This window comes from Actinomycetospora chlora (assembly GCF_039542135.1).
GTDB lineage: Bacteria > Actinomycetota > Actinomycetes > Mycobacteriales > Pseudonocardiaceae > Actinomycetospora > Actinomycetospora chlora.
Genome location: NZ_BAABHO010000029.1, coordinates 1 through 56510, shown reverse-complemented (window position 1 = coordinate 56510; position 56510 = coordinate 1). Strand labels below are relative to the sequence as shown.

General features: G+C 76.0%; 57 protein-coding genes and 2 pseudogenes (1 of these 59 running past the window's edge). 26 read left to right on the top strand and 33 right to left on the bottom strand.

Annotation, left to right across the window (positions count from 1 at the left end; genetic code table 11):
- Both ABD994_RS18215 and ABD994_RS31700 read left to right on the top strand, forming a co-directional pair.
- A protein-coding gene (locus ABD994_RS18215; protein WP_345417973.1) for a polysaccharide lyase family 20 protein crosses the window boundary here: on the top strand, positions 1-618 show its 3' portion. It extends 348 nt beyond the left edge of the window; the window shows 618 of its 966 coding nt (coding positions 349-966); the start codon falls outside the window, past its left edge; its stop codon occupies positions 616-618.
- 64 nt (positions 619-682) lie between these two features.
- Positions 683-1405 (top strand): annotated as a pseudogene (locus ABD994_RS31700) (LLM class flavin-dependent oxidoreductase); the annotation flags it as partial.
- 215 nt (positions 1406-1620) lie between these two features.
- On the opposite strand, the gene ABD994_RS18210 reads toward ABD994_RS31700, so the two are convergent.
- Entirely contained in the window at positions 1621-2490 is an 870-nt protein-coding gene (locus ABD994_RS18210; RefSeq protein ID WP_345417971.1) for a CBS domain-containing protein, read from the bottom strand.
- A gap of 104 nt (positions 2491-2594) precedes the next feature.
- Between ABD994_RS18210 and ABD994_RS18205 the strand changes: the two genes are divergently transcribed.
- The 4 genes from ABD994_RS18205 to ABD994_RS18190 are packed head-to-tail and all read left to right on the top strand — an operon-like array spanning position 2595 to position 7940.
- Positions 2595-3764: a hypothetical protein gene (locus tag ABD994_RS18205; protein WP_345417967.1), complete on the top strand. Its 1170-nt coding sequence runs from the start codon at positions 2595-2597 to the stop codon at positions 3762-3764.
- Positions 3761-5218 (top strand): glycan biosynthesis hexose transferase WsfD, encoded by a 1458-nt coding sequence (gene wsfD, locus ABD994_RS18200; protein WP_345417964.1) that lies wholly within the window; start codon positions 3761-3763, stop codon positions 5216-5218. Before ABD994_RS18205 ends, wsfD begins: the two co-directional genes overlap by 4 nt.
- A 36-nt stretch (positions 5219-5254) precedes the next feature.
- Complete coding sequence (locus ABD994_RS18195) at positions 5255-6832, top strand: fatty acyl-CoA synthetase (protein WP_345417961.1); 1578 nt, start codon at positions 5255-5257, stop codon at positions 6830-6832.
- A gap of 1 nt (position 6833) precedes the next feature.
- On the top strand, positions 6834-7940 hold the full coding sequence (locus tag ABD994_RS18190) for a hypothetical protein (protein ID WP_345417958.1): 1107 nt from the start codon (positions 6834-6836) through the stop codon (positions 7938-7940).
- Here the strand turns inward: ABD994_RS18190 and ABD994_RS18185 are convergent.
- Together ABD994_RS18185 and ABD994_RS18180 are read right to left on the bottom strand one after the other, a co-directional pair.
- Positions 7927-8676, bottom strand: a complete 750-nt coding sequence (locus tag ABD994_RS18185) for a hypothetical protein (protein WP_345417955.1) — start codon at positions 8674-8676, stop codon at positions 7927-7929. The two genes, ABD994_RS18190 and ABD994_RS18185, sit on opposite strands and share 14 nt — an antisense overlap.
- A gap of 39 nt (positions 8677-8715) precedes the next feature.
- Positions 8716-8865, bottom strand: coding sequence for a CsbD family protein (locus tag ABD994_RS18180; protein WP_345417953.1), 150 nt, complete (start codon positions 8863-8865; stop codon positions 8716-8718).
- Positions 8866-9015: 150 nt separating this feature from the next.
- Here ABD994_RS18180 and ABD994_RS18175 point away from each other — a divergent pair, with 150 nt between their 5' ends.
- Entirely contained in the window at positions 9016-9447 is a 432-nt protein-coding gene (locus tag ABD994_RS18175) for a nitroreductase family deazaflavin-dependent oxidoreductase (RefSeq protein WP_345417950.1), read from the top strand.
- Between the two features lie 4 nt (positions 9448-9451).
- Here the strand turns inward: ABD994_RS18175 and ABD994_RS18170 are convergent, their stop codons facing one another.
- A complete protein-coding gene (locus tag ABD994_RS18170) occupies positions 9452-10483 on the bottom strand; it encodes a ketopantoate reductase family protein (protein WP_345417947.1) in 1032 nt (343 codons plus the stop codon).
- Between the two features lie 201 nt (positions 10484-10684).
- Here ABD994_RS18170 and ABD994_RS18165 point away from each other — a divergent pair, with 201 nt between their 5' ends.
- Positions 10685-12793: an HNH endonuclease signature motif containing protein gene (locus tag ABD994_RS18165; RefSeq protein ID WP_345417944.1), complete on the top strand. Its 2109-nt coding sequence runs from the start codon at positions 10685-10687 to the stop codon at positions 12791-12793.
- Between the two features lie 57 nt (positions 12794-12850).
- Here ABD994_RS18165 and ABD994_RS18160 read toward each other — a convergent pair whose 3' ends face one another.
- A complete protein-coding gene (locus ABD994_RS18160; RefSeq protein ID WP_345417941.1) occupies positions 12851-14374 on the bottom strand; it encodes an MFS transporter in 1524 nt (507 codons plus the stop codon).
- A gap of 130 nt (positions 14375-14504) precedes the next feature.
- On the opposite strand from ABD994_RS18160, the gene ABD994_RS18155 reads away from it, so the two are divergent.
- Together ABD994_RS18155 and ABD994_RS18150 are read left to right on the top strand one after the other, a co-directional pair.
- Complete coding sequence (locus ABD994_RS18155; protein ID WP_345417938.1) at positions 14505-15509, top strand: Lrp/AsnC family transcriptional regulator; 1005 nt, start codon at positions 14505-14507, stop codon at positions 15507-15509.
- A gap of 25 nt (positions 15510-15534) precedes the next feature.
- Complete coding sequence (locus tag ABD994_RS18150) at positions 15535-16113, top strand: carboxymuconolactone decarboxylase family protein (RefSeq protein WP_345417935.1); 579 nt, start codon at positions 15535-15537, stop codon at positions 16111-16113.
- Here ABD994_RS18150 and ABD994_RS18145 read toward each other — a convergent pair.
- Both ABD994_RS18145 and ABD994_RS18140 read right to left on the bottom strand, forming a co-directional pair.
- Complete coding sequence (locus ABD994_RS18145) at positions 16110-16466, bottom strand: Rieske (2Fe-2S) protein (RefSeq protein WP_345417932.1); 357 nt, start codon at positions 16464-16466, stop codon at positions 16110-16112. The genes ABD994_RS18150 and ABD994_RS18145 overlap by 4 nt on opposite strands.
- 23 nt (positions 16467-16489) lie before the next feature.
- Entirely contained in the window at positions 16490-17428 is a 939-nt protein-coding gene (locus ABD994_RS18140; RefSeq protein WP_345417929.1) for a Rieske (2Fe-2S) protein, read from the bottom strand.
- A 131-nt stretch (positions 17429-17559) separates the two neighbouring features.
- On the opposite strand from ABD994_RS18140, the gene ABD994_RS18135 reads away from it, so the two are divergent.
- The 4 genes from ABD994_RS18135 to ABD994_RS18120 all read left to right on the top strand — a co-directional run bounded on the left by ABD994_RS18135 (position 17560) and on the right by ABD994_RS18120 (position 21204).
- Positions 17560-18717 (top strand): FAD-dependent oxidoreductase, encoded by a 1158-nt coding sequence (locus tag ABD994_RS18135; protein ID WP_345417926.1) that lies wholly within the window; start codon positions 17560-17562, stop codon positions 18715-18717.
- Between the two features lie 25 nt (positions 18718-18742).
- The gene (locus ABD994_RS18130; protein WP_345417923.1) at positions 18743-19453 is read left to right on the top strand and encodes a TetR/AcrR family transcriptional regulator; all 711 of its coding nucleotides are present in this window, start codon (positions 18743-18745) and stop codon (positions 19451-19453) included.
- A gap of 47 nt (positions 19454-19500) precedes the next feature.
- Positions 19501-19896, top strand: a complete 396-nt coding sequence (locus ABD994_RS18125; RefSeq protein WP_345417920.1) for a PASTA domain-containing protein — start codon at positions 19501-19503, stop codon at positions 19894-19896.
- Between the two features lie 147 nt (positions 19897-20043).
- A complete protein-coding gene (locus ABD994_RS18120) occupies positions 20044-21204 on the top strand; it encodes a serine hydrolase domain-containing protein (protein WP_345417917.1) in 1161 nt (386 codons plus the stop codon).
- On the opposite strand, the gene ABD994_RS18115 is transcribed toward ABD994_RS18120, so the two are convergent.
- From ABD994_RS18115 to ABD994_RS18100, 4 genes are all read right to left on the bottom strand, one after another.
- On the bottom strand, positions 21201-21959 hold the full coding sequence (locus ABD994_RS18115) for a hypothetical protein (protein WP_345417914.1): 759 nt from the start codon (positions 21957-21959) through the stop codon (positions 21201-21203). The two genes, ABD994_RS18120 and ABD994_RS18115, sit on opposite strands and share 4 nt — an antisense overlap.
- 146 nt (positions 21960-22105) lie before the next feature.
- The gene (locus ABD994_RS18110; RefSeq protein ID WP_345417911.1) at positions 22106-22777 is read right to left on the bottom strand and encodes a GNAT family N-acetyltransferase; all 672 of its coding nucleotides are present in this window, start codon (positions 22775-22777) and stop codon (positions 22106-22108) included.
- A gap of 25 nt (positions 22778-22802) precedes the next feature.
- Positions 22803-23483 (bottom strand): DUF427 domain-containing protein, encoded by a 681-nt coding sequence (locus ABD994_RS18105; protein ID WP_345417909.1) that lies wholly within the window; start codon positions 23481-23483, stop codon positions 22803-22805.
- Positions 23480-24202 (bottom strand): 2-keto-4-pentenoate hydratase, encoded by a 723-nt coding sequence (locus ABD994_RS18100; protein WP_345417906.1) that lies wholly within the window; start codon positions 24200-24202, stop codon positions 23480-23482. The genes ABD994_RS18105 and ABD994_RS18100 overlap by 4 nt, the downstream gene beginning before the upstream one ends.
- A gap of 128 nt (positions 24203-24330) precedes the next feature.
- Here ABD994_RS18100 and ABD994_RS18095 point away from each other — a divergent pair, with 128 nt between their 5' ends.
- From ABD994_RS18095 to ABD994_RS18085, 3 genes are read left to right on the top strand one after another with little or no spacing between them, the layout of a single operon-like run.
- Complete coding sequence (locus tag ABD994_RS18095) at positions 24331-24924, top strand: RNA polymerase sigma factor (RefSeq protein ID WP_345417903.1); 594 nt, start codon at positions 24331-24333, stop codon at positions 24922-24924.
- Positions 24921-25550: an Asp23/Gls24 family envelope stress response protein gene (locus tag ABD994_RS18090; RefSeq protein ID WP_345417900.1), complete on the top strand. Its 630-nt coding sequence runs from the start codon at positions 24921-24923 to the stop codon at positions 25548-25550. The genes ABD994_RS18095 and ABD994_RS18090 overlap by 4 nt, the downstream gene beginning before the upstream one ends.
- Before the next feature lie 9 nt (positions 25551-25559).
- Positions 25560-26009, top strand: a complete 450-nt coding sequence (locus ABD994_RS18085) for a MarR family winged helix-turn-helix transcriptional regulator (RefSeq protein WP_345417897.1) — start codon at positions 25560-25562, stop codon at positions 26007-26009.
- On the opposite strand, the gene ABD994_RS18080 is transcribed toward ABD994_RS18085, so the two are convergent.
- Positions 25901-26500, bottom strand: coding sequence for a hypothetical protein (locus tag ABD994_RS18080; RefSeq protein WP_345417894.1), 600 nt, complete (start codon positions 26498-26500; stop codon positions 25901-25903). The genes ABD994_RS18085 and ABD994_RS18080 overlap by 109 nt on opposite strands.
- 38 nt (positions 26501-26538) lie before the next feature.
- Positions 26539-26988 carry a tRNA (N6-threonylcarbamoyladenosine(37)-N6)-methyltransferase TrmO gene (gene tsaA / locus ABD994_RS18075; RefSeq protein ID WP_345417891.1) on the bottom strand — a complete coding sequence of 150 codons (450 nt, stop codon included), beginning with the start codon at positions 26986-26988 and terminating at the stop codon, positions 26539-26541.
- 45 nt (positions 26989-27033) lie between these two features.
- Between tsaA and ABD994_RS18070 the strand changes: the two genes are divergently transcribed.
- On the top strand, positions 27034-27639 hold the full coding sequence (locus ABD994_RS18070; RefSeq protein ID WP_345417888.1) for a TetR/AcrR family transcriptional regulator: 606 nt from the start codon (positions 27034-27036) through the stop codon (positions 27637-27639).
- A 15-nt stretch (positions 27640-27654) separates the two neighbouring features.
- Here the strand turns inward: ABD994_RS18070 and ABD994_RS18065 are convergent, their stop codons facing one another.
- The 4 genes from ABD994_RS18065 to ABD994_RS18050 all read right to left on the bottom strand — a co-directional run bounded on the left by ABD994_RS18065 (position 27655) and on the right by ABD994_RS18050 (position 32136).
- A complete protein-coding gene (locus ABD994_RS18065) occupies positions 27655-28071 on the bottom strand; it encodes an ATP-binding protein (RefSeq protein ID WP_345417886.1) in 417 nt (138 codons plus the stop codon).
- Between the two features lie 231 nt (positions 28072-28302).
- Complete coding sequence (locus ABD994_RS18060) at positions 28303-29535, bottom strand: acyl-CoA dehydrogenase family protein (RefSeq protein ID WP_345417884.1); 1233 nt, start codon at positions 29533-29535, stop codon at positions 28303-28305.
- A complete protein-coding gene (locus ABD994_RS18055) occupies positions 29532-30494 on the bottom strand; it encodes an SDR family NAD(P)-dependent oxidoreductase (protein WP_345417881.1) in 963 nt (320 codons plus the stop codon). The genes ABD994_RS18060 and ABD994_RS18055 overlap by 4 nt, the downstream gene beginning before the upstream one ends.
- Before the next feature lie 58 nt (positions 30495-30552).
- A complete protein-coding gene (locus ABD994_RS18050; RefSeq protein WP_345417878.1) occupies positions 30553-32136 on the bottom strand; it encodes an alpha/beta hydrolase in 1584 nt (527 codons plus the stop codon).
- A gap of 128 nt (positions 32137-32264) precedes the next feature.
- Here ABD994_RS18050 and ABD994_RS18045 point away from each other — a divergent pair, with 128 nt between their 5' ends.
- A complete protein-coding gene (locus ABD994_RS18045) occupies positions 32265-33335 on the top strand; it encodes an ATP-dependent DNA ligase (RefSeq protein WP_345417875.1) in 1071 nt (356 codons plus the stop codon).
- Here ABD994_RS18045 and ABD994_RS18040 read toward each other — a convergent pair whose 3' ends face one another.
- The 9 genes from ABD994_RS18040 to ABD994_RS31695 all read right to left on the bottom strand — a co-directional run bounded on the left by ABD994_RS18040 (position 33336) and on the right by ABD994_RS31695 (position 37623).
- The gene (locus ABD994_RS18040; protein ID WP_345417872.1) at positions 33336-33941 is read right to left on the bottom strand and encodes an Asp23/Gls24 family envelope stress response protein; all 606 of its coding nucleotides are present in this window, start codon (positions 33939-33941) and stop codon (positions 33336-33338) included.
- Entirely contained in the window at positions 33938-34471 is a 534-nt protein-coding gene (locus tag ABD994_RS18035; protein WP_345417869.1) for a DUF6286 domain-containing protein, read from the bottom strand. The genes ABD994_RS18040 and ABD994_RS18035 overlap by 4 nt, the downstream gene beginning before the upstream one ends.
- Before the next feature lie 3 nt (positions 34472-34474).
- Entirely contained in the window at positions 34475-34912 is a 438-nt protein-coding gene (locus ABD994_RS18030) for an Asp23/Gls24 family envelope stress response protein (RefSeq protein ID WP_345417866.1), read from the bottom strand.
- Entirely contained in the window at positions 34909-35088 is a 180-nt protein-coding gene (locus ABD994_RS18025; protein WP_345417863.1) for a hypothetical protein, read from the bottom strand. The genes ABD994_RS18030 and ABD994_RS18025 overlap by 4 nt, the downstream gene beginning before the upstream one ends.
- Before the next feature lie 51 nt (positions 35089-35139).
- Positions 35140-35418 (bottom strand): hypothetical protein, encoded by a 279-nt coding sequence (locus tag ABD994_RS18020; RefSeq protein ID WP_345417860.1) that lies wholly within the window; start codon positions 35416-35418, stop codon positions 35140-35142.
- Positions 35415-35726 carry a hypothetical protein gene (locus ABD994_RS18015; protein WP_345417857.1) on the bottom strand — a complete coding sequence of 104 codons (312 nt, stop codon included), beginning with the start codon at positions 35724-35726 and terminating at the stop codon, positions 35415-35417. The genes ABD994_RS18020 and ABD994_RS18015 overlap by 4 nt, the downstream gene beginning before the upstream one ends.
- A 32-nt stretch (positions 35727-35758) precedes the next feature.
- Positions 35759-36262, bottom strand: a complete 504-nt coding sequence (locus tag ABD994_RS18010) for an Asp23/Gls24 family envelope stress response protein (protein WP_345417854.1) — start codon at positions 36260-36262, stop codon at positions 35759-35761.
- 135 nt (positions 36263-36397) lie between these two features.
- Complete coding sequence (locus ABD994_RS18005; RefSeq protein WP_345417851.1) at positions 36398-37141, bottom strand: pyrimidine reductase family protein; 744 nt, start codon at positions 37139-37141, stop codon at positions 36398-36400.
- A complete protein-coding gene (locus ABD994_RS31695) occupies positions 37138-37623 on the bottom strand; it encodes a DUF3072 domain-containing protein (RefSeq protein ID WP_425550079.1) in 486 nt (161 codons plus the stop codon). Before ABD994_RS31695 ends, ABD994_RS18005 begins: the two co-directional genes overlap by 4 nt.
- Before the next feature lie 593 nt (positions 37624-38216).
- Between ABD994_RS31695 and gltB the strand changes: the two genes are divergently transcribed.
- Together gltB and ABD994_RS17985 are read left to right on the top strand one after the other, a co-directional pair.
- On the top strand, positions 38217-42872 hold the full coding sequence (gltB, locus tag ABD994_RS17990; RefSeq protein WP_345417848.1) for a glutamate synthase large subunit: 4656 nt from the start codon (positions 38217-38219) through the stop codon (positions 42870-42872).
- Complete coding sequence (locus tag ABD994_RS17985) at positions 42865-44328, top strand: glutamate synthase subunit beta (protein ID WP_345417845.1); 1464 nt, start codon at positions 42865-42867, stop codon at positions 44326-44328. The genes gltB and ABD994_RS17985 overlap by 8 nt, the downstream gene beginning before the upstream one ends.
- A 66-nt stretch (positions 44329-44394) precedes the next feature.
- On the opposite strand, the gene ABD994_RS17980 is transcribed toward ABD994_RS17985, so the two are convergent.
- The 4 genes from ABD994_RS17980 to ABD994_RS17965 all read right to left on the bottom strand — a co-directional run bounded on the left by ABD994_RS17980 (position 44395) and on the right by ABD994_RS17965 (position 47644).
- Complete coding sequence (locus ABD994_RS17980; protein WP_345417842.1) at positions 44395-45105, bottom strand: alpha/beta fold hydrolase; 711 nt, start codon at positions 45103-45105, stop codon at positions 44395-44397.
- 185 nt (positions 45106-45290) lie between these two features.
- The gene (locus tag ABD994_RS17975; protein WP_345417839.1) at positions 45291-45587 is read right to left on the bottom strand and encodes a hypothetical protein; all 297 of its coding nucleotides are present in this window, start codon (positions 45585-45587) and stop codon (positions 45291-45293) included.
- A 240-nt stretch (positions 45588-45827) separates the two neighbouring features.
- Complete coding sequence (locus tag ABD994_RS17970) at positions 45828-46631, bottom strand: class I SAM-dependent methyltransferase (RefSeq protein WP_345417836.1); 804 nt, start codon at positions 46629-46631, stop codon at positions 45828-45830.
- Positions 46628-47644 (bottom strand): methylenetetrahydrofolate reductase C-terminal domain-containing protein, encoded by a 1017-nt coding sequence (locus ABD994_RS17965; RefSeq protein ID WP_345417833.1) that lies wholly within the window; start codon positions 47642-47644, stop codon positions 46628-46630. The genes ABD994_RS17970 and ABD994_RS17965 overlap by 4 nt, the downstream gene beginning before the upstream one ends.
- Positions 47645-47856: 212 nt before the next feature.
- Between ABD994_RS17965 and ABD994_RS17960 the strand changes: the two genes are divergently transcribed.
- The 5 genes from ABD994_RS17960 (at position 47857) to ABD994_RS17940 (ending at position 54985) form a co-directional block, all read left to right on the top strand.
- A complete protein-coding gene (locus ABD994_RS17960; RefSeq protein ID WP_345417830.1) occupies positions 47857-48600 on the top strand; it encodes a glycosyltransferase in 744 nt (247 codons plus the stop codon).
- 131 nt (positions 48601-48731) lie between these two features.
- Positions 48732-50174: a glycosyltransferase family 4 protein gene (locus ABD994_RS17955; RefSeq protein ID WP_345417827.1), complete on the top strand. Its 1443-nt coding sequence runs from the start codon at positions 48732-48734 to the stop codon at positions 50172-50174.
- 145 nt (positions 50175-50319) lie between these two features.
- Entirely contained in the window at positions 50320-51747 is a 1428-nt protein-coding gene (locus tag ABD994_RS17950) for a lipopolysaccharide biosynthesis protein (RefSeq protein WP_345417824.1), read from the top strand.
- A complete protein-coding gene (locus ABD994_RS17945; RefSeq protein ID WP_345417821.1) occupies positions 51744-53876 on the top strand; it encodes an FkbM family methyltransferase in 2133 nt (710 codons plus the stop codon). The genes ABD994_RS17950 and ABD994_RS17945 overlap by 4 nt, the downstream gene beginning before the upstream one ends.
- Positions 53873-54985 (top strand): GNAT family N-acetyltransferase, encoded by a 1113-nt coding sequence (locus ABD994_RS17940; RefSeq protein WP_345417819.1) that lies wholly within the window; start codon positions 53873-53875, stop codon positions 54983-54985. The genes ABD994_RS17945 and ABD994_RS17940 overlap by 4 nt, the downstream gene beginning before the upstream one ends.
- On the opposite strand, the gene ABD994_RS17935 is transcribed toward ABD994_RS17940, so the two are convergent.
- From ABD994_RS17935 to ABD994_RS17925, 3 genes and pseudogenes are all read right to left on the bottom strand, one after another.
- Positions 54973-55761, bottom strand: a complete 789-nt coding sequence (locus tag ABD994_RS17935) for a PIG-L family deacetylase (protein ID WP_345417816.1) — start codon at positions 55759-55761, stop codon at positions 54973-54975. The two genes, ABD994_RS17940 and ABD994_RS17935, sit on opposite strands and share 13 nt — an antisense overlap.
- A 42-nt stretch (positions 55762-55803) precedes the next feature.
- A complete protein-coding gene (locus tag ABD994_RS17930) occupies positions 55804-56052 on the bottom strand; it encodes a hypothetical protein (protein ID WP_345417813.1) in 249 nt (82 codons plus the stop codon).
- Positions 56053-56193: 141 nt separating this feature from the next.
- Positions 56194-56510, bottom strand: a pseudogene (locus ABD994_RS17925) (hypothetical protein); the annotation flags it as partial.

Sequence of the window (56510 nt, the reverse complement as noted above, 5' to 3'; positions counted from 1 at the left end):
GACGTCTGCCAGACCGCGACCACCAACTCGCGGTGCGCCGGCTTCGGGCGCGGCGACCGGACGATGCGGGTGGTCGACGACGACGTCCGCCAGGGCCGGTACGCCGCGCGCTTCGACGTGGCGCCCGGCGACGTCCCCGACTTCGGCGGCGGCGAGCGGGCCGAGGTGCGGTCGGACGCCGCGGGCGCGACCGTCCGCGAGGGCGACGAGCGCTGGTACCAGTGGTCGATGAAGTTCCCGGCGGACTTCCCGAACCCGACCGGTGTCTGGTTCATCGTGATGCAGTGGCACGCGGGGTCGGGCTCGCCGCCGCTGGCGATCACCGTCAGCAACGACGGTGACGTCCAGATCGGCGGCGACGGGTTGCGGGACGAGCCGCGGCGCACGCTCGGGCCCGTCCGGCGCGGCGAGTGGGTCGACTACACGCTGCACGTCCGGTTCTCCCGCGACCACGACGAGGGCTTCGTGGAGGGCTGGGAGAACGGCGCCTGCACGGTCCCGCGGGTCGCGCGGGCCACGATGACCAGCGACGAGAACTACCTCAAGCAGGGCGTCTACCGCGACACCGGCCCGGCGACGTCGGTGATGCTCGACGGGCTGCGCATCACCGCGCCCTGAATCCCTGGAACGTCGGCGGGCCACGGAGGACGATCCCCGTCGTGACCGGGGCGGCGGTGGGCTGATGGAGCTCGGCGTCCACCTGCCGCTGGCCGACCTGGGCGAGGGCCTACCGTCCGGGCGGGAGCTCCGGACCTACACCGCGGTGGCCGCCGAGCTGGGCTTCGCCGCGGTCGCCGCGAACGACCACCTCGTGTGGCGCACCCCGTGGCTCGACGGGCTCACCGCCCTCGCCGCGGTGAGCGCCCACAGCGCACGGCTGCGGCTCGTGACCAGCGTCGCCCTGCCGACGATCCGTCACCCCGTGGTGCTGGCCAAGGCGCTGGCGTCGCTCGCGGCGATGGCCGACGGGCCGGTCGTGGCGGGACTGGGCCCCGGCTCGTCGCGCGAGGACCACCAGCTGGTCGGGCTCCCGTTCGAGGAGCGGTGGGCGCGGTTCGACGAGGCCTTCCGGCTCGTCCGGGCGCTGCTGACGGGCGAGGCGGCGGCGGGCGGGCGCTTCTATCACGCCGTGGAGGAGGCCCGGCTCGCGCCCGTCGCGGAGGCGGTGTCGCTGTGGTCGGCCAGCTGGGGCTCCCCGACGCGTCTGCGGGCGCTGGCCCGCGACGCCGACGGCTGGCTGGCGTCGGCCTACAACACCGATCCCGCCCGCTTCCGAAACCGGAGGGCGGAGCTCGACGCCCACCTGCGGGCGGTCGGCCGGGACCCGGCCACGGTCGGCGACCTGGTCGCCACGACCTGGCTGTACGTCACCGACGATCCGACCGCCGCGCACCGCGTGGTCGAGGAGCTGCTCGCGCCCCTGCTCCGGCGTGACCCGGAGCGTCTCGCCGTCGACCTGCCGATCGGTTCCGTCGAGCACTGCGCGCGCGTGCTCTCCGCGTACGCCGCCGCCGGGGCCGGCACGGTCCTCCTCTGGCCCCTGCGGGACCCCGTGCGCCACCTCGATGGTCGTCGCCGAGCGCGTCCGCCCGCTGGTGACGGCCTGAGCCCCCACTCGGCTCAGGAGCCGTCGCCGACGGGTGCCGTCGCCCGCAGGACGTCGCCGCGGCTGACGATCCCCACCATCCGCCCCGCGTGGTCGACGACCGGCAGGGTCCGCAGCCGGTTCGAGGCCATCGAGTGGGCGAGGTCGGACACCGAGCACGTGTCCCGCACGCACGTGACCTCCTGGGTCATCGCGCCACCAACGGTGCTCGGGGGCGCGGTGCGGCGACCCGAGAGCGTGTCGGGCACGAGGTCGGCCTCGCTGAGGATGCCGAGGACGTGGCGGTCCTCGGTGAGGATCGGCATCGCCGTGATCCGGTACTCGCGCAGCAGGGCGGCCGCGGTGGTGACGGGCATGTCCTCGGTGAGGTCGTACACCTGCTCGTACGGGGTCATGATGTCCGCGACGGTCGGGCCCGTGCGGACGTCCGACGCGCCCGGCAGCGGGGCGCCGGCCCGCCCGCCGCGCCGGCGTCGCTGCACGAAGCGGCCGACCGGCCCGCCGGACGGCTCGGGGGTGAGCAGGTCGCCGCGCGACACGACGCCGACCAGCATCCCGCCGCGCCCGCCCTCGACGATCGGCATCACGCGCATCTCCCCGTACTCCCGCAGGCGGTGGGAGATGACGGGGACGGTCGCGTCGGGGGCGAGCGAGAGCGGGTCGGGGGTCATCACCTCGCCCACGGTCGAGGCGTCGCGCGGGGACGCCTCGGCCCGCAGGAGGTCGAACGTCGAGATGATCCCGATGAGCCGGTGGCGGTCGTCGACGACCGGGAGCGCGCTGAAGCGGTTCTCGGTCAGCAGGTAGCGCGCCCGCTCGAGCGTCGTGTCCGGCCGGACCGACACCACGCGCGAGGTCATGACGTCCCGGGCCCGCAGCACCATGGTCACAGTGTGGCGCTCCCGGCGGCGGAGGGAAGACCGTCGGCGGGACGTTCGGCGCCGCCCGCTACGGTGCCGCGAGCGTCGGAGGGGCGGTGAGGGCGAGGGTGGTCCGGGCCAGGCTCGCCCTCGCGGTGGTCCTCGCCGTCGTCTCGTGGCACTCGGCGACCAACCTCGGCGGGGTGGCCGCCGGCGTGGGCTACGCCGTCGCGTCCGTGCTGGTGGTCGTCGCGGGCGTGCCGGTGCTGACCCGGGCGGTCGCCGGAGCCCCCGCCTGGGTGCTGCCGGCCGCGGTCGCCGTCGTCGCCACGGCCCTCGTGGCGCTGTTCGTCCTCGGCGTCCCGGAGGCGTACGCGCACGCGCTCGGGGTGGGCAGCGACCGGGCCGACGCCCTCGACGTCGCCGTCACCCGGCTCGCCGACGGCCGCTACCCCTACGAGGGCCTCACCTACCTCGGCAACCCGATCACCCCGCTGCCCGGCGCGCTGCTCCTGGCCGCGCCGGCGGTCCTGCTCACCGGCGCCGCGGCGTGGCAGAACGTCGTCTGGACGCTGCTCCTGCTGCCCCTGCTCCACCGGGGTCCGTGGCCCCGGCCGGCGCCGACCGTGCTGTGGAGCGTGACGGTGCTCGGCGGCCTCGAGGTCGTGCGGGAGTTCGTGGTCGGGGACGACCTGGTGACCGGCACGGTCCCCGCGGTCGCGGCGGTGGCGTGGACCCTCGCGGTGGCCGGGCGCGCGTCGACGGCGACGCTCGTCGCGGCGGGCACGGCCCTCGGGATCGCGACCTGCACCCGCCCGCACCTGGCCCTCGTCGTCGTGGTGGTGGTCGCGACGGTCGGGGCCGTCGCCGGGCGGCGGCGCGCCGCCGTGGTCGGGACGACGGCGACCGCGGTGTGGGTGCTGCTGATCGTCCCGTTCCTGGTCGGCGGGTCGGCGCGGTTCTCGCCGTGGCACGTTGCCGCGAAGGTGACGGGGGAGCGCGGGCTGACGCCCGCGATCGTCGTGGTCGGGCTGGTGGCGGTGGCGGTGCTGCTCGCCGCGCTCGTGCTCGTCCGCCCGTCCTCGCCGAGCGCCGCCGCCTGGTGCTGCGCGGCCGTCCTGTTCGCCCCGTCGGTGCTGTCCCTGGCCCGGCGGCTGGCGGGCGGTCCGGCCGCCGAGCTCGACCTGACGCTGGGGGCCGCGGCGGTGCCGTTCGCCCTGTGGGCGGTGTGCGCCCGCCGGCCGGTCGCCCACGCCGAGCCCGGGGCACCGGCCCGGACGCTCGTCGCCGCGCCGTGAGGGCCCGCCGGATCGCCCTCGGCCTCGGCGCGGGGTCGGCCGCCGCGGCGCTCGTCGTCCTGACCCTCGGGCTCCACACCGGCCGGACGTTCGGGGTGGAGGACAACGGCGACGGGTTCCGGCTCTTCTGCGGTCTCGGGATGGTCCCCCGCACGGTCGACCGGATCGCGGCCTGGAAGGGCGGGGTCGTCACGGACTTCGCGCTGGTCCCCGGCCCGACGTGCGGCATGTCGACGCCGTCGTCGGCCGCCCTCGTGCTGCGCGTCGCGACGCTCGGCGGCGACGGGTCGATGGCGCTCCCGACCCTCGGCTGGTGGTACGCCGCGCTCGTCGGTCTCGTCGTCGGGGCCGCGGCCTGGGCCGCCTCGGCCTCGGGGCTGCGCCGCGCGGCGGTGCTCGTCGTGCCGGTCGCCCCGCTGGCGCTGCCGGCCTTCACCCGCTTCTTCGTCTCCACCTACGGGGAGCCCGCCGGCCTGCTCGGCACGCTCGCGGCGGCGTGCGGGGTCGCCGCGCTGCTCGTCACGCACGCCGGACAGCGGGCCGCCCACACGGTCGCGCTGCTCCTGACCGCCCTCGGCGGCGGGGTCGCCGCCACCGCGAAGGTGGGCTACGCCCCGGTCGTCGTCAGCGCGGTCGTCGTCTGCGCGACGGTCGCGGTGGGCCGCCGGCGGCGGCTCGGGCGCGTGCTCGCCGCGGTCACGGTCGTCGCGGTGGCCGTCCCGATCGGGGCTGCCGCGTCGTTCCAGGACCAGGTCTACGGCGGCGCCAACGTCCACGACGTCGTCTTCACGTTCGCGCTGCCCGAGCTCGGCCCCGACGGACCCGCGGAGCTCGGCCTGCCGCCGGAGGCCGCCGACGTCGCCGGCGACGGGTTCTTCAACGGGCCGCCGCTCCCGACCGCGGGCTGGTGGGTCCGCGCGATCGGCGACGCCGACACCACCCGCGCCGCCGCCCACACCGCGCTGCTGCGCCACCCGGGCGCCCTGCTGCGGGGGCTCGGGGTCGGCCTGCAGGCCACCACGCGGGCGGACCTGGCGTACCTGGCCCCCGGTCCCGGCGACCCCGCCCGCCCCACGGGCCCCGGCGGCGACCCCGGCTGGTCCGGGTCCCGCGGACCGGAGTTCCGCGCGGTCCTCGCCGCGACCCCGTGGCCCGCCTGGCTCCCGACGGCCCTCGTCCTGCTCGCCCTCGTCGCGGCCGGGACCTCGGTGCGGTGGCGACGGCGGGAGCCCGCGGCGGCGCGCTGGTGCGTGGCCGCCGGTCTCGCCGCCGTCACCGCGCTCGGCCTCGTCGCGGCGGCCGTGCTGGGCGACGGCTACTTCGAGGTGTTCAAGCACGTCTGGCTCGCGGCCTACCTGCTCGTCCTGGTCGGGCTGTCCCTGCTCGCCGCGGCCGGCGCCGTGGTGGGCCGCGCCCTGGTCGTCCGCTACGGCCGCCGGCCGGCGTCCCGGTGATGACCACGGGGGCCCCGGCTCTGCCAAGGTGAGGCGGTGGACGATCTCGACGCGTACCTGCCGCCGCTGACGCCCGACGTCGTGCGGGCCCGGCGTCAGGGCATCGGGTCGTTGCTGGCGCGGACGGCGATCAAGTACCCGGACAAGCTCGCCGTGGTCCACCGCGACACGCGCCGGACGTTCGCCGAGCTGGACACCGACGCGAACCGCGTCGCCAACGCGCTGGCCGCGCGCGGGATCGTCCGGAACCAGCGCGTCGCGATCTACTCGCACAACTCCTACGCGTTCGTCGTCGCCTACTTCGCGCTGGCCCGGCTCGGCGCGATCTCGGTGCCGGTGAACTTCAACTTCGTCGCCGCCGAGGTGCGCTACGTGCTGGAGGACAGCGGCGCGACGGCGGCGATCGTCGAGGACGCGCTGGTCGACACGTTCGGGGCCGCGCACGTGGCCGTGAGACTCGGCGTGGTCGTCGGCCACAGCCCGGGCTGGACGTCGTTCGACCGGCTCCTCGAGCACCCCGACGCCACCGAGCCGGACGTCGACATCGCCGACGACGACCCGGTCCAGCTGCTCTACACCAGCGGCACCACGTCGGCGCCCAAGGGCGCGATCATGACCAGCCGCAACCTCATCGCCCAGTACGTCAGCGACATCGTCGACGGCGAGTACCACCGCGACGACGTCGAGCTGCACGCGCTGCCGCTCTACCACTGCGCGGCGCTGCACGACTTCCTCACGCCCGACGTGTACCTGGGCGCCACGAGCGTGGTCGTGGACGCCGCGGAGCCCGAGACCATCCTGCGGACGGTCGAGGCCGAGCGGATCACCAAGATGTTCTGCCCGCCGACGGTGTGGATCCGCCTGCTGCGCTCGCCGTCGTTCGACCGCTACGACCTGTCGTCGCTGCGCAAGGGCTACTACGGCGCGGCGATCATGCCGGTCGCGGTGCTGGAGGAGCTCGGCCGGCGCCTGCCCGACGTGCGGCTGTTCAACTACTACGGGCAGACCGAGCTCGCGCCCAACGCCACCGTGCTGTTCCCCTCCGAGCAGATCACGAAGGCGGGCACGGCCGGGAGGGCGAGCCTCAACGTCGAGACCCGGCTGCACGACGAGCACGACCAGCCGGTGCCGGTCGGGCAGGTCGGCGAGATCGTGCACCGGACCCCGCACGCCATGCGCGGCTACTGGGGCAAGCCGGAGGCGACCGCCGAGGTGTTCCGGAACGGCTGGTTCCACAGCGGCGACCTCGGGGTCATGGACGCCGAGGGCTACCTGACGATCGTCGACCGCAAGAAGGACATCATCATCACCGGCGGCGAGAACGTGGCCGGCCGCGAGGTCGAGGACGCGATCTACTCCCACCCGGCCGTCAGCGAGGTCGCGGTGTTCGGGGTGAAGCACCCGGAGTGGATCGAGGCGGTCGCGGCCGCGGTGGTGCTGCGCGCGGGGGAGACGGCCGAGCCGGCGGCGATCGTCGCCCACGCCCGCGAGCGCCTGGCCGGGTTCAAGGCGCCCAAGTACGTCGTGCTCGTCGACGAGCTGCCCAAGAACCCGAGCGGCAAGATCCTCAAGCGCGAGCTGCGGGACACCTACGCCGGGCTCGCGGAGCGGTGAGGTGACCACGACGGTGCCGGACGCACCCGCGGTGGTGCGGGCCCGCGGCGGGCCGGTGCCGCGCGACGACGCCGCCCGCAACGTGCGCCTCGTGGCCGTGGCGTTCGGCGTGACGGTGGTGGTCACGCGGCTCTACCTGGCTCTGACCGGCTACCCGCAGATCGGCGGCGGCGAGTACCACCTGGCCCACGCGCTGTGGGGCGGCCTGCTGCTCATGCTCGGCGGGCTGACCGCCCTGGTCTGGAGCAACCGCTGGGTGCCGACGGCCACCGCGGTCCTCGTCGGCGCGGGCTCCGGGCTCTTCGTCGACGAGGTCGGCAAGTTCATCACCCGCCGCAACGACTACTTCACCCCGCTCGCCGCCCCGATCATCTACGCGGTCCTGCTCGGCGTCCTGGGGGTCGCGCTCCTGGCGCGGCGGGCCCGGCTCGACCGGCCCCGGGCGCTGGCGTTCTCCGTCGCGGTCCGGTCGCGCTACCTCGCCGACGGGCCGCTGCGCCCCGACGACCGGGCCGCCCTGCTCGCGGACCTCGACGCCCTCGAGGAGGACAGAACCGGAGCCGGGGCGCGCCCCGACCTCGTCGCCTACGCCCGCGCGCTGCGGCCGGTGATCGCGGCGGCCCCGGTCGCGGAGCCCGACCATCGCGGGCGGCCCGTCGTCGCGGCGCTGCGGCGGGCGGAGACCCGGCTCGTCCCGCGCTGGCTGCACCGGCTCGTCGTCGTGGCCGGCGCGCTGGCGCTGGGCCTCGTGTCGCTGGTCGGGCTCGTCGTGCTGCTCGCCCTCTACAGCAGCGACCCGGACGTCAGCATCGTCCTCGACGACCAGGTGGTCCCGCGCGGCTCCCGACCGGTGATGCTGGTCGTCGCGTCGGCGGGGGAGGCGGTGGTGGGCCTGCTCCTGCTCGCGGCGGCCGTCGCGCTGCTGCTCGGGCGCGATCGCGTCGGCGTCCGCCTGTGCCGCGTGGGTCTGATCGTCGCGCTGGCGGGGGTCAACGTCGCGCTGGGCTACCTCGACGCCGAGCTGGTGGTCGTCGCCGTGGTGCTCGAGCTCGCCCTGCTCGTCGTCGCCGACCGCTACCGCCACCGCTTCCTGCTCACTCCTCCCTGAGGCGGCGACCCGCGTCCTGGGCGTGCGCGAGGCGCAGCGTGGTGGTGAGCCAGAGCAGGACGTCGTGCAGGCGCAGGCGGGTGGGGCGCGCCCCGTCGGGGGCGGCGGCGACCGCGGCCTCCAGCTCCGCGAACGCGTCGGCGTTGCCGCGCAGGTCGCGGTGCACGACGGCCTCGACGCCGCTGTCACCCTCCTCGAGGTGGGGCAGCAGCGCGCGGCGGGTGGTGCGGGTGAGGTGGGGTACGAGGTCGGGGTGGCGGTGGTGCAGGGCCGCGAGCACGTGCGGGGCGTGCGGACCGGCGTCCCGGCCGAGGGTGCGCAGCAGCGCCCCGACCGTCCCGGATTCACCCAGCACGGAGAGCTCCTCGTCCGGCAGCTCCCACAGGGAGCGCCCGGCCGCCCGCTCGCGCAGCGCGTCGGTCAGCGGCGCGAGGCGACCGAGGGCGTCGTGCACCTCGTGCCACCCGGCGCGGTCGAGACGCCCGTGCAGGCCCTCGGCGAGCAGGACGTCGGCGTCGCGCCCGGCCGCCGCGGGGCGCGCGTCGAAGCGGGCCCAGCCGAAGGCGGGCAGCTGGATCCAGTGTCCCTCGGGCTCGCCGGGGGACCGCATCCGCTGCCACCGGGTCGCCCGCGCGTAGCCGCGCACGGCGTCGAGCGCCCGGTCGAGACCGAGCGGCTCGGGGCCGAGGCACGGCAGGCGCAGGACGGCCTCGGTGCGCGGCGTCCCGGTCGTCACGGCACCCATGGTGCCCGCCCGGACGCGGCGGTGTCGGACCTACGAGCTGCGTTCCTTGATCTCGCCGGCGGCCATGTCCTTCTTGCCGCTCCACTCCATCTTCTTGTTGCCGGTGGCCTGCCCGGTGACCTCCTTGGCCTTGCCCTTGACCTGCTTGGACCGGTTCTTGACGGTGTCGTCGGCTCCCATGCCGATCTCCTTCCCCGCTGATCGTGAATCAGGCTTCCTACCGGTGGGAAGCGGCCGATCGTCCGGCCAGGTGACGCCGTTCGGTCCTGGGTCGGCTGCGGCCGGGGGAGGAGCCGGAATGAGCCCGACGCCGCCCGGGTTCTGCGGGACGTGAGCGACGAGAAGGTCGAGCTCAGTCCGGCGGACTGGGTGCGGGACCAGACGACGACGATCCTCGAGACCGGCACCACCGAGAGCGTGGACATCCGCGGCATGCCCGTGGTGCTGCTGACGCTGCGGGGAGCGAAGAGCGGCAAGCTGCGCTACACGCCGGTGATGCGCGTGGAGCACGACGGCAGCTACGCGGTCGTCGCGTCCAAGGGCGGGGCGCCGGAGAACCCGGTCTGGTACGCCAACCTCAAGGCCCACCCGCGCGTCACGCTGCAGGACGGGACGGCGACGGGCACGTACGAGGCCCGCGAGGTCTCCGGCGACGAGCGGGCCCGGTGGTGGGACCGCGCCGTCGCGGCGTTCCCGAGCTACGCCGAGTACCAGGCGAAGACCGACCGCGAGATCCCCGTCTTCGTGCTGGACCCGGCCTGACGGCTCATCCGGGCAGGAGCGCCGCCCGGAGCTCGTCGACCGTCGTGGAGCCCGGCGCCCGCCCGTCGCGGGCGGCGCGCCGGGCCAGCCCGGCCAGGCCCGCGTTGATCGGCGCCGACCGCCCGGCACGGCGCGCGAGCAGGGCGACCTCGCCGTTGAGGTAGTCGGTCTCGATGCTGCCCGTGCCGCGCACGAGCGACTGCCAGCTGGACCCGCCCATGACCGCGGGCTCATCGGGGACCGGGCGGATCGCGACGCGCTCGGGCTCCCACCCGGGCCATGCCTCCTCGTCGGGGGTGACGGGCACGCCGGCGGCCGCGAACACCGCCCGCGCCTCGGCCTCGGCCGCGTCGGCGAGGTCGCCCGCCCCGGCCGTGTCGCCGAGCAGGGCCTGCAGCGCGTTGCCGAGGTTGGTGAGCAGCTTGCGGTGCTTCCACGCCATGACCACCTCCGGCCGCTTGACCAGGAGCCCGGCCGGGGTCCAGTCGCGCTCGAGGGCGTCCAGCACCCGGGCGTCACCGTCCGGGTCCGGCGTGCCGCGGTAGCGGCCGACGTGGAACACGGCGCGGTCGGGGGCGGTCCGGACCATGACCTCGCCCGGCTCGACCATGACCGTCGGGAACCACACCCCGACGGCGAAGACGCGCTCGGCGTAGCGCAGCGCGATCTCCTCGCTGGCCACGCCGTTGAGCGCCGTGAGCACCGGCAGCAGGTCACCGGCCCGCCCCGCGACCCTCCCGTCGGCCCCGTGCACCGGGACGTCCGCCCAGGTGGCGACGGCCGCCTCGACCTGCTGGGTCTTCGTCGTCAGCACGAGGACGTCGTCGCCGGTGAGGCGGGCGTGCTCGGGCGTGGTCACGACGGGGACGGGCACGGTCAGCGTGGTGTCGGGGCAGCGCAGGGTCACGCCCCGCTCGGCCATCACCCGCGCGTGCTCGCCGCGGGCCACGAGCAGGACGTCGTGGCCCCGGTCCGCCAGGAAGCCGCCCACCGCGCTCCCGATCGCCCCGGCACCGACGAAGACGTAGCGGGTCACCCGTGAACCGTAGTCCGGTCTCCTGCGCCGGCCTGGGCCGTGACTTCCGTGGGGCCGCGGCTCTCCATCTCGATCTTTCGAGAGTGCCACCAGCGTCGTGCTGATGAGCTGGGGATCGTTATCTTTCCGTGACCTCCGAGGGCTGTCGTTCGGGCCGTTCTGGGGCCGGCGTTGTCGGGGCTCGGGGCTAGCGTTCTGTTCGTGAGCATCGACCAGGATCAGCGCCTCGCGGTGGCTGCGGTCCTGGACGGTCTCGCGCCCGGCCCTGAGCTGGACTCGCTACTGGAGGGGCTGTCGGCGGGGGCGTTGGCCGGGGAGGACCTGGCCGCGTATCTGCGGGCGTGTGCGCGTCAGCAGGCGCGCGCGGAGTCCCGGACGTTGACCGCGATGCACCACCTGGGTCGCGCCCGCGCCGGCTCGACGGAGCGCTTCTCCGGGGTGGATGAGTTCTCCGGCGACGAGGTCGCGGCGGTGCTGTGCTGGTCGCGGTCGATGGCCACCCGCAAGCTGGGGCTCGCTGACGATCTCGAGGTGCGCCTCCCCGCGGTCGGCGAAGCCGTGTGGGAGGGCCGGCTCGATGTGGCCAGAGCGTCGCGGTTGTGTGAGTGGACCCGGGATGTGCCCGACGACCTGGCTCGTCATGTCGGTGACGTGCTGCTGCCCGTCGCCGCAGGAATGACGGTGGGGGAGTTGATCGACCGCATCGAGCAGGTGGTGATCGAGCTCGACCCGGGCTGGGCGTCCCGCCGGGAAGCCAGGGCGCGGCGCAACGGGCGGTTGATCCTGCAGGCCAACCCGTCGGGCACGGCGACCTTGTCGCTGGTGGATGTGGCGGCGACGTCGGGGTTGGCGATGCGCGACAGGGTCGACGCCCTCGCCGCCGCGATCCGCGGACTCGGCGTGCTGACCCCGATCGGGACGTTGCGCAAGGAGGTGGCCGAGCGGCTGCTCGACGGCTCCCTAACCGGCCTCGACGACCACCGTGTGGCCCTCCTGCTGGCGGCGGAGTACCACGCCCCCGGCGACGACCCCGGCCCCGACGACCCCGGCCCCGAGGGACCGAGCGACGGCGGCCCCGACGACCCCGACGACCCCGACGGACCGAGCGATGGCGGCCCCCGCGGGCCGAGCGATGGAAGCCCCAGCGATGGCGGCCCCGGTGACCCCGGTGACCCCGGTGGCCCTGGCGACCGCGGCCCTGGCGACCGCGGCCCTGACGACCGCGGCCCTGACGACGACAGCAGCTCGACCGGCGGCGCTCGTGGCGACGACCGCGGTGACCACACCGGAGCCGACCCGAGTGGCGCCGATCCCCTCGGCGGCGCGGTGGGTGGTGCCGACGAGTGCACCGAGCCCGAGCAGGGCCTGCTCGACCTACCCGATCTCCCTGGCGGGACGGAGCCGTTCCCAGCGCTGCTCGACGGGCCCGAGCCCGGATCGGGGCGGGTGCGCGCGGGGGTCGGGGAGGTGCGGCTGCGGCTCACCACCGCGCTGGGGCTGGATGACCTGCCCGGCCAGGTGCCCGGCTACGGCACCGTCCTCGCCGACCACGCCCGCACCCTGCTGTCCCGCTATCTCGGGGGTGAGTGGCGGGTGGTGTGCACCGACGACCAGGGCCGCCTGCAGCACGTCCTGCTCGCCCGCCGGCGACCACACCCGCCCCGACCCGGCGGGTCGGGGCAACGGTGCCGGGCGATCGTCGAACTCCACGTTCCGACGACACTGCTCGCTGCCCTCGACCCTCGCGACCACGGCCGGTGGGCGGCGCTGCTCGCCGAGCTCCAGGCCAGGCTGGTCGAGCTACCCCGCGAGGGCGGACCGCCGGTGGCGACCGTCGCTGATCTCTACCGGCGGCGGCCGCGGATCGAGATCGACCGCTGGACCCGGGTCCGCGACCGCTGCTGCGTCGCCCCCGCCTGCCGCCGCCGGGCCCAGTCCTCCGACCTCGACCACACCCTCGACCACGCCTTCGGCGGGCCCAGCCTGGACTGGAACCTCGGGGTCCTGGACCGCCACCACCACCGCGCCAAACACCACGGCGGCTGGACCCTGCACCAACCCCACCCCGGGCACTTCCGGTGGCGCACCCGCGCCGGGGTGCACCACACCACGCGACCGAAGAAGATCCTCGTCGAGCCGGCTGTGCCGCGGCCCGCCGCCCGACCGCGCCCGCTGCTCGACGACGGGGCCGCGTGGACCGACGACGACCACCCCGACTGGCGCGCCCGCTACCGACGCCGCACCGGACTGACCGAGCCCGAGGTCACCGCATCCGCCGTCCACCCCGACGACGACCCGCCACCGTTCTGACCCGACAGCACTCCTGACACGCTCGGAAGATCGACGTGGAGAGCACCGGCGATCCCCCTACGCGGCGCTGCGGGCCGGTCTGGTGCCCTGCTCCGGCGCCGGCTCGGGTCGCGCGGCCGGGCGGACGAGCAGCGCGACCAGCAGGGCGGCCACCAGCGCGGCGAGGCCGGCGACGAGGAACACGGTGTCCAGCCCGGCCGGGAACGCCGTCCCCAGCAGCCTCTCCAAACCGGGACGTGCGGCGGGCGGGGCCGCGGCGAGCACACCGGGCGTGCCGCCCCCCGCGACGGCGGCGGCGAGGCCGTCGGCGTCGGGCACCCCCGCCGACGCGAGCACCGACCCGATGCGGCCGGCGAACACCGTGCCGAGCACGGCGAGGCCGACGGCCAGGCCGAGCTGGCGGAAGGTGTTCACCGCGGCGCTCCCGACGCCCGCCCGCCACGGTGGCAGCACCGCCAGCGTGGCCGATACGAGCACCGGCGTCGCGAGCCCGACCCCGAGCCCGGCGACCACCAGGCCGGGCGCCAGTACCCAGGGGCTCGAGCCCGGGCCGACCAGCGTCATCAGCAGCACGCCGGCGCCGATGAGGGCCAGCCCGCCGGCCACCGGGCGGGCAGGGGACCCGCCGTGCAGGAAACGCCCGGCGCTCGCCGAGACCGTGAACGACGCCAGCGACAGCGGCAGCGCCACGAGTCCCGCGTGGATCGGCGTCAGGCCCAGCACCGACTGCAACCACAGCGACACCAGCGCGAGGTGGGCGAACGCCGCCGCCGACAGCACCGCGGCGGCGACCATGAGCGCGGCGAAGGAGCGGTCGGCGAACAGCGCCAGGTCGAGCATCGGCGCCGCGACCCGGTGCTCCACCACGACGAACGCCACCAGGGCGAGGGCGGCGAGCGCGAGGGCGAGCACCGTGGGGGTCGCCGACCAGCCACGCTCCCCGGCGGAGACGAGACCCCAGACCAGCGCGCCCGAGGCCAGCGTGAAGCTCGCCGCGCCGGCGACGTCGACCCGCCCGGCGGCACCGGACGACGACTCGGTGACCACCGCGAGGGTGAGCACGACGGCGACCGCCACGACCGGGAGGTTCACCAGGAAGATCGCGCGCCAGCCCCACGCCTCGGTGAGCAGGCCGCCGAGCAGCGGCCCGCATGCGGCAGCGAGGCCGTTGACCGCGCCCCACACGCCGAAGGCCGTCCCGCGCCGCGGGCCCTGGTAGGTCGCGGCGAGCAGCGCCGCGGTCGTCGCGAACATCGCCGCCCCGCCGCAGCCCTGCGCGACGCGCGCCGCGACGAGCGCGCCCGCCGACGGCGCGAGCCCGCAGGCCAGCGAGGACAGGGCGAACACCGCGAGGCCGACCAGGTAGAGCCGGCGGCGCCCGAACCGGTCGGCCAGGGTGCCGGTGACCATGAGCAGCGCGGCGAGGGCCAGCGCGTACCCGTCGATCACCCACTGCAGCGACGAGAACGACGTGCCCAGCGACGTCGCGATCGGCGGGAGGGCGACGTTGACGATCGTGACGTCGACCAGGAGCACGAAGGTGCCCAGGCAGATCGCCACCAGGGGCCACCAGGGACGCATGACTGTCTCCTCAGCGGGGAGCGGGACTCGACGGCGGGCGCCGTCTCGGCGACCATGTTCGACATTCGGCGCGCGCAGAGTCGCTCCAGGCGACCAAACCCGGCTGATATCGACACTGAGAGGCAGAGCGGTGGAGGAATTCGACGACGTCGACCGCGCGCTCGTGCACGCGCTCCAGGTCGACGGGCGCGCGCCGTTCCGCCGGGTCGCGGAGGTCCTCGGCGTCTCCGACCAGACCGTCGCCCGCCGCTACGCCCGCCTGCGCTCCACCCGGGCGCTGCGCGTCGTCGGATTCAGCGACCCGACGGTCGTCGGCGACGACCAGTGGCACCTGCGGCTGCGCTGCGCGCCGGACGCGAGCCTCGAGATCGCCGATGCGCTCGCCCGCCGGCCCGACACCTCGTGGATCGGGCTCGTCTCCGGCGGCGCGGAGATCGCCTGCTCGTTGCGGGCCCGCGGCCGGGCCGCCGACGAGGTGCTGCTGCACCGGCTGCCGCGCACGCCGCAAATCCTCGACGTCAGCGCCCACGAGGTGCTGCACGTGTTCTACGGCGGCGCCCGCGAGCCGTTCACCAAGCAGGGCGCGCTCAGCGAGGAGCAGGTGGCGCGCCTGGCCGAGCACGTGCCCGCCGACGTCCCCGCCCCGCGGCTCGACGACGTCGACCGTCGCCTGCTCGAGCTGCTGCGCGCCGACGGCCGGGCGCCGGTGGAGGACCTGGCGCGGGCGTGCGGGACGTCGGCGTCGACGGTCCGGCGCCGGCTGCACGACCTGCGCGGGGGCGGGCTGCTCTACCTCGACGTCGACGTGGCCCCCGAGGTCATGGAGCTGGGGCTGCGCTCGATGCTGTACCTGACGGTCGCCCCGGCCCACCTCGACGCGGCGGGCCGGGCGCTCGCCGCGCACCCCGAGGTGCCGTTCGCCGCCGCGACGGCCGGGCGCGCCAATATCTCCGCGAGCGTCGCCAGCGCGGACGCGGCCGGGCTCTACCGCTACCTGACCACCCGGATCGCGGACCTCCCGGGCGTCCAGGCGGTCGAGACAGCGCCGGTGATCCACACCGTCAAGGCGGCCGGCACGCACTACCCGGTGCGCGGGGGTGTCACGGCCGGCGCCCGCCCGTCGTCCTCCTCGTGAGCACGCACCGAGCCGGGAGGACACGATGTCGCCACGCGTACCGAAGAAGGAGCTCACCGGGGTCACGGGGGCGGTGGTGAAGCTGATGAGTCGGCGCATGTTCGGCCAGGTCGCCGAGCCCGCCGAGGTCGGCTGGCACCACCGCAAGGTCCTCATGGCCAGCATGGGCTTCGGGCAGAAGGTGCAGTCCTGGAACGTGGTCGACCAGGGGCTGAAGACCTACGCGCACATGGCGGTGGCCGCGAAGATCGGCTGCAGCTGGTGCCTGGACCTCGGCTACTTCCAGGCGCAGAACGAGGACCTGGACCTCGCCGTCGCGAGCCAGGTGCCCCGCTGGCGCGAGAGCGACGCGTTCGGCCCGCTCGAGCGCGACGTGCTGGCCTACGCCGAGGCCATGACCGACACGCCGCCCACGGTGACCGACGCGATGGTGGCGCGCCTGCTCGAGCACCTCGGCCCGGCCGGGGTGATGGAGCTGACCGCGGTGATCGGTTTCGCCAACCTCACGACGCGCAGCAACGTCGCCGTCGGCATCGAGTCGCAGGGGTTCTCGGCGTCCTGTGCGGTGCCCCTGGCCGAGGCGCCGGTCGCCGCCGCGCCCTAGTGGTAGGGCGCGTGGGGGATCGCCGCGTCGTTGGTCTGCTGGTCGGCGTCGACCCAGATCGCCCCGTCCTCGATCTTGCAGGCGTAGGTCGGGATCGGGTCGACCGCCGGCACGCCCGTGGGGACGCCGGTGTGCAGGTCGAACCGGGAGTTGTGCGCCGGGCAGATGAGGGTGTCGTCCTCCTGGAGGTAGCCCTCGTTGAGCGGCTGCTGCTGGTGGGTGCACGTGTTGTGCACCGCCACCGCCTCGTCCTCGTAGAGCCGGACGACACAGATCGGCTGCCCGCCCATGTGGACGAGCATCATGTCGCCTTCCTCGAGCTGGTCGGTGTCGGAGACCGCTTCCCAGGCCATGGTGGTTCCTCTCGGGTGCCGGGTCAGGTGGACGGGCGTCGTGACCGGCCCGCGGGCGCGGAGCCGCGGACCTCGATCCAGCCGTTGCGCACGCGGGCGGGCAGCACGGGCTGCGGGTGGTGCGCGGGACCCCGCACGACGTGGCCGTCGCGCAGGTCGAACACCGAGAAGTGCAGCGGGCAGGCGACGGTGCAGCCGTCCACCTCGCCGCGGTGCAGCAGCGCGCCGGCGTGGCTGCAGACGTCGTCGATGGCGTGCACCTCGCCGTCGCGGCGGAACAGCATGACCTGCCGGCCCTCGACCTCGACGCCGGCCGTGCCGCCGTCGGGGAGGTCCTCCTCGGCGACCGCCCGGACCCAGCGCTGCGGGCCGGTGTGGGTGGCGACCCGGTTGACCATCACCGCGCGGCCCTGCACGAGGTGACCGCCGACGTAGGCCGCGGCGATCGTGACGCCCAGGCCGACGGCGCCGAGCGAGCGGCCGGTGCGACGGTGGCCCGCCAGCCGGGCGGCGAGCGAGGCGCTCTGGATGAGGGTGCCCGCCCCGTTGAGCAGGCCGTGGAACAGCCCGACCCGGCGGTCCTCGGCGTCGCTGACGTTCCAGTCGGCGACGCCGGTGGCGGCCGTCGCGGCGGCCGCGGCGATGCCGGCCGCGGTGAGCGTCGACGACGGGTCGAGGCGTGGCCCGAGGCGCGACCCGCGGACCGGCGCGTCCTGCCCGGCCGTGTCGAGCAGCAGCGTCGCGGACCAGAAGCCGATCGGCAGGTCGCTCAGCGCGGGGTGCAGGGAGTGCCCGAGCCACCGGCCGCCGTGCATGACCTCGACGACCGGGTTGCCGCGGAAGCGGTCGTAGACCGGGTCGACCACCGCGGTCGCCTGGTCGTTGAGCCGCTGCAGCCAGGGCCACCGGGTGATCTCGGCGAGGGCGCGCTGGTGCCACGCCGTCGCCGCGGAATCCGCCATCCGCCTGCCTCCCCGAGGATCGGTCCGCCGTTGATCGTGGCACCTCGGTGTGATCCACGCCATGCTCCTCGCGACGAACATGTTCGTCACGAACATGTTCGTCACGAACATGTTCGTCGTAGGCTCGCGGCATGACCACCCCCTCCACCCCGCCCGCGGTCGTCGTCGTGGGCGCCGGCCTCGGCGGCCTGACCCTCGCCGCCGTCCTCCAGCGCCACGGTGTCGGGGTCGTCGTCCTCGACCGCGACGCGGGCCCGCACGCGCGGCCGCAGGGCGGGATGCTCGACGTCCACGAGGAGTCGGGACAGGCCGCGCTGCGGGCGGCCGGGCTCCTCGACGCGTTCCGGGCGGCGGTGCTGCCGGGCGGCGAGGCGATGCGCATCCTCGACGCCGAGGGCCGGGTCCTGCTCGAGGAGGCCGACGACGGCACGGGCGGCCGTCCGGAAATCCCGCGCGAGACGCTGCGCGACCTGCTGCTCGACGTCCTCGCCCCCGGGACCGTGCGGTGGGGCCGGCGGGTCACCGCCGTCCGGCCCCGGAGCGGGGGACGCCACGAGGTCGTGGTCGACGGGGAGCCGGCGCTGGTGGCCGACCTGCTCGTCGGCGCCGACGGGGCGTGGTCGCGGGTGCGGCCGCTGCTCTCCGACGCGGTGCCGGCCTACACCGGGGTCACGATGGCGACCGCCCGCCTGCACGACGTCGACGAGCGCCACCCGGTACCGGCCGCCGTGGTCGGCGGGGGCCTGCTGCTCGCGCTGCGCGACGGCCGCGGCGTCATCGCTCACCGCGAGCCGGGAGCCGTCGTCGAGCTCTACGCCGCCGTGCGCACCGACGGCCCGGACGACCTCGCCCGCGCGATCGACCGGGACGGCGCCCGCGCGGTGCTGCTGGAGCGGTTCGCCGGCTGGGCGCCGGAGCTGCGGGCGCTGATCGGCGAGGCCGACGACCCCGTCGTGGTCCGCCCGATCCACGCCCTGCCCGTCGGGCACGCCTGGGCGCACCGCCCCGGCGTGACGCTGGTCGGCGACGCTGCGCACCTCATGTCGCCGTTCGCCGGCGAGGGCGCGAACCTCGCGATGCAGGACGGCGCCGAGCTCGCCGCCGCCCTCGTGGCCCACGGACCCGCCACGGCGGCGGGCCGCGAGCGGGCGCTGGTGGCCTACGAGGCGGCGATGGTGCCCCGCGCCGCGCGGGAGGCCGCCGGCTCGGCGGCCAACCTCGAGCTCTGCTTCGGGCCCGACGGCTCGACGGCCATGCGGGACTTCTTCCTCGCCGGCGCCACGGCCTGACCACGGCGTGACTACCGTGCCCGCCGTGACCGAACCGCGCACGGCGCCGGCCGGCCGGCGGGAGCGCCCGGCGAAGCCCGCGCTCACGCGCGAGGGCGTCGTCGCCACCGCCACGGCCCTCGTGCGCGAGGAGGGCGCCGCGCGCCTGACCATGCGGCGCCTGGCGCAGCGCCTCGACACCGGGCCGGCCTCGCTCTACGTGTACGTCCGCGACACCGCGGAGCTGCAGGCCGCGGTGCTGGGGGAGTTCCTCGCCGGGGTGGACCTCGCCCCGGTCGGCGCCGCGGGGCCGTGGGACGAGCGCCTGCGCCGCGTGCTCGCGTCGTACGCGGGCCTGCTCCACGACTACCCCGGCCTCGCGCGCGTCGCGGTGGTGACCCGACCGTCCGGGGAGCACTACCTGGCGCTGATCGAGGCGCTGCTCGCGCTGCTCGCCGAGGGCGGGGTCCCCGACGACCGCGCGGCCTGGCTCGTCGACCTGTTCCTGCTGGTCGCGACCGCCTCGGCCGCCGAGCACGGCACCCGCGCCGAGGAGCACACGGAGGCGGCCGCCGACGACGCCGTCGCCCGGGCCGTGCGCGGCGCGTCCGCGGACCGGTTCCCCCACGTCGCCCGGCTGGTCGAGGACCTCCTGTCCGGCGAGGGCCCCGACCGGGCGCGGTGGTTCGTCGACCTGATGCTGGCGGGCGCCGCGGCCGTGCCCCGCCCCTCGCCGTCCCTCGTCGGGGAGGGGTGATGCCCGACGCGGTATCGAGCACCGGGCAGGGTGGGTAGGCCATCACCATGACCGGTCAGGAGGAGGCGACGATGCACACCGACGACACGCCCACGGGCGGTGACCACGGAGGCGAGCTCGGGGCCGACACGACCGTGGTCCCCGAGCTCGTCGGCCTGCCGGCGAGCGAGGCCCACGACCGGGCGCTGGACGCGGGCGTCCTCGCGGTCGGGCGCAACGCCGTGCACACGGGTGCGGGCCGCGGCCACGTCGCGGACCAGGAGCCCGCGCCGGGCGAGCAGCTGGGGCGCGGCGAGGAGGTCGGCATCTGGATCGCCGGCGGGGCCGCGCGCACGCCGACCGGCCCGGACCCGGACGACGGGTCCGAGGGCGGCGGCGGGGGCGGCGGCGTCCGCCCGCAGCCGAGCCCGGTCGGACCGGCCGGGGGCGGCCTGAACGGCTGAGCCCCCGCCGGACAGGACGTGCACCGCGGCGCCCCGCCCCCCGGGTGGGGCGCCGCGGCGCGTCCGCGGGGGCCGGGCCCCTCGGCTACGGTGCGGGTCCGCCGGGTGCCGCCCGGCACCGCTCCCGATCCGGTCCCGGAGGTCCGCGTGGACGCCGCCTCGCTGGTGGACGCCCTGCGCGAGCCGCTCGACGCCGAGCGGGTGCCGGGGGCGATCGTCGGGGTCCGGCACCGGGGGACGACGAGCCTCGCCGCCACCGGCACCACCGCACCGGGCGGCGACGTCCCGCTGACCGTCGACGCGGTGGTGCGGCTGAGCTCGAACACGAAGCCGCTGGTGGCGGCGCTGGCGCTGGTCCTCGTCGCCGACGACGTGCTCGCCCTCGACGAGCCCGTCGACCGGCTCCTGCCCGAGCTCGCCGGCCACCGCGTGCTGCGCCGCCTCGACGCCCCGGTCGATCCGGACACCGGCGCCCCGGCGCCGGAGGACACCGTGCCCGCCGAGCGGCCGCTGACGCTCGAGGACCTGCTGACGATGCGTGCGGGCTTCGGCTGGACCGTCGACGAGGGCCCGTGCCCCACCGTCGAGGCCGCCACCGCGCTCGGGCTGGGGTTCGGCCCGCCCGACCCGCGGGGCCAACCCGAGCCCGACGCGTGGATGGCCCGCCTCGGGCGCCTGGGGTTCCTCGACCAGCCCGGCCGCGCCTGGCGCTACGAGCTGTCGTTCGCGGTGCTGGGGGTGCTGCTCGCCCGCGCGGCGCGGCGCCCGCTCGGCGAGCTCCTGGCCGACCGGGTGCTGGGTCCGCTGGGCATGGACGACACCGGCTTCGTCGCCGACGCGTCGCGTCTCGTCCCGGCGTTCGTCCGCGGGGCGGACGGGTCGCCGCAGCCGTTCGACGGCGTCGCGGACAGCGCCTGGCTGCGCCCGCCCGCGTTCCCCGACGCCTGCGGCGGCCTCGTCGGCACCGTCGCCGACCTCCTGCGCTTCGCCTGGATGCTGCTCGACGACGGCGCCGGCCTGCTCACCCCAGCCGCGGTGCGGGCGATGACCACCGACCGGCTGCCCGCCGAGCAGCGCCGGGCGCCCGCCGCGGCCGCGTTCCTCGACGGCGGCGGCTGGGGCCACGGGGTCGGTGTCGTCGCCTCGCGGGCCGGGCGGCGCTACGGCTGGGCCGGCGGGCTCGGCACGCTCTGGTACTCCTGGCCCGAGCACGACCTCGCGGCCGTGCTGGCCACGCAGGTCCTCCCGCCCGCGGGCGGGGTCTTCGGTGCGTTCACCCGCACCGTGGAGGACGCGCTGACCGGTTAGCCCACGCCGGCGAGCGCCGGGACGGGGTTGCGCCACGGCACCGGGTCCGGGCGCGTCGGGCGCCAGCCCCACGGGCCGGTGCCGCGGCGGGTGGCCGTGGCGGTCCCGTCGCCGCCGTCGCGCGGCACCGGCGAGGGACGGCGCGGCACCGGGACGGGCGCCGGCTCGGGCGCCGGGCGACGGGCCGGCGCCGGCTCGGGGCGCCGCTGCACCGGCAGCGGGATCTCGGTCGGCACCGCGTAGATCGTCCCGAGCGCGCGGCGCACCGGCACGCTGCGGTGGGCGAACCCGTGGTCGACGGCGAGGGTGGTCGAGGCGGCCGGGGCGGCCGCCGGCGCGCGGACCGTGCGGCGCACCTCGCGGCGCCCGCCCGGCACGGCGCCCGCGCCGGTGCGCTCGCGCAGGCGGCGCCGGGTCTCGGCCGCGGACGGGGAGACGACGGAGTCGAGCGCGGCCGAGGCGGCGAAGACCAGGCCGTTGGCGAGCCCGAGCACGAGCAGCCCGAGGCCCATCAGGGCGCCGGGCTCGAGGGAGTCGTCCGGGTCGGGGAGCTCGAGCTGGCCGCCGTAGGGCAGGTCGGGCAGCGCGACCGGGGCGGTGGGGACCACCGGGGTGCTGCCGGGCTCGGACACGGCGGCCTCGAGGAGCACGAGGAAGCCCGCGGTGCACAGCACGGTGACGATGACCAGCACCGCCGTGCGCAGCATCGATCGGCGCGCGACGTCCTGCGCGGCGCTCGGTACGGCGTACGCCATCGTTCCCCTCCTCGTCGGTGCGGAAGTCCTACCCCTCACGCCCGGTGATCGCGACGGTCGCGAGCGAAGATCACCCCGATGGAGTCGGCCATCCGGGCGTGTCGCGTGCGACGCACCGTGTCTCCTGTGACGCCTGTGAGTGGCGACTACCCTCCCAGGAGCTCCCGGCAGGCGTCGAGGCCGTCGACCTCGGGCGTCCACGACGGCCGCCGCCAGGTCTGCGGGGTGAGCCGGGAGCGCAGCAGCACCGCCGCGCGGCCCCGGCGGACGTGCTGCTCGACGCCGTCGTCGGTGTAGCCCAGGCGCTCGGAGACCCGTCGCGAGGCGGCGTTGTCGGCGAAGGCGCTCGAGCGGGCGAGGCGCGCGCCGAGGTGGTCGAAGGCGAGGGCGAGGACCGCGTGGCGCATCTCGGTGCCCAGCCCCCGGCCCTGGACCGCGCGGGTCAACCAGGACCCGGTGCCGACCTCGCGCAGGACCGCGAAGTCGGTGCCCGTGAGCGTCTGCATCCCCAGCACCCGTCCCGACGACCGGACGAGGAAGTTCACCGACCACCGCCCGGGGCGCAGGTCGGCGCGGCAGCGCCACGCGTACTGCATGACCCCGCGCGCGAAGCCCGGGGTGTCGGTGCCGTCGGTCCAGGGCTCGAGGAACGGCATCTGCTCGGCCGGGTGCACGCCGTCGAGGGCACGGTCCGCCAGCGCGGCGAGGCCGACGTCGTCGTCGGGGCGCAGCTCGAGACGCGGGGTGCGCACGACGAGACCGGCGAGCGGCCAGTGGCGCACCGGGTCGGCGGGATCGGGCTCCGACACCGGGGACACCCGACCATCGTGGCCCGCGCGGAGCTCACGCGAGGTGCGTCCGCGGACGCGGGCGGGTGACGCCGTCGACGACGACGTCCACGCGCTCGTCGTAGAACGCGACGAGCCCGGCGATGCGGGCGACGGCCGGGGCGGGGTGGTCGTAGCTCCAGGCGAGGTCGTCGTACCGCCCGGCGGGGGTCACCACCGACCAGTACCGGCTGGTCACGCCCTTGTAGGGGCAGGCCGTGACGGTGGCCGAGGGCACGAGGCGGGCGGTGTCCACGGCGGTGGGGTCGAGGTAGGCGCGGGTCGGCAGGCCGGTCTCGAACAGCAGCACCGGGGCGTCGGACTCCGCGAGCAGCACACCGTCCAGCTCGACGCGCACGTGCCGGCGCGAGCGCAGGGCGTCGACCCGCACGTAGGGGCTGCGCGGGTGGACGTGGACCTGCTCGTCCTCCTCGAACCACGCGTCGAACGCGTCCCACGTGAGGGCGAGCAGCCCGGCGAGCTCGCCGTCGAGCCGGCGGTGACCGGGGTCGGCGGCCAGGGCAGCGGGGTCGACGTCGCCGGCCGGGATCGCCCACCGCGGGTACCAGGGGTGCTCCCAGACGTAGCGCGCGCCGAGGGTGTCGACGACGACCCGGCCGCCCAGCCGGGCCCGCACGCGGCGGGGGCACGGCTCGACGTGGCCGACCGGGACGGCGGGCCCGGGGTGGCTGCTCACCGGCGCACCGCCACGGTCGCGCCCGGGAAACGGGCCTCGACGACGTCGCCGGCCGCCAGCGGCACCGCCCGGGTGAGCCCGCCGGTGATGACGAGGTCGCCCGCGCGCAGCGCCTCGCCGCGGGCGGCGAGCTCGTCGCGCAGCCAGGCCAGCGCCCGGTGCGGGTGGCCCATCGCGGCGTCGCCGGACCCGGTCGCGACGGGCTCGCCGTTGCGACGGAGCTCGACGGTCAGGGCGGCCAGGTCGCGGTCGAGGGGGTCTCCGACGACGACCCCCGCCGCCGACGACCCGTCCGCGGTGTTGGTGGCGAGGCCGAAGCGGTAGTCGCGCCACACCGAGTCGACGACCTCGAGGACCGCCCGCGCGGCGACCGGCCGGCCCTCGGCGTCGACGACCAGCCCGACCTCGGGCTCGACGCGCGGCTGCACGAGCGACGCGGGCACCGCCGCGCCGGGCGCGATCACCATCGTGTCGAGCAGGGGCCCGAAGTTGGGGGAGTCCACTCCCATCTGCTCGCGCATCACCGCCGACGTGTAGCCGAGCTTCCAGCCGATCCGTCGCGCGCCGCGCTCCTGCCGCCGCGCGGTGAGGCGCTGCTGCACCGCGTAGGCGGTCGACAGGTCGAGGTCTCCGGGGCCGTCGGGCGCGTCGAGCAGGCGGCCGTCGCGGTGCGCCGCGTCGATCCACGCGACCCAGCCCTCGACGTCGGACCCGTCCACGCCGCCCGACGCTAGGCGGGCGCGGCGAGCACCGCACGACCGGCCGGGCCCGGCATGCTGGAGTGCGTTCGGTCACGGACCGCGACACAGGTCGGTTGTGTACGTCCGATCCGGGGAAGGAGGAGACCGTGGACGCACCGGGGCGGCACACCGGCCCGGGCGACCGGCTACCGGGAGCAACGCCCGTCATCGACGACGAGGCCGACAGCTGGCTCGTGGGCCGCGCGCGGGCGGGCGACCGGACCGCCTACGAGGAGCTGGTCCGCCGGCACCGCGACCGGATCTACCGCATCGCCCTGCGGATGCTCGGCAACGCGGCCGACGCCGACGACGTCGCGCAGGACGTCGTCATCCAGCTCTGGACGGCCCTGTCGGGGTTCGCGGGGACGTCGGCGTTCACGACCTGGCTGTACCGGGTCGTCGTCAACCGCTGCCTCAACCACCGCCGCAGCCAGCGCCCGTACAACGAGCTCGACGACGTCGATCACCCCCGCGTTGCGGGACCCGAGCAACGGGTACTGGCCGGTCAGGAGCTGCAGGCCGGCCTGGCCGCGATCAGTGCCCTGCCCGACGAGCAGCGCGTCCCGCTGGTGCTCGTCCAGCTCGAGGGCCTGTCCTACCGGGAGGCGGCGGCGGTCACGAAGACCACGGAGGCCACGGTGCGGGGGCGTCTCGCCCGCGCCCGCACGACGCTCATGGCCGAGATGAAGGACTGGACATGACCCAGGAGCGCTCTGCCCACGACGTGGTCGCGCCCACGGAGGGCCAGCTCGCGTGCGGCCGGGACGCGGAGGCCCTCGTCGCCCAGGTGGCCGACGGTCGGGCCGACCGCCTGGACGACCACCAGCGCGACTGCCCCTACTGCCAGGCGGCGCTCGCCGAGTTCGACCGGCTCTGGGCGCCGGTGCGGGCGGTGTCCGCCCACCGCCCGCGGGTCCCCGAGGGGCTGCTCGACGAGGCCCTGCGCAGCATCCGCGGCGTCGCGGCCGACCCCGAGTTCGGCAGCATCCCCGACGCGCGCGGCCGCACGCGGGTGAGCTCGCGGGTCGTGATCGCGCTGGCCCGCCACCTGGCGTCCCGCGTGCCGGGGGTGCGGGTGGCGCTGAGCAGCCTCCTCGCGTCCGGCAGCGGGCCGGAGACGACCCTCGCGGACGGGCCGGGGCCGGAGGTCGTGGCGGGGGTGGCCGGGGAGTCGACGGTCGTCGCGATCACGCTCGCGGCCGACTACGGCCAGGACCTCGTCGCCCTCGGCACGCGCATCCGCGCGGTCGTCGCCGACGGCATCCGCGCGACCACCGGCCTCGAACCGGTGGCGGTGATCGTGCACGTGGACGACCTGTTCCTGTAGGACGGTCCGGTGACGGAGCCGGACCTGCCGCTCTGGGAGATCGTCCAGGCCTACCACCCCGTGGCGCGGGGCTTCCACGCGCTGTTCGCCGAGGTCGGGCTGACGCCGACCCAGTTCGGTGTGCTGGCCGTCCTGCGCGACGAGGAGGGCACCGGCCACGCCTCGACCCAGGCCGAGCTCGCGCGCCAGGTGCTGCTGCGTCCGCAGAGCACCGGCGAGCTGGTGACCACGCTGGTGGCGCGGGGGCTCGTGACGCGCGAGGGGCCGGGCGGCCGCGGCCGCCCGACGGCGCTGCGGCTCACCGACGCGGGCCGGCGCGTGCTCGACGACGCCCTCCCGCGGGTGCACGCCTACAACGAGCCCTCGGCGATCGGGCTGACGGCGGCGGAGGCGGCGACGCTGGCCTCGCTGCTCCGGCGGGTCCGGGCGGCCGTGGACGGTCCCCGGTCGGAGGGGTGACGGCCGGGGAGCTGACGGTCGCGCCGCGTCCACGGCGTCGTGCCCCAGGGCTTGGCGATCGAGGCCCACGTCATGAGCAGGAACGACGCCAGGTTCGCGACGCCGCCCCACACCAGGGGCCAGGCGGACGGCCCGGGGTCCTCGACCCCCTCGAGCACCCACACGCCGACGAAGAACGTGCTGAAGACGATCACCGCGACGGTGAGGACCAGCTTGACCAGCACCCACCAGTGCCGGGCGAGGCCCCACGGCGTCACCAGCCCCAGCGCCACGCCCGTCACCAGCGCGCCGAACGCGGCCGGGATCACGAGCACCACGTCGATGCGGTCGATCAGGTGGTAGCAGACCCGCGCCACCTCCCGGGGGACCGTCAGCGCCGTCGCCGCCAGCACCACGTTGGCCGCCCCGGCGCCCATCCAGCCCAGCGACACCACGACGTGCAGGAAGACCAGCACCCGCCGGGTCCGCCGGCCCACCCGCGATCGCGCCACGCCGCCTCCTGGTGAATCAGGAACCTGATACCAGGGGACTACCCGTTCGGCGGGGAAGCACGCCCGGGGTCGTGGCACCGCTGCCCGACGGGCCCCAGGACGGGCTTGACGTCGACCACCGGGGTGCCGTCGATGGCCTCGAGGTCCGCGACGCGGACGACCGTGCCGTCCACGTCGAGGACGCGCACGCGGTGCAGGCCCAGCGGGTTGGGACGGTCGGGGGAGCGGGTGGAGAACACGCCGGTCTCCGGGGCGGCCGGGTCGCCCCGCGGGTGGACGGCCAGGACGGAGCGGTCGGCGCGGTCCAGCCAGGTGATCAGCAGCAGCTCCTGCCCGGCCTCGATCTCGCGCAGGGCGCGGCGCAGGTCGGGTGCGAACGTCACGACCGCCTCGGGAGCGCCCTCGTCGCCCTGCAGCGGGCCCTCGCCGCGCTCGCGCAGGGGAGAGGACACGCGCCCCACGACGCGCAGGACGGGTTCGGTGGTCACGCCGGCACCGTAGGCCCCGGACGCCCGTGTCCGTACCCTGCGGACGTGCCCCGTGTGACGTCCCCCCGCGCGGAGGCCACCGCGGCGACGCGGGCCGGGCTGGTCGAGGCGGCCACCGCGCTGTTCGCCGAGCGCGGGTTCGCGGAGACCTCGATCGACGACGTCGCGGCCGTCGCCGGCATGACCAAGGGCGCGGTCTACCACCACTTCGCGGGCAAGGCGGCGCTGTTCGAGGCCGTGTTCTCCGCGCAGGAGGCGGAGGTCCACGCCCGGCTGAGCGCCGCCCTCGACGACGCGGGGGACCACCTCGCGGGCGCGCACGCCGCGCTGACCACGTTCCTCGAGGCCTGCACCGAGCCCACCTACGGCCGCATCGTGTTCCGCGACGGCCCGCTCGCGCTGGGGTGGGAGCGCTGGCGCGAGTGCGAGCTCGACTACGCCTACGCCTTCATCGCCCGGGTGCTCGACGGCCTGGCCCGCGAGGGCCACCTGCGCCGCCCGCCCGGGGCCTCCTACCCGACGCTCGTGCTCGGGATGCTCTCGAGCGCCGGGCAGCTGCTCGGGCAGGCGCCCCCGGCGCAGCACGCCGCGCTGCGCGCGGAGCTGCTCGGCTTCTTCGACCAGGTCATCGCGGGGATGACCGGTCGCTGACCCCGGTGCGTCGGGTCAGGACGCCGGTGCGCGGTGCTGGCGCAGCGCGACGGTCGTGCCCTTGTCCGTGTGCCGGATCGCCACGCTGTCGACGCTGCGCTGCATGAGCACGAAGCCCCGGCCGCGCCGGGCGTGCGAGCCCGGGCCGGCCGGCTCCGCGTTCTCGGACCAGCGGCCGTGGTCGGTGACCCGCACGTTCACCGCGTCCTTCTCGCACCAGAGCGTGAGCTCCACCGTGCCCTCGGCGTCGCCGGGATAGGCGTGCTCGACGGCGTTCTCGACGGCCTCGGCGACCGCCGTGAGCACCCGTTCCCGGGCCTCCTGCTCGATGTCGAGGCCGGCCAGCCAGTCCCGCGCCTCGTGGCGCATCCGCGCCGCCTCGTCGGCGCGCGCCGGGCGCACCGCCCGCGCGAACTCCACCGCGTCCGTCATCGCTTCCCCGCCCGACCTCTCCGTGCCCGGGTCTGACCTCCCGTCGGTTCGAGAGGGTGACTCCTCGTCACTGCCGGCACCGGCATGCCCACCGTGCGCGACCGGCACCGGAGAGGTCGACCACCAACGTCGCGAACGGTCGGTCCGTCGCGACCGGCGGGTGAACGGTCGGGGACAGGGCCGAACGAGTGATGGCAACCGGGTGATTCGATCTCCCCCGGACGGTGGCCGTCAGGCCAGGAGGGCGTCCGACACGATCTTGCGTTGGATCTCCGAGGTGCCCTCGAAGATCGTCGTGAGCCGGGCGTCGCGCCAGTAGCGCTCCACCGAGTGCTCGGTGGTGTAGCCGTTGCCGCCGAACACCTGCAGGGCGTCGCTGGTGACCCGCTCGGCCGTCTCCGAGGCGAACAGCTTGGCCGCCGACGCCGCGACGTCCCCACCGGGCGCGCCCTCGTCGAGCAGCCAGGCCGCGTGCCACCACAGCGTGCGGGCGGCGTCGACGGCCGCGGCCATGTCGGCGAGCCGGTGGCGCAGCGCCTGCTGGTCGGCGATGGGGTGGCCGAACTGCTCGCGGCGCCGGCTGTAGGCCACGGCGTCCTCCAGCGCGCCGCGGGCCAGCCCGACCGCCCGGGCCGCCGTCTGCACCCGCGCGGTGCCCAGCCAGCGCAGGCTGTCCTTGAAGCCCTGGCCCTCGGCCTGCCCGGTGTCCTGCAGGGCGTCGGCAGGCAGGCGCAGCCCGTCGAGCGTCAGCTCCCAGGTCGTCAGCCCGAAGTAGCCGATCTTGTCGATCGGGGTGCCGGTGACGCCGTCGGGGAAGCTCCCGCGATCCTTGGGGACGAGGAAGAGCTCGAGGCCGTCCGAGCGGCTCTCGCCCTCGCGGGGCGCCCGGGTGCGGGCCAGCAGGTGCAGGAAGTCGGCCGAGCGGGCGTGCCCGACCCAGCGCTTGGTGCCCTCGACGACCCAGCCGTCGTCGGTGCGGGTGGCCGTGCACTCGACCCCGGCGAGGTCCGAGCCCGCGTGCGGTTCGGAGAACGCGATGGCCCCGACCCAGCGCCCGGCCGCGCTGGCGCGGAGCAGCTCCGCCCGGCGGTCCGGGTCCGGCGAGGCGCAGCCCGTACCGTTGCCGCGGGCGATGATGCTGCCGACGCTCATCCAGGCGCGGGCGAGCTCCTCGGAGACCAGGCAGTACTCGACCACCCCGAGGCCCTGACCGCCGTGCCCGGCGTCGACGAGCAGTCCGAAGTAGCCCAGCTCGGCGAGGCGCTCGAGCAGGGCGGGCGGGATGTCCTCGCGCCGCGGGTCGAGCTCGTCGGCGACGGGGAGGACCTCCTCCATCGCGAAGGCCCGCGCGGTGTCCTGCAGTGCCCGGCGCTCGGGGGTCAGGACCAGCGCGTCGGCCGGCGCGGCGGTGGTCACCTCGCCCAGGCCTCGACGCTGCCAGGTCGGCGCGCTCACGACGCTCACGACGTGGCGTCCACGCAGAGCGTCCAGAGCGCCGCACGGGCCTGCGGGGTCTCCGCGGCGCGGGGCAGGTAGTGGGTGGGGCGCGGCGCCCGGTCGTGCCAGAAGACCCCCGTGCTGTGCCCCGGCTCGGCGGCGGCCTGGAGCCAGACGATCGTGTCGGCGCCCTGCTCCTCGGTGCGCAGCAGCGGGCCGGTGACGCGGTGGAACCCCGGCATCGAGCCGGCGACGCCGGGGGTGTCGGCCCAGCCGGGGTGCATCGAGTGCACGACGATCCCGTCGCCGGCGAGGTCGTCGGCGAGGAGCTCCGCCAGCACGACCTGCATCCGCTTGGTACGCGCGTAGGCCGCCCCGCCGGAGTAGGTGCCGGTGCGGAACTCGGGGTCGTCGGTGGGCAGCGAGGCGGTGTACATGCCGCCCGACGAGACCAGCACGACCCGCGACGGCGACGTCGGCGTCGCGCCCGCCCGCAGCACGGGACGCAGCTCGCGGGTCAGCAGGAACGGCCCGAGGACGTGCGTCGCGAGCGCCAGCTCGTGGCCCTCGGCGGTCTCGGTGCGCTGCGGGGGCATGACCCCGGCGTTGTGCACGAGCCCGTGCAGCGCCGGCTCGCGGTCGCGGACCTCCGCGGCGTAGCGCCGGACGTCGGCCAGCGACGACACGTCGCAGACGGCCACGTCGACCGCCGCGCCCGGGTGCTCGTCGCGGACCGCGTCGCGGGTCTGCTCGCCGCGGGCGCGGTCGCGCACCACCATCTCGACCCGCGCGCCGAGCGCCACGAGTCCCCGCACCGTGGCGGCGCCCAGGCCGCCCCCGGCGCCGGTCACGATGATCGTGCGGCCGTCGAGGCACCCGGCCGGCAGGGCGCGGAAGCCCGCCCGGCGGACGGCGTACCCCATCTTGGAGTAGCCGGGGACGACCAGTCGGTCGAGGACGGCGTCGAGGAGGCGGGGGAGGGGCACGACGCGCAGGCTACTGAGGACCGCCCCGGGATGCCGCGTCGCCGACGGGACGAATCGCTCACGGGGGACAGACGATCCCGGCCGGGGGGAGCTCCCCGTCGCGCAGGTAGCCGTCGACGGCGTCGCGGACGCAGGGGGTCGCGGGGTAGGCGCCGTGGCCCGCGCCGAGCCACGTCACGAGCGTCGCGATGCCGAGCTGGGTCGCCTCGCGCTGGCTGCCGGGCAGCGGCGTCAAGGGGTCGCCGCGGGTGCCCACCACGAGCGGCGGCGGGCCGGCGACGGAGCCGGGCGGCGGCGTGTCGGCGGGCACGGGCCACGAGCTGCACAGCAGCGCCTCGTGGGCGAACCACGCCCCGAACAGCGGCTCGGCGGCCTTCGCCCGGCCGGCGTCGGCGGCGACCTGGTCGAGCGTGGGGCGCTCCAGCGTGTCGTTGCACGTCAGGAGGACGCCGGCGTCGAAGCCGCCGCCGTCGGCCTCGAACGGCGCGACGAGGCGCAGCAGCCCGGCGGGGTCGCCCTGGCCCGCGCGGGACATCGCGGTGGCCAGCTCGGGCCAGCGCGCGGGCTCGGACAGGCCGAGGACGAGCGCCCGCGTCGCCGTGCCGTCGGTGACCCGGCGGCCGGCCGGCCCGGGCAGGGGCGCGGCGTGCAGGTTCGCGAGGATGCCGGTGACCGCGCCCGCCGGGTCCGGGCCGAGCGGGCAGTCCGGGCGGGCGGAGCAGTCGGCGGCGAACCCGTCGAGCGCCTCGCGGGCGGCGGCCGCGCGCTCGCGGGCGCGCTGGGAGAACGAGGTGGTCGGGTCGGCGAGGCCGTCGAGCACGGTCCGGCCGACCGAGCCGGGGAAGCGGCGCATCCACGCCGCGGCCACCCCGGCGCCCTCCCCGACGCCGACGACGTTCATCCGCGCCACGCCCAGCGTCGAGCGGACCTCCTCGAGGTCCTCGGCGTCGACGGCCGTGCGGTAGTCGGTCAGGGCGTTCTCGAGCACCTGGGTGCACGTCCGCGCGGCCGCGGACGCCGCGTCGCGCAGCGGGCCGAGCGAGGGCGCGTCGGCGGCGAGGGGGTCGGCGTCGTCGATGTCCTCGCGGATCGAGGGCGAGATGCAGTCGGCGGCCTCGGAGTTGCCGGTGCCCCGCAGGTCGACGCCGTACAGCGCGCTGCCGGCGAGCACCTGCGGCGGCGCCGTGGCAGCCAGCCGCACCGCGCGGTCGGCGCCCGTCGTCCCGCCCGCCTCGCCGACGACGACGATCGGCACCGGGCCGCCCGGCGGCAGCGGGCCCACGCTCACCTGGAGCACCCCGACCTCGGTGCGCGACGAGCTGCCGCCCCCGACCGGCACGCTCTGGCAGCCGAAGCGCAGGTCGCGCCCGTCCAGGGCGGGCGCGCCGAGGCTGCCGCCGACCTGGGCGGTGCAGTCGGTGAACCCCGCCGGCGCCGCCGGGGCGGGGAGCAGCGGCGGGAGCAGGGGAGCGGCCGGGCCGGGCGTCCCCGTCTCGGGCGCCGGCACCGGCGTCACCGGCCCGTCGTTGCGCGTGGCCACCGGGGGACGTTGCGACGGCCCGACCGCGCACGCCCCGGTGCCGAGCAGCAGCACCGCGCCGAGCGCGAGCACCACGACGTCCCGCAGGGTCGGTCGGGACACGCACTGCTCCTTCGATCACGGTCGCTCGGGGCCTCACGGGCAGTCTGACGGCCGTGGGTCGCATCCCGGTGAGGCCCCCTCGACGGGTCGAGCTCCGCTCCGCTCCGTCTCCCGAGGATGATGCCCCCGTGGATCTGCCCGTCATGCCGCCCGTCGCCCCGATGCTGGCCAAGGCCGTGCCCGAGATTCCGGCGGGGCAACGGTACGAGCCCAAGTGGGACGGCTTCCGGTCGGTGATCTTCCGCGACGGCGACGAGGTCGAGATCGGCAGCCGCAACGAGAAGCCGATGACGCGGTACTTCCCCGAGCTCGTCGCGGCGTTCACCGACGCGCTGCCGCCGCGGTGCGTCGTCGACGGCGAGATCGTCGTCGTCGACGCCGAGGGCACCGGGCTGGACTTCGAGGCTCTCCTGCAGCGGGTGCACCCGGCCGCGTCGCGGGTGCGCCGGCTGGCCGCCGAGACCCCGGCGCACTTCGTGGCGTTCGACCTGCTCGCCCTCGGCGACGAGGACCTCACCGGCCGGCCGTTCACCGAGCGCCGGGAGCGGCTCGAGGCGGTCGTCGGCGGTCTCGATCGCCCGGACGTCCACCTCACGCCGATGACCGAGGACGTCGAGACCGCCCGGGGGTGGTTCGAGCGCTTCGAGGGCGCGGGGCTGGACGGGCTGATCGCCAAGAAGGCCGACCTCACCTACCAGCCCGACAAGCGGGTGATGAGCAAGATCAAGCACGAGCGGACGGCCGACTGCGTCGTCGCCGGCTACCGGGTGCACAAGTCGGGTCCCGACGCGCTCGGCTCGCTGCTGCTCGGGCTCTACACCGCCGACGGCGGGCTGCAGAGCGTCGGCGTCATCGGGGCCTTCCCGATGGCGAAGCGCAAGGAGCTGTTCGCCGAGCTGCAGCCCCTGGTGACCTCCTTCGAGGGGCACCCGTGGGCCTGGGCCGCGCAGGAGGAGGGCACCCGCACCCCCCGCGAGGCCGAGCACAGCCGCTGGAACGCGCAGAAGGACCTGTCGTTCGTGCCGCTGCGCCCGGAGCGCGTCGTCGAGGTCAAGTACGACCACATGGAGGGCGTGCGCTTCCGCCACACCGCGCAGTTCAAGCGCTGGCGCCCGGACCGCGACCCGACGTCGTGTACCTTCGAGCAGCTCGAGCGGCCGGTGCTGTTCGACCTCGCGGAAGTCTTGACGGCCCGGTAGTCACTCCACCCGCGCCGGCGTCGGCGCCGACGAGGCGTCGAGCTCCAGGCGGACGGCCGTGGGCAGCGCGGACACCGCGAACGCCTCCCGCGCCCGGGCCAGCACGCGGCCGTCGAGGTCGGCCCAGACGTCGCGGACGTCGGTGCCCTCCACCAGCGTCAGCGCGATCCGCAGCGCCGGCCGCTCGGGGGAGCCGACGAGGCGCACGCGGGCGCGGCTGACGCCGTTGATCGACTCGGCGTCGTGGCGGACGGCGTCGCAGATCGCCGAGTGCTCGACGGTGAGGCGCTCGCCGGGCAGCTCGGAGAGCGAGACGTCCGGCCGCGGCTCCGGGCGCACCGAGCGCAGCGTCCACCAGATCCCGACGAGGAAGAGCACGAGGCCGGCGCCGATGAGGATCCAGCGCGTGGCGGCGACGTGGCTCGACGTCCACGCCACGAGGATCGGGTCGATCACCGGGCGCTGGGCCCGGAAGCTGCCGAACACGCCGTACCCGAGCAGCAGGGTGAGCACGGCCGCGGCGAGCAGCACCAGCCCGAGGAGGATCGTGAGCGTGCGGTCGCCGCCGGCGGAGCGGGCGACGGCGGCACGAGAGCGACGGCTCACTTGACCCCCTTGGTGGTGGTGACCGAGACCGACACCTTCGGGCGCATCGCCAGCGGCAGGCGCACCAGCATCTCGTCGACGCGGGCCCGCACGGCGTCGCGGACGTCGGCGGCCGGGTCGAGCGTCGAGGCCTTCACGGTGATCTTCTTGGCGGACGCGACGACCGAGGCGGAGACGACGTCGTCGTGCGAGCGCACCTCGTGGCCGACGGCCCGGGCGAGCGAGCGCGGCGACGTGGTGACGGTGACCTCGGGGACCGGGTCGGCCAGGTAGACGTCGTGGCGACGTGCGGCGAGCCCGAGAATCACGACCAGCAGGCCGACCACGCCGACGACGATCGCGACGGTGCGGACGACGCCGGACTGCCAGGTCAGGCCCTCGATGGCCGCGCGCCAGGTCGGCCACGGCACCACCAGCGGGCTCGACGACGGCGCCACCCAGGCGGTGACCGTCTCGACCACGAGGGCGAGCCCGACGACGGCCACGACGAGGCCGAGCAGCGGCGCGAGCACGCGCAGGAGCAGGCGCACTTCTCACTCCGTCCGGGACGAGGGGGTGCGGGGGGCCCGCTGGGCGGGATCGGTGAGGGCGGAGACGCCGATGTCCAGCGAGCGCACGCGGTAGGGCGTGAGGGTCTGGACCCGCTCGCGGACGTGGTCGCGCACGGCCGCGGCGCTGTCGGCGATCCGCGCGGGGTAGGCCAGCGGCACCTCGAGGCGCAGGTCGACCTGCTCGCCGTAGCCCGAGACCCGGGCGGTGGTGCCGGTCTCGCCGAGGTCCAGCCCGGCGAGGCGGCGCTGGGTGCGCACGGTGCCCGGCGTGCTGTCGGCCGCGTACTCCGCGATCTTGCGGACCACCGAGAGGGCGACGTCGAGGCGCCCGCGCTCGGCGGCCTCGTCGGTCTCGTCGCCCCCGTCGGCAGCGCCCGGCGCGACCACGGGCGTGGTCGGCGCGTCGGTCGGGGTGCTCATCGGTCGCGGCCGCGCCCGGTGAACTGGTTGAGGTCGAGCTCGCCGTCGAGCACGCGGCCGACGACGAAGCCCAGGATCCCCAGGACCAGGGCGATGAAGAAGCCCTGCAGGCCGCCGGCGGCGGCCGCCACGCCCAGGATGAGGCCGACGAACAAGCCGGCGCGGGTGGCGCTCATGACCACTACCTCCAGGTTCTGGACCCGCCCCGGCGTCGGGGCGGGCTGCTTCTACTGCACGCGGGCGGAGCCGCGGCGGGGGTCGTACCGGCGGGCCAGGCGCTGCCCCAGCCGGCCCAGGCGCGCGAGGCGGCGGCCCGACACCACGACGACCGGCGCGTCGAGGCGCGGGTCGTCGAGGGCCGGGAGCGCCGCGCCACGCTCCTGCCGGCGCAGGGCGGCGAGGCCCTCGCGGAAGGCGACCGGGTCGCCCCCCACGTCGGGGTGGTGGGTGCGCACGAACGCGCGCACCCGTGCCCGTGCGTCCACCCGGGTGTCGGTGGTGCTCACGCCGGCATCTCCAGGTCGGTGACGGTGACGTCGACCCGGCGGTTGCCGGACTCGGCGGCGACGATGCGGCGCAGCTCCGCGGCCGTGATCTCGACCGGGGCGCCGAAGTGCAGCACCACGGCGACGCGGTCGGGCTCCTCGCCGTCGCCCAGCACGATGCCGGGCAGGCGCCGTCCGGGCAGGTAGCTCGCGATCGTGCCGAACGGACCGCCGGAGAGCGCCGCCACCGCCGGGTGGGCGAGCAGCGCCTCGGCGATCCGCTCGGGGACCGGTCCGCGACCCGGGGCCTCGGCGGTGCCCGGGCTCACCGCCTGTGTGGGTCCCGTCGCGTCCGACGCGCTCACTCGACCCGGGTGCTGGGCTGGGTCGACGCCGGCTCCTCGTCGGTGTCGTCGCCCGGCATGTGGATGTCGTTGACGGCGATGTTGACCTCGATCACCTCGAGGCCGGTCATCTGCTCCACCGCGGCGATGACGTTGCGGCGCACGGCGCGGGCCAGCTCGACGATGCCGGCGCCGTACTCGACGACGATGTCGAGGTCGATGGCGGCCTGCTTCTCGCCGACCTCGACCTGGACGCCGGCGGCCTGCGAGGTGCCGCTGCCGCCGGGGATGCGTTCGCGGATGGCGCCGAAGGCGCGCGAGACGCCGCCGCCCATGGAGTACACGCCGGAGACGTCGCGGGCGGCGATCCCGGCGATCTTCTGGACGACGCCGGAGGCGATGGTGGTCTTGCCCTGACCGGTGTCGTCGGCGAGGCGGGCCGGGGTGCTCGTGGCACCGGTCCGTCCGCTCGACACGGCTGCGGCCTCGGAGCCGGTGGCGGTGCTGGGGTTCTGCGTCATGATGGGCGCTCCCTGTGCGCGGGGGTGGTCGTGGTTCTCGGTGGCCGGGCGGCCCGGTTGCCGACCCGGTACCCGTGGGACACCGACCGCCGCGGAACGTCACGGACTCTCACCCGAAATGACGAGTGGCCCTCGTCACGCGCGCCGATAACGGAGCATCAGCCCGTCGCCGTGGGCCACCACCGACGCCAGGCCGAGCTGCCGGGGGACGTCCGGCGACGGCCCGGTGACGATGCGCCCGGGCCCACCGCCGACCAGTTGCGGGGCGAGGCTCAGGCACAGCTCGTCGACGCGGTCGGCGGCCAGCAGCGCCCCGAACAGCGCCGGGCCGCCCTCGCAGAGCACGCGCGTCAGGCCGCGGGCGGCGAGCGCCGCGACGATCGCGTCCGGGTCGGTGGCGCCCGGGTCCTCGCCGCTGACGGGGACGACCTCGGCTCCCGTGCCGCCGAGGGCCTCGCGGGCGCCCTCGGCGCCCACGGCCGCGGTGAGCACGAGGGGCGCCACGGTGGTGTCGGTGAACAGCCCGGACGCCGGGTCGAGCTCGCCGTGGGTGCTGACGACCGCGATCGGCGGCACGGGGGCCTGCCCGCGGGCCCGGCGGCGCTCCTCGCGGTCGGGCGAGGTGCGCGCGCCGCGGTAGCCCTCGGCACGGGCGGTGCCGGAGCCGACGAGGACGACGTCGGCGAGCTCGCGCAGCAGCCCGAAGACCTCCTTGTCCCCGGGGGCCTCGAGACCCCCGGACACACCGTCGACCGCGACGGCCCCGTCGGCGCTGGCGACGAAGTTGACGCGCACGCACCCCGGCGGGTGCGCGTAGAGGTCGGCGAGGGCCTCGCGGTCGAGGTCCTCGCCGCCCCCCGTCGGCCAGATCCTTCTCACCGTGTCCGACCCGGCTCCGCTGCGCTGCGCGGGTGGCTCGCCTTCTGCCGCAGCTCGTCGATCGCCCGCGACGCCTCCGACTTGTTCAGCCCCGTCGGCGGCTCCACGCCGGCCTGCTGGGCGAGCGTCTCGAGGTAGCTGGCCTGGGGGCCGGTCATCGGCTCGTCGCCGGTGACCCACTGGTCGGTCGGGCGCTCCTGCCGGGAGAGGTCCGGGGCGCCGGAGGCGTCGCCGGAGCCGTCGCCGGAGCCGTCCGAGGGCGTCACGGCACCCTGGAGGCGCTCGATCTCGTCGGAGGCCTGGGCCTTGGTCAGCTCCGTCGGCGGCTCCTCGCCGGCCTGGTGCGCCAGGGTCTCGAGGTAGCTGGCCTGGGGACCTGTCATCGGCTCGTCGCCGGTGACCCAGGCGCTGTTGTCCTTCTCGGCGGACGTGTCGCCGCCCGGGGACTTGACGGCGTGCGGGTCGGGGGCCTGCTCGGTCACGGGAACTCCACGGGGTCGAGAGAGGGGTCGGGAGCGCTCGAACACGCGTTCGATGCAGCGTCCGGATACCCGCTCGGCGCGGGCGGACACCTCACCCGTCGGGACCCGTCCCGACGTACCGCGTAGTAGGAGCCCTTGGCTGCACGGTGTGTCGTCGTCCAGACTGTCGGCGTGTCGGGATCGGTCATGTGGGCGTCACGCCCGTCGGGGGACCAGGTCGCGGCCGGTGATGCCCGGCGGCGCCACGGAGCGGCGGCCGCGTGGCCCGGTCGCGACCCCTACAGCGCGGCCGACAGACGGTCGCGGCGCTGAGCCGCACCCCCTCTCCACGCCCCGGTCGCGCAGCGTCGCCCGGCCGGGTTCCGCCACGTGGCGATCAGCACTCTTTCGGCCGCCGTCGACACGGTGCGCTCGCCCGGCGGGGGAGGTTAACGTCAGGTTGCCCCTCCGGCCGTCCACCCCTGGGCGGCACGACCGGAACGCCGGGCCGTCTCCCGGGTGATCGCTCGGCCACCGGCCGAGCTCCCCGGCCCCACGACCACCACGCCGGACCCCGGCGGACCACCACCTGCACGGAAGATCGGAGGGGCAACGTGGCCGAGACCCGTCAGTCCGGACGCGGGACCACGTGGAACCGCGCCGCGGAGGCCAGCCGTCCGCGCGAGGGCCTCTACGACCCGGCGTTCGACCACGACGCCTGTGGCGTCGCCTTCGTCGCCGACATCGCGGGCCGTCGTGACCACCGCACGGTCAGCCGCGGCCTCACCGCGCTGATCAACCTCGAGCACCGGGGTGCCCGCGGCGCCGAGCCCGAAACCGGTGACGGCGCGGGGATCCTGCTGCAGGTCCCGGACGGTCTCTACCGGCCGCTGCTGGCCGAGGCGGGCGTCGAGCTGCCCCCGGCCGGCCGGTACGCGGTCGGCAACGCCTTCCTGCCGTGGGACGACGAGCAGGGGCGGGTCGAGGAGATCGTCGCGCGCGTCGCGTCCGAGGAGGGCCTCGAGGTCCTGCACTGGCGCGACCTGCCGGTCGACCCCGACCGCGCCGGCATCGGCACCACCGCCCGCGAGGTCATGCCGCGCTTCCGCCAGCTCTTCCTGGGCCTGCCGGCGGAGGTCGACCACGTGGTCGACACGCCGAACGCGGGGGACGACGACGCGGGCATCGTCCTGACGCTCGAGCGCCTCGCCTTCGCCGTGCGCAAGCGGGTGGAGCACGAGACCCGCGAGGCCGGCGTCGAGACCTACTTCCCGAGCCTGTCCGGCCGCACCGTCGTCTACAAGGGCATGCTCGCCGAGGAGCAGCTCGAGCCGTTCTTCGCCGACCTCGCCGACGAGCGCACCACCAGCTCGATCGCGCTGGTGCACAGCCGCTTCTCCACCAACACCTTCCCGGCGTGGAGCCTGGCGCACCCGTACCGCTACCTCGCCCACAACGGCGAGATCAACACCCTGCGCGGCAACCGCAACTGGATGCGGGCCCGCGAGTCGATGCTCGCCACCGGGGCGTTCGGGTCCCACGAGCTCGACCGCCTCTTCCCGATCGTCACGCCCGACGCCAGCGACTCCGCGAGCTTCGACGAGGTGCTCGAGCTGCTGCACCTCGGCGGGCGCTCGCTGCCGCACGCCGTGCTGATGATGATCCCCGAGGCGTGGGAGAACCACGCCGAGATGGACCCGGCCCGCCGCGCGTTCTACCGCTACCACTCCACGCTCATGGAGGCCTGGGACGGCCCGGCGCTCGCGGCGTTCACCGACGGCTCGGTGATCGGCGCGGTGCTCGACCGCAACGGCCTGCGCCCCGCGCGCTACTGGGTCACCGAGGACGGCCTGGTCGTGCTCGGCTCCGAGGTCGGCGTGCTCGACATCGACCCCGCCACGGTGGTGCGCAAGGGCCGCCTCGAGCCCGGCCGCATGTTCCTCGTCGACACCGTCGGTCGCCGCATCGTCGACGACGACGAGATCAAGGGCGAGCTCGCCGCCGAGCACCCCTACGACGAGTGGCTGCACGCCGGCATGGTCGAGCTCGCGGACCTGCCGTCGCGCGAGCGCGACAAGTTCGACCGCCAGGTCCTGGTGCGCCGCCAGCAGACCTTCGGCTACACGGGCGAGGAGGTCTCGCTGCTGCTGCGCCCGATGGCGCAGAGCGGGGCGGAGGCCACCGGCTCGATGGGCAACGACGCGCCGCTCGCGCCGTTCTCGTCCCGCAGCCGGCTGCTGTTCGACTACTTCACCCAGCTGTTCGCGCAGGTCACCAACCCGCCGCTGGACGCCTACCGCGAGGAGCTGGTCACCTCGCTGCAGGTGCAGCTCGGGTCGGAGACCAACCTGCTCGACGCCTCGCCGGCGTCGTGCCGTCGCGTCGTGCTGCCGCTGCCGGTGATCGACGACGACGAGCTCGCCCAGATCGCGGGCATCAACGACGACGGCGACATGCCCGGCTTCGCGCCGTACCTCGTCTCCGGGCTCTACGACGTGGCCGGCGGCGGGGACGCCCTGCGCGCCCGGCTGGCCGAGATCCACACGGAGGTCTCGCGGGCCGTCGCGGACGGCGCCCGCGTGATCATCCTGACCGACCGGCACTCCGACGCCGACCACGCGCCCATCCCGTCGCTGCTGCTCACCGGCGCGGTGCACCACCACCTCGTGCGGGAGAAGACGCGCACCCGCGTCGACCTCGTCGTCGAGGCCGGCGACGTCCGCGAGACCCACCACGTCTCGCTGCTGCTGGGCTACGGCGCCAGCGCGGTGAACCCGTACCTCGCGCTCGACTCGGTGGACGACCTCATCGACCGCGGCGTCATCACCGGCGTCACGTCCGGCACCGCGACCCGCAACGTGGTCGAGGCGCTGGCCAAGGGCGTGCGCAAGGTGATGAGCAAGATGGGCATCTCGACGGTCGCGTCCTACATGGGCGCGCAGGTGTTCGAGGCCATCGGCCTGGGCGCCGAGGTCGTCGACGAGTGCTTCGCCGGCACCACCTCGCGCCTCGGCGGCGTCGGCTTCGACGTGCTCGCCGAGGAGGTGGCGATCCGCCACCGCCAGGCCTGGCCGGCCGACGGCGTGCGGCCCGACCACCGCGAGCTCGCCGTCGGCGGCGAGTACCAGTGGCGCCGCGAGGGCGAGCTGCACGTCTTCAACCCGCACACGGTGTTCAAGCTGCAGCACTCCACGCGGACGCAGAACTACGACACGTTCAAGGAGTACACCCGCGCCGTCGACGAGCAGAGCTCGTCGCTGCTGACGCTGCGCGGGCTGTTCGGCTTCCACACCGACGAGCGCAGCCCGGTCCCGATCGACGAGGTCGAGCCGGTCTCCGAGATCGTCAAGCGCTTCAACACCGGCGCCATCTCCTACGGGTCGATCTCGCAGGAGATGCACGAGGTCCTGGCCATCGCCATGAACCGCCTCGGCGGGCGCTCCAACACCGGCGAGGGCGGCGAGGACCCGGGCCGCTTCACCCGCGACCCGAGCGGCGACTCGCGCCGCTCGGCGGTCAAGCAGGTCGCGTCCGGGCGCTTCGGGGTGACCAGCGAGTACCTCGTCAACTCCGACGACATCCAGATCAAGATCGCGCAGGGCGCGAAGCCCGGCGAGGGCGGGCAGCTGCCCGGCCACAAGGTCTACCCGTGGATCGCGAAGACGCGGTTCTCCACCCCGGGCGTCGGCCTGATCTCGCCGCCGCCGCACCACGACATCTACTCGATCGAGGACATCGCCCAGCTCATCCACGACCTCAAGAACGCCAACCCGCGGGCGCGCGTGCACGTCAAGCTCGTCTCGCAGGTCGGCGTGGGCACGGTCGCGGCGGGGGTGTCGAAGGCGCACGCCGACGTCGTGCTCATCTCCGGGCACGACGGCGGGACCGGCGCGTCGCCGCTGTCCTCGATCAAGCACGCGGGCGGCCCGTGGGAGCTCGGCCTGGCCGAGACCCAGCAGACGCTGATCGCCAACGGGCTGCGCGACCGGATCGTCGTGCAGACCGACGGTCAGCTCAAGACGGGCCGCGACGTCGTCATCGCCGCGCTGCTCGGGGCCGAGGAGTTCGGCTTCGCGACCGCGCCGCTGGTGGTGTCGGGCTGCATCATGATGCGCGTCTGCCACCTGGACACCTGCCCGGTCGGCGTTGCGACCCAGAACCCGGTGCTGCGCCAGAAGTTCGACGGCAAGGCCGAGTACGTCGTGGCGTTCATGGAGTTCATCGCCCAGGAGGTGCGGGAGCACCTCGCGGCGCTGGGCTTCCGGTCGATCGAGGAGGCCATCGGGCACACCGAGGTCCTCGACACCCGCGCCGCGGAGTCGCACTGGAAGGCCGAGGGGCTGGACCTCTCGGCGATCCTGCACCGCACGGTCCCGCCGGCGACGTTCGCCGAGCAGGCGCTGCACCAGACCAAGGAGCAGGACCACGGCCTGTCCAAGGCGCTGGACCACACGCTGATCCAGCTCGCCGAGGGCGCGATCGCCGACGGCACGCCGGTGCGCCTCGAGCTGCCCGTGCGCAACGTCAACCGCACCGTCGGCACGATGCTGGGCTCCGAGGTGACCCGGCGCTGGGGCGGGCAGGGCCTGCCCGACGACACCATCGACATCACCCTGACCGGCTCGGGCGGGCAGTCGTTCGGCGCCTTCCTGCCGCGCGGCGTGACGATGCGGCTGATCGGCGACACCAACGACTACTTCGGCAAGGGCCTCTCGGGCGGCCGGCTCTCGGTGCGCCCGCACCCGCAGGCGCCGTTCGTCGCCGAGCAGAACATCGTCGCCGGCAACGTCATCCTCTACGGGGCGACGGCCGGCGAGGCGTTCCTGCGCGGCAAGGTCGGCGAGCGCTTCTGCGTGCGCAACAGCGGGGCCGTCGCCGTCGTCGAGGGCGTCGGCGACCACGGCTGCGAGTACATGACCGGTGGGCGCGCGGTGATCCTCGGCCCGACCGGGCGCAACTTCGCGGCCGGCATGTCCGGCGGCATCGCCTACGTGCTCGACCTGTCCGAGGGCCGGGTGAACCACCAGATGGTCGAGCTCGAGGTCGTCGGGCCCGACGACGTCGACGAGCTGCGCTCGCTGGTGGAGAAGCACTACGCGGCCACCGACTCGGCCGTCGCGCACGACCTGCTCACCGACTGGGACGCCGCGGTGCCCCGCTTCACCAAGGTGATGCCCACCGACTTCAAGCGGGTCCTGCAGGCCACCGCCGACGCCGAGCGCAACGGGCGGGACGTCAACGAAGCGATCATGGAGGCGGCTCGTGGCTGACCCCCGGGGATTCATGACCACCGGCCGGGAGCTCCCGCGCCGCCGACCGGTCGACATCCGCATCAAGGACTGGCACGAGGTCTACGAAGAGCTCAACCCGGCCACGCTGCGCAAGCAGGCGGGGCGCTGCATGGACTGCGGCATCCCGTTCTGCCACCAGGGCTGCCCGCTCGGGAACATGATCCCCGAGTGGAACGACCTGGTCTGGCGCGACGACTGGGCCGAGGCCATCGAGCGCCTGCACGCGACCAACAACTTCCCGGAGTTCACCGGGACGCTGTGCCCCGCGCCGTGCGAGGCGGCGTGCGTGCTCGGGATCAACTCCGACCCGGTGACGATCAAGCAGGTCGAGATCGAGATCATCGACCGGGCCTGGGACGAGGGCTTCGTCAAGCCGGTGATCGCGGAGGCGAGGACCGGGAAGTCGGTCGCCGTCGTCGGGTCCGGCCCGTCGGGGCTCGCCGCCGCCCAGCAGCTCACCCGCGCCGGCCACGACGTCACCGTCTACGAGCGGGCCGACCGCATCGGCGGGCTGCTCCGCTACGGCATCCCCGAGTTCAAGATGGAGAAGAAGCGCCTCGACCGCCGTCTCGAGCAGATGGTCGCCGAGGGGACGCGCTTCTTCGCGGGCGTCGAGGTGGGCGGCCCGGTCGAGACCGACCTCAGCGTCGAGAAGCTGCGGGAGTCCTACGACGCCGTCGTCCTCGCCGTCGGCGCCACGGCCTGGCGCGACCTGCCGATCACCGGCCGCGAGCTGCACGGGATCCACCAGGCGATGGAGTACCTGCCGCCGTCGAACAAGGTCCAGCAGGGCGACTACGAGCGCTCCGTCATCGACGCCGAGGGCAAGCACGTCGTCGTGATCGGCGGTGGCGACACCGGCGCCGACTGCGTGGGCACCGCCCACCGGCAGGGCGCCGCGTCGGTCACCCAGCTCGAGATCATGCCCGTCCCGCCGTCGGAGCGGCCGTCGGTGAACCCGTGGCCGACCTACCCGATGATCTTCCGGGTGTCCTCGGCGCACGAGGAGGGCGGCGAGCGCCTCTTCTCGGTCAACACCGAGGAGTTCCTGGGCGACGAGCACGGCAACCTGCGCGCGCTGCGCCTCGTCGACGTCGAGCGCGTGGGCGGGAAGTTCCAGCCCGTCGAGGACAGCGAGCGGGAGATCCCCGCCGACCTGGTGTTCCTCGCCATGGGCTTCCTCGGGCCACAGAAGGCGGGCCTGCTCGACGACCTCGGCGTGGAGTACGACGACCGCGGCAACGTCCGGCGCGGCGACGACTACCAGTGCACGGTGCCCGGGGTCTTCGCCGCGGGCGACGCCGGGCGGGGGCAGTCGCTGATCGTCTGGGCGATCGCCGAGGGCCGCTCCGCCGCCGCCGGGGTCGACGCGTACCTCACCGGTCGCGACGTCCTCCCGCGCCCGATCAACCCCACCGACCGCGCCCTGGCCTAGGCGCGCCCCCTGTGGTGCAGCGAACGGGCGGTTCGCTGCTTCTAGGCGTCGGAAGTCCCCGTTGATCTAGGCGGCGAGGGCGAGGGCGTCCGTCGGCGCGGCGAGCTCCGCGATCCGGGCGACGACGCGCGGGTCGCGCAGCAGGCCGCAGTGGCCGACGCCGTCGAGCAGGACGGCGTCGGCGCCGCTGGTCGTCGCCGCCGCAGGGGTGACGACGGCGTCGGTCCGGGAGGCGAGGGTCGTCCAGGGGACGGGCGCCGTGTCCGGGAGCCGGCCCCGCCGCAGGTCGCGCACGGCGCCGACGGGGAAGAGGCGCGCCCAGCCGGTGCCGTGCAGGGGCGCGGCAACGGTGACGACGTGGGTGACGACGCCGGCGAGCCGCGGGTCCGCGAGGGCCGCGGCGACGACCACGCCGCCGAGGCTGTGCCCGACGAGCGTGACGGTGCGCGCCCCGCTGTGCGCGGCGAGGTCGAGGACGCGGTCGGCCAGCTCGGCGCCGAGCCCGTCGACGCGCCGGGTCCACCGGTAGCGGTGGCGCACGACGGCGACGGCCGGTCCGCCGAGCCCGCCGGCGACCGCGTCCCAGCAGTCGGAGCCGGCCCCGAAGCCGTGTACCAGCACGACCAGGGTCCGCGCCGACGCCACGGGCGTCCCGTGCTCCTCGTCCGGCCGCCCGGTCCGCACGGAGGCGAGCAGTAGGGTCACGAGCACGCAGACGAGCACCCGCAGCGCGGCGTGCAGCTCGCGGAGGTGGCGGCGCAGCGAGGACGTGCCCACGACCCACCCCCGTGTCCCGGCGCCGGGCCCGGTGCCCGGCGTGTCCACGAGCGTCGTCGGGACGCGGGCGCCCGTCGGGTGGGTGCGCCCTGCGTCGGGGTGGGGAGATCCCTACGACTGCGCGGCGAACGGGGAGTTCGCGCGCGTAGACGCAGCGAACCGCCCGTTCGCTGCCGAGAAGGGGGTCAGGCGGGGCGGAGGGTCGTGCGGTCGGCGATGGCCGGGACGGTCACGCGCAGGCGGTGCGGGGCGACCTGCCAGTACCGGCGCTCGGGGTCGGCGGCGCGCCAGCGCTCGGCGAGCTCGGTGACGCGGTGCTCGTCGACGGCCCCGGGACGGGCGCGCCAGCGACGGGACCGGCCGCGCACCAGCACGTCCAGCGCGCCCCAGGCCTCCTCGGCCGAGCCGTGCACGCTGACCGTGGCCGGCGCCTCGCCGTCGCCGAACAGCACCGTGTAGGCACTGACCGCGTCGTAGGTCACGTGGACTCCTCCCGGGGCCGGACGGCGGCGCCACGGATGCGGCACCCGGAGCGTCCGGCTCCACCCCAGTGAAGACGTCCGGGGTCGCCCGGGCGAGCGGCGGGCGCGGGGGCCGCGCCGAGCTGAACCGATTCCGCGGCGGATGGTCCCCCCACCCGTGGGTCGCCCGGACGGGCGAGCCGCCTGCCGCAGCGGTACTACGCGCGGCCCGGAGCGGACGTCAGCGCGGTATCGCAGGCGTCAGCTCCGCTCCGCTCCGTGCCGCACCGCCCGCAGGAGACGTGTGGTGACCCACCGCTCGCCGAGCAGCCGCCCCATCACCTGCTTCTGGGCCTGCGCGGCGCGCCAGGCGGGGTGGTCGCCGTGGTGGCGGCGCAGGTGCTCCTCCACGCGGTCGGCCCGCTCGCCCCACCCGGGCGGCGCGGCCGGGAGGCGGGCGGCGTCGATCTCGTCGACGACCGTGAACCCGGCGTCGGGCAGCAGGGCGTCGAGCTCCTCGCGGGTCGGGAAGTCGTTGCCCTCGGGCTGCTCGGGCAGGGGCGCGTCGCCCCGCTGGAGCACCAGCAGGCCCAGCCGGCCGCCGGGGCGCAGGACGCGGCGCAGCTCCGCGAGCATCTCCGGGCGCGAGCGCGTGACGCACAGGACGCCGAGCGACCAGGCGACGTCGACGCTCGCCGTGGCGATCGGGAGCGCCTCGGTGACCGCCGCGACCGTCGGGAACCCGAACAGCCGCCGTGACGAGGCGGCCGCGTGCACCATCGGCTCGGTGAGCACGGGCCGGCCGTGCCAGCGGTCGGCGACGTGCTCGGCGAGCCACGCCGCCGGGCCCCCGAGGCCCGCCCCGGCGTCGAGGAAGGTCTCGCCGCCGCGGAGGTCGAGGCCGCGGGCCAGCCAGGCGAGGTCGGCGGGAGACCCGCTGCCCCGGCACGCGGCGGGGATCGCGTGGCCGGGACCGAGCGCCCGGACGGCCTCCTCGGTCCACGCGGCCACGGTGTCGAACTCCGCCTCCATCGCGGAATCCGGCTCCTCCTCGGCCGCGCTCACGCCCGGTACTCCGCGAGCCGGGCGGCGACCTCGGCCTTGACCTCGGCGCCCGCCCGCCAGCCCCGCGATGAGGCGAGCCCCGACAGGTTGACCCCGACGACGCCCGGCACGGCGAGCAGCGCCTCGGCCTCCGCGACGGCCGCCGTGATGCCGGCCTCGACGGGGTCGGGGTCGGCGAGGACCGCCGCGACGGCCTCGGTGTCCATCGCCAGGCCGGGGAAGGCGGCGAGGACGGCGGCCGAGCGCTCGTCGGTGTAGACGGCCACGCCCGCGACGACGGGCAGGTCCGCCCCGGCCGCGCGGGCGGCCTCGAGGAACGCGGCGAGCGCAGCGGGGGAGCCGACGTGGTTGGCCACGGCCAGCGTCGCGCCGGCCCGCTGCTTCTCGGCGAGGGCGGCCGGGCGGACGTCCGCGGGCGGGGCGGCGGGGGCGACGGCGACGGCGGTGGTCACGCCCGCGGACGCGGCGAGGTGGGCCAGGCGGGTGCTGTCGAGGTCGAAGACCTGCGTCACCTCGGGGCGCACGTCCTGCCCGCGCCCGTCGCCGGTGACGCACAGGACCCCGTCGACGCCGAGCGCGGCGAGGCCCGCGAGCTCCTGCTCGAGCACGACCCGGTTGCGGTCGCGGCAGGTCAGCGTGATCCACGGGCCGCCGCCGGCGTCGAGGATCTCCGCCGCGACCATGGTGGGCGGGAAGTCCGGGCGGTGGTGGTGCTCGCCCACGAGCAGGCCGTCGGACACCGGCGCGAGCAGCCCGAGGATGCCCCGCATGGTCGGCAGGTCGTACGGCGGCACCGACAGGTCCGTGAGCACCACGGGCGCGTGGACCGGGTTCACCGTCTCCGGCGGGGGAGCGGGCCAGCGGCGCACCCCGACCGGGTCGGCGGCGTCGCACCACGGACAGCACAGCGCGTCGTCGAGCTCGCACGACCCGTCGCTGCGCACGCCGCCGCACGGGCCGAACACCATCCGCTTCGGGCACCCCGGCGCGGGGGCGGGCACCTGCTGGAGCACGCGGCGACGTTCCCGACGGCGACCCGTCGGTAAACCGCGCGGCCGCGATCGCACGGACGGTGACGCGGGGGAGGGGAGAACCCCACCCGCAGGAGCAGGGTGCGCCCCTCGGGGCCGGGGGCCGGCTCCCTCCTGGCCGGGGCCGCGCGCGGCGACGCTCGATGCCGTCACCCCGACCGCCCGCCCCGGGCGGCAGAGCGCAGGAGCCGGCCATGACCTCGACCACGACCTCGACCACCCCGACCCGTCCCGCCGCCGACCTCGAGGTCATCATCCCGGCCTACAACGAGGCGGCCCGCATCCCGGCGACCCTCGAGCGCACCGTCGCGTTCCTCGCCGCCCAGCCCTGGGACGCGCGGATCGTCGTGGTCGACAACGGCAGCGTCGACGACACCGCCGGCGTGGTCCGCGCGGTCGCCGCCCGGCTCGACCCGTCGGTGCCGATCGAGGTCATCGGGTGCACCCGCCCCGGCAAGGGCGCCGCCGTGCGCCGCGGGCTCGCGACGAGCTCGGCGCGGGTCGTCGGGTTCTTCGACGCCGACCTCTCCACCCCGGTCGAGACGCTCACCGCAGCGATGTTCCACCTCGCCACCGGCGCCGGCGCCGTCATCGCCTCCCGGCACGCCCCCGGGGCCAGCTTCGCCGAGCCGCAGCCGCTGGGCCGCCGGCTCGGCGGCGCCGCCTTCCGCGCGCTGAGCCGCTCGGTGGTGCCCGGCGTGCACGACTCGCAGTGCGGCTTCAAGTTCTTCACCCGCGAGGTCGCCGCGGCCGCGATCCGCGAGTGCCGCCTCGACGGGTTCGCCTTCGACGTCGAGCTGCTGCGCCGCGTCCAGCAGACCGGGGCCTCGATCGTCGAGGTGCCCGTGACGTGGACCGACGACGCCCGCTCGACCTTCCACCCGATCCGCGACGGCATCCCCAGCTTCCGCGCGGTGCTGTCGCTGCGCGGCGCCTGACCGAGGACCCGGGCGACGAGAGGTGGGGTTCTCCCCACCCCGCCGTCGGGCGCACCCCATCGGTCCGGTGCCGGCACCGCGGCAAGCTCATCGGTGCAGGTCAGAGAACCCGACAGCCCGAGGAGGCCGCCATGACCAGCACCGCCACCCCCCTGGTCGAGCGTCTCGCCGGCCACCACGTCCTCGTCCTCAACTGGCGCGACGTGCGCCACCCGCAGGCCGGCGGCGCCGAGCAGTACATGCACCGGATCGCGCGCCGCTGGGTCGCCGCCGGCGTCCGCGTCACCTGGTTCTGCGCCCGCCCCGAGGGCCTGGCCGCCCACGAGGTCATCGACGGGATCGAGATCGAGCGCTGCGGCGGCGAGCTCTCCCTCTACGCCCACGTGGCCGCCCGCCTGGCCCGCCGGGGCCGCGAGTTCGACGCGATCGTCGACTGCCAGAACGGCATCCCGTTCTTCGCCCCGGCCTTCGCCGGCGACGTGCCGGTGGTCGGCGTCGTCCACCACGTCCACCAGGACCAGTTCGCCACCCGCTTCCCGGCCCCGGTCGCCGCCGTCGGGCGCCTCCTCGAGGGCCGCGTCGCCCGCCGCGTCCACGGGACCCGCCGGATCGCCGCGGTGTCGCCGTCGACCCGCCAGGAGCTGCGCCGCCGGCTGGGCTTCCCCGGCCCGATCGCGATCGTCCCGAACGGGGCGGCCGCGCCGGCCGCCCCGACCACCCCGCGCGACGTCGACCCGACGATCGCCCTGGTCACCCGCCTCGTGCCCCACAAGCGCGTCGACGTGCTGCTGCGCGCGGTCGCCGAGGTCGCCCGCCGGGTGCCGCGCCTGCGCGTCGACGTCGTGGGCGACGGGCCCGAGCGCGCGGCGCTCACCGCGCTGGTCGCCGAGCTCGGCCTCGAGCGCACGGTGACGCTGCACGGCTTCCAGCCCGACGCCGTCCGCGACGAGATCCTCGGGCGGGCCTGGCTCACCACCTCGACCTCGGACGCCGAGGGGTGGGGCTGCTCGGTCATCGAGGCGGCGGGCCACGGCCTGCCCACCGTCGCGCTCGACGCCGCGGGCATCCGCGACTCGGTCGTCGACGGCGTCACCGGGCGCCTCGTGGGCTCGGCCGCCGAGCTGCCCGACGCGCTCGTGACCGCCCTGGGCGAGCTCGCCGACGACGACCACGCCGCCGCCGTCGAGGCCGCCTGCCGCCGCTGGGCCGGGTCGTTCTCCTGGGACCGCAGCGCCGACCTGCTGGCCGGCGTCGTCCTCGCCGAGATGGCCGACGGCCGGGCGCGGGAGCGGGCCGACCGCACCGCGCGCAGCGACCTGGCCACGGTCGTCCGCCTCCGCGGGGTCGACGCCGGCGCCGTCCGGGCCGCCCTGCGCAGCACCGACCAGGTCGTCGAGGAGGGGGACGAGCTCGCGGTCCTGCTCGTCGGCTGCGACGAGGTCGACGCGCTGGCGGTGCTGGACCGCCTGGGCCTCGCGCCGGTCGAGCTGCGGATCGCCGAGCGCCGCGACCTGCTCGCGGGCCCGGCCCGCCGCCGCGCGGTCGAACCCGCCGCCGTCGCGACCCGTGGGTGACGGACAGCGGTGACGAGCAGGGGTAGGGCCTTCCCCACCCGGGTGCAGGGCGCACCCCCTCGGACGGGCCGCCGCCCGGCGGCAGGCTCGTGAGCAGCACCGATGAGGCCCCGCACCACCCGGAACCCCCGAGACGGAGACCGCCATGACCACGACGCTGGAACCCCCGGAGACCGGCCCGGCCGTCGCGGTCGAGGACCGCGACGTGACGCGCCACAGCGTCCTGCTCTCCGCCTGCTCGGCGGCGGTCGGCGTGCTGTCCTACGCCTGCACCGTCCTCATGGCCCACCTGCTCGCCCCCGCCGAGTACACCGCGTACGCCGCGGGCCAGATGCTCGTCGGCATCGCCGGGATCGTCGCCGGCTCGCTCGCCCCGCTGCCGCTCGTGCACACCGTGCGGGCCCACGGCGCGGGCAGCGAGCCGCGCCGCCAGGGCATCGCGTTCGCCGCCCTGCTCACCGCGGGCAGCGGCGTGCTCGCCGCCGTCGTCACCGGCGCCGTGGCCGCGGGCTTCGCGCCGGCGCCGATGGTGGTCGCGGTGGCGGTCGCCGCCGCCGGGATGTTCGTCGTCGCCCCGGTGCTCGGGTTCCTGCAGGGCGAGCTGCGGTTCCGCCGCTACGTCGCGGCGACCATCGCCCAGGTCGCGGGCCGGCTCGGCTTCTCCGTCGCCACCGTGCTCCTCGGCGCCGGCGCCCCGGGGGCGGTGCACGGCTTCGCCGTCGGCGTCGTCGCGGTGCTCGTCGTCGCCGGCACCGCCTCGATCCGCCGCGACCTGACCTGGCGCCCCTGCGTCCTGCGGGAGCGGGCCCGCTGGGCCGAGACCGGCGACATCGCGCTGGTCCAGCTCATCGTCGCCTCGGTGGTCGGCGCGGACGTCGTGCTCGTCGCCGCGCTCGGCTCCGGCACCCCGACCGAGGCCGGCTTCCAGGCCCTCGCGACCCTGGCCAAGGCGCCGATCTACGTCGCCGGCGGCACCGTCCTCGTCACCTTCCCCCTGCTGCGCGGCACGACCCTCGCCGGCGCCCGCGCCGTCCTGCGCCCCGCGCTCGCGGCCTTCCGCCGGATCGTGCTGCCGGTGACCGCGGTCCTGGCCACCGCGCCCCCGGCCCTCGTGCTGCTCGTTCTGCCGGCCCGCTACGCCGACTCGCTGGTGCTGCTGCCCTGGCTGGCCCTCTCGGGCCTGGGCTTCGCCGTGGTGACCGTGCTCGCCACCGTGCTCTCCGCGGTGCGCGCCCACCGCCGCAACCGGCCCGCCCTCGCGGCGGCCACCGTGTTCCAGGCCGCCGGGCTGCTCGGCGGCTGGGAGATGGCCGGCGTCGACGGGCTCGCGGTCGGCGGGGCGCTGGGGGCCCTCGCCGCCGGCGCGGTGATGGTCGCGGCCGCCGCGCCCTACCTGGCCGGCACCGCGCGGGAGACCGCGATCGAGGCCGGGGCCGCCGCGGTGCTCACCGGTGTCCTGGCGCTCGCCCACTCCCACCCGGTCGCATGGTTGCTCTCGGTGGTCGTCGCTGGTGTGATCGTCCGTCAAAGGCTCGCTCGGTCGGGTGAGTCCGAGTCTCAGGGGTCGTCATGAGTCACGTAGAGCCACAGCGTGCGGCCGACGCCCTGCACGTGCTCCACCTCGGCTTCGAGCACCCCCACCAGCCCGGCGCCGGCGGCGGCTCCCGGCGCACCCACGAGATCGACCGCCGCCTCGCCGCGGCCGGCCACCGCGTCACCGTCCTCACCGCGACGTACCCGGGCGCCCGCGAGGCCGTCGTCGACGGGGTGCGCTACGTGCCCGTCGGCCCGGCGGTCGGCGTGCGCCGCGGCACCAACCGCCTGACCCGCCTGCTCGGCTACGTCGCCGGCCTGCCGCTCGCGGTGCGCCGCCACCGCCGGGACGCCGACGTCGTGGTCGAGGACTTCTTCGCCCCGTTCTCGTCGATGGCCGCGCCGCGCTGGACCGGCCGACCGACCGTCGGGCTCGTGCAGTGGCTGCACGCCCGCGACAAGTCCCGCCAGTACCGCCTGCCCCTGCACCGCGTCGAGCGCTTCGGCGCCCGCAGCCACGACCGGCTGATCGCCGTGTCCGAGGGCACGGCCGAGCAGCTGCGGGCGATGAACCCCGCCGCGCGCGTCGACGTCGTCGGCAACGGCGTCGAGCCCGCGCTGTTCGAGCCCCGGCCCCGCGTCGGGCGCGACGTCGTGTTCCTCGGCCGCCTCGAGCTGCAGGGCAAGGGCCTCGACCTGCTGCTCGACGCCTGGGCCGCAGTCTGCGGGGAGGTCGAGGGCGACCTCGTCGTCGCCGGCGGCGGCCCGGAGGAGCCGCGGGTGCGGCGGTACGCCGCCCGCCTCGGCGTCGACGACCGCATCCGGTTCGTCGGCTGGACCGCCGGCGCGGAGAAGGTGGCCCTGCTCGCCGACGCCCGCCTCGTCGTCGTCCCCTCGCGGCACGAGACGTTCGGCCTCGTCGCCGTCGAGGCGCTGGCCGCCGGCACGCCGGTGCTGGCGTTCGACATCCCGTGCCTGCGCGAGGTCGTGCCGCCCGGCGTCGGCTGGACCGTCCCGGCCTTCGACGGCGACGCCCTCGCCGCCCGGCTCGTCGAGCTCATGGCCCCCGACGCCACCCCGACGCTGGCCGCCGCCGGCGTCGCCGGCCGCGCGTTCGCGCGCGCCTTCGACTGGGACGCCCTCGCCGCGACCCAGCTCGCGATCCTCACCGACGCACTCGCCGCGTCCCGTCCGGAAGGTGTCCCGCCCGTGTCCGAGAGCCCGTCGATCCCCGCCCAGCGATCCCGCTTCCGCTTCGACGACCGCGCCCGGCGGCGCTTCACCCGCCGCTACATCGGCCACAAGACCCTCGGGCTGTGGCGCGACGTGCGCCGGCCGCGGGCGCGGCTGTTCGCCTACGAGGTCGTGTACTCGCTGTGCCGGGCCACGGGCCGCCCGACCGTCCCGCTGCGCTGGCTGCACCTCGACCACGTGAGCACCGTGTTCGGCGAGTTCCACATCCGTCCCGGCACCATCGACGCCGCGTGCGTGTCGCCCGCCTTCGAGCGCGACGACCTCGACCGCCTGCTCGCGATGATGCGCGAGCGGCTGCTCGCCGGGCGCCGGGTCGTCTTCGCCGACGTGGGCGCCGACGTCGGCACCTACTCGGTCGCCGTCGCCAACCGCCTGCGCGACGCCGGCGACCTGCGGATCCTCGCCTTCGAGCCGGCCAGCTCGTCGCAGGAGCTGGTCGCGCGCAACGTCGAGGCCAACGGCATCGGCGACCTCGTCGAGCTCCGCCCGGTGGCCCTGGGCGACGGGTCGGTGACCGAGGCCGAGCTGCAGTTCGACCCGGCCGAGCCCGGCGGCAGCGGGCTCAACCACGACCTCGTCGAGGGCAGCGTCCGCGAGCGGGTCACCGTGAGCACCCTCGACGCCGAGCTCGCCGCCACCGGCACCGACGCATCCGACGTGCTCGTGCTCAAGCTGGACGTCGAGGGCCACGAGGCCGCCGTCCTCGCGGGCGCCACGGCCGCGCTCGAGGGCGCCGCCGAGGTGCTGCTGCTCGTCGAGGACTTCGTCGAGACCAGCATCGTCGACCGCCTCGAGCGCGACGGCTGGACGTTCCTGGAGAAGATCACGCCCTACAACAGCTTCTGGGTGCGGCGCCCGGCCCGGCGCGCCGCGGCGCCCGTGGAGCGGCGGACCACCGTGCGGAGCGCGCCGTGAGCCCCGCGCCCGCGCCCGAGCTCGCCGGCGTCCGCGTCACGAGCCCCGCCCCGCGGGACGTGTGGGCGAAGGCCTTCGCCGCCGACCCGCACGCGGTCGCGACGCAGTCGCCGCAGTGGGCCGACACCCTCGCGGCCCGTCGCGGGCGCGTCGACGCCAGCCGCCTCTACGAGCTGCCCGACGGGCGCTCGCTCGTGCTGCCGCTCTCGGGGCGGCAGTGGGCGGGGGTGCGCGTCGCCGAGGAGTCCTGGCCCTATGGCTGGGTCTACGGCGGCGCGCTGAGCACCGACGGCCCGGTCACCGAGCAGGACGCGGCGATCGTGCTCGCCGACCTCGCCCGCCGTCCCGTGGCGCGCACGTCGCTGGTGCCGATGCCGATGACGGGCGCGGCCTGGACGGCCGCCGCGGACGGGCTCGGCGTGCCCGTGCAGCGCACGCCGTACTACTCCCAGAGCGTCGAGCTGACCGGCGGCTTCGCCGAGGTCTCCGGGAAGCGCTACCGCCGGCAGGCCCACCGGTCGTTGAAGAAGGCCACCGCGGCCGGGCTCGACGTGCGCGAGTACGTCGGCGCCGAGGCCGGGCCGGCCGTCGACGTGTTCGCCGACCTCTACGCCCTCTCGATCGACCGATGGGCCCAGGCCATGGGCCGCCCGCTGCCCGTCGCGCGGCTGCACGCGAGGCTGCAGGACCGGGCCGGGCACCTCCGGTCGGTGGTGCGGTCGATGGGCGACATGTGCCGGATGTGGACCGCTCATCGCGCCGGGGAGCCGGTGTCGGTGCTCGCGGTGCTCGACCACGGGGCACACAGCTTCGGCTGGCTCGCGGCGATGAACGCGAAGCTGAGCAACGAGACCGCCGCGGGCTACCTGTTGGAGTCCACGGCGATCGAGGTGGCCTGCGCGGCCGGCCGCGAGTGGTTCCACATGGGGGAGTCGGCGCCCGGTTCCGCGATCGAGCGGTTCAAGAACAGCTTCGGCGCCGTGCCCGTGCACTACGAGGCGCTCGCGATCGAGCGGCTGCCGGTGTCGGCGGCCGACCGGACGGCCCGGCGCGCCGCCGAGGCCGTGATGGCCCGCCTGCCGAAGCGCGGGGAGGATCAGGCGAAGTAGGTCTCGGGGGCGGCCGGGATGACGCCCGACGGGAAGAGCGCGTCGGCCTGGGTGCCGTAGCCGCGGATGAGGTCGGCCTTCTCCACGACGCCGTCGGCGTGGTGCCAGGCACGCAGCCCGTGGCGGCGGACGAAGGCCTCGTCGGGGGCGTGCACCTGGTCGTAGGGGAAGTCCGAGTAGAAGACGACGCGGTCGGGTCGCGTGGCGCCCAGCGCGCGCGTCAGCAGGTGGTCCACGTGGCGGCCGACGCCCAGCGGCGCGAACACGAGGTCGGCGCCGTCGAGGGTCGTCTCGAGGCGCCCGGCGAGCTGCGCGGCCAGGCCGCGGTCGCCGCGGGAGATCCGGCCGAGCGCGATGTCGAAGCGGAACGTCGGGTAGCGGTGGTCGACCTCGGGCAGCACGCGGCCCAGCCGGGCGACGGGGCCCGCGATCGGGCGCGGGACGGTGCGCCGGCGGAAGAGCGCGTCGGCCACGCCGAGGTGCTCGTGCGTCACCCCCATCCCGTCGAGGACCGCGCGGTCCTCGTCGCGGCGCGCGGCGAAGAGCGCGGTCGCGTCGGCGTGCCCGCACTGGCGCAGGAACGAGCGCGCGGCGCGGGTGTGGGGGCCGTCGGTGATCTCGGTGAACACCGTGACGACGTGGATCTCGCTGCGCGGTGCCAGCGAGCGCATGAGCGCGCCGCAGGAGAGCACGGCGTCGTCGAGGTGCGGGGAGAGGAACAGACAGCGCGCACCGGCCGACGCCGCGGTGCCGAGTCGCTCGAGCGTCGTGGTCACGGGGTCCTCCGGGCTGGGTGCGGTCGTGGTCGGGAGCGCGGGTCAGGCGGGCTGCAGGACGCGGGTGCCGGTGGCGGTCAGCCGCGCGGTGCCGGGGGTCAGCAGACCCGCGCGGGCCAGCCGCGCGAGGGCGAACTGGTCGGCGCTGTAGCGGCCGTCGATGAGCAGCGCGCCGGCGCGGACCTCGGCGCGGCCGGCGGCGACGGCGGCGAGCACCGCGCGGTCGCGCGGGCTGACCGGGCCGGTCACGTCGGTGCCGAGGACGGTGCTGGGGGTGACGGTGGCGCTCATGGCGGGCTCCTGCGGGTCGTTCCTGCTGGTGAGCACCAGCGTCGTCCGCGGTGGACCCCGGCGCGCTGGTGCCGACCCGACCGTGATCCCCCCGCTCCGGCGGGGGAGAACCCCACCCGGCACCATGTCGACCTCCCGGGGTCAGCCGGACGGGTGGCGGAGGACCAGCCCCTGCGGGGCGGGTTGCTGCGGCTCCGTGGACCCCGTGCCGAGCACCCCCGTGAGGTACAGCGCCGCGGCCGCGGCCGCGGCGACCAGGAGCACCGCGACGACGACCAGGAGCACCCGCCGGCCGCCGCCCGAGCGGCCCGTGCCCTCACCGTGACCGCCGAGCGCCGGGGGCGGCGCTCCGGCGCGGCCCGCGAGCGGAGGCGTGCCGTCGGTCGGGAGCCCCCGGCCGTCCCGGTCGTGCGGCGGTGCCGCGCCGCGCGGGCCGGGCCCCGGGGGCGGGCCGCCAG

What these genes read in the sequence shown, in the direction of transcription:
- ABD994_RS18150 (WP_345417935.1), top strand. Translation starts at nt 15,535, where the DNA reads ATGTCGCCACGCGTACCGAAGAAGGAGCTCACCGGGGTCACGGGGGCG.
- ABD994_RS18180 (WP_345417953.1), bottom strand. Translation starts at nt 8,865, where the DNA reads ATGGGAGCCGACGACACCGTCAAGAACCGGTCCAAGCAGGTCAAGGGC.
- ABD994_RS17960 (WP_345417830.1), top strand. Translation starts at nt 47,857, where the DNA reads ATGACCTCGACCACGACCTCGACCACCCCGACCCGTCCCGCCGCCGAC.
- ABD994_RS18135 (WP_345417926.1), top strand. Translation starts at nt 17,560, where the DNA reads ATGACCACCCCCTCCACCCCGCCCGCGGTCGTCGTCGTGGGCGCCGGC.
- ABD994_RS18125 (WP_345417920.1), top strand. Translation starts at nt 19,501, where the DNA reads ATGACCGGTCAGGAGGAGGCGACGATGCACACCGACGACACGCCCACG.
- ABD994_RS17950 (WP_345417824.1), top strand. Translation starts at nt 50,320, where the DNA reads ATGACCACGACGCTGGAACCCCCGGAGACCGGCCCGGCCGTCGCGGTC.
- ABD994_RS17945 (WP_345417821.1), top strand. Translation starts at nt 51,744, where the DNA reads ATGAGTCACGTAGAGCCACAGCGTGCGGCCGACGCCCTGCACGTGCTC.
- ABD994_RS18145 (WP_345417932.1), bottom strand. Translation starts at nt 16,466, where the DNA reads ATGGCCTGGGAAGCGGTCTCCGACACCGACCAGCTCGAGGAAGGCGAC.
- ABD994_RS18115 (WP_345417914.1), bottom strand. Translation starts at nt 21,959, where the DNA reads ATGGCGTACGCCGTACCGAGCGCCGCGCAGGACGTCGCGCGCCGATCG.
- ABD994_RS18090 (WP_345417900.1), top strand. Translation starts at nt 24,921, where the DNA reads ATGACCCAGGAGCGCTCTGCCCACGACGTGGTCGCGCCCACGGAGGGC.
- ABD994_RS18160 (WP_345417941.1), bottom strand. Translation starts at nt 14,374, where the DNA reads ATGCGTCCCTGGTGGCCCCTGGTGGCGATCTGCCTGGGCACCTTCGTG.
- ABD994_RS18210 (WP_345417971.1), bottom strand. Translation starts at nt 2,490, where the DNA reads ATGGTGCTGCGGGCCCGGGACGTCATGACCTCGCGCGTGGTGTCGGTC.
- ABD994_RS17930 (WP_345417813.1), bottom strand. Translation starts at nt 56,052, where the DNA reads ATGAGCGCCACCGTCACCCCCAGCACCGTCCTCGGCACCGACGTGACC.
- ABD994_RS18140 (WP_345417929.1), bottom strand. Translation starts at nt 17,428, where the DNA reads ATGGCGGATTCCGCGGCGACGGCGTGGCACCAGCGCGCCCTCGCCGAG.
- ABD994_RS18010 (WP_345417854.1), bottom strand. Translation starts at nt 36,262, where the DNA reads ATGACGCAGAACCCCAGCACCGCCACCGGCTCCGAGGCCGCAGCCGTG.
- ABD994_RS18065 (WP_345417886.1), bottom strand. Translation starts at nt 28,071, where the DNA reads ATGACGGACGCGGTGGAGTTCGCGCGGGCGGTGCGCCCGGCGCGCGCC.
- ABD994_RS17955 (WP_345417827.1), top strand. Translation starts at nt 48,732, where the DNA reads ATGACCAGCACCGCCACCCCCCTGGTCGAGCGTCTCGCCGGCCACCAC.
- ABD994_RS18025 (WP_345417863.1), bottom strand. Translation starts at nt 35,088, where the DNA reads ATGAGCGCCACCCGCGCCGGCTTGTTCGTCGGCCTCATCCTGGGCGTG.
- ABD994_RS18030 (WP_345417866.1), bottom strand. Translation starts at nt 34,912, where the DNA reads ATGAGCACCCCGACCGACGCGCCGACCACGCCCGTGGTCGCGCCGGGC.